The organism is Burkholderia sp. JPY481, from assembly GCF_038900515.1.
GTDB lineage: Bacteria > Pseudomonadota > Gammaproteobacteria > Burkholderiales > Burkholderiaceae > Paraburkholderia > Paraburkholderia youngii.
The window spans coordinates 979,660-1,036,077 of record NZ_JAYMRT010000001.1 but is presented as its reverse complement, the minus strand read 5'-3'; the positions used below and the strand labels follow the sequence as shown (position 1 = coordinate 1,036,077).

General features: G+C 65.1%; 54 protein-coding genes and 2 tRNA genes (2 of these 56 cut by a window edge). 31 read left to right on the top strand and 25 right to left on the bottom strand.

From position 1 onward, the window contains the following. The 3 genes from VSR82_RS04740 to VSR82_RS04730 form a co-directional block, all read right to left on the bottom strand. Nucleotides 1-297: the beginning of a FapB/FapC family functional amyloid domain-containing protein gene (locus VSR82_RS04740; RefSeq protein ID WP_410849589.1), read on the bottom strand. 381 nt of this gene lie to the left of the window's left edge; the window shows 297 of its 678 coding nt (coding positions 1-297); it begins with the start codon at nt 295-297; its stop codon lies off the left edge, out of view. Then, on the bottom strand, nt 294-845 hold the full coding sequence (locus VSR82_RS04735; protein WP_429458415.1) for a FapA family amyloid fibril periplasmic chaperone: 552 nt from the start codon (nt 843-845) through the stop codon (nt 294-296). Before VSR82_RS04735 ends, VSR82_RS04740 begins: the two co-directional genes overlap by 4 nt. A gap of 119 nt (nt 846-964) precedes the next feature. Further along, nucleotides 965-1,441 carry a hypothetical protein gene (locus VSR82_RS04730; protein ID WP_429458417.1) on the bottom strand — a complete coding sequence of 159 codons (477 nt, stop codon included), beginning with the start codon at nt 1,439-1,441 and terminating at the stop codon, nt 965-967. 539 nt (nt 1,442-1,980) lie between these two features. On the opposite strand from VSR82_RS04730, the gene VSR82_RS04725 reads away from it, so the two are divergent. Together VSR82_RS04725 and VSR82_RS04720 are read left to right on the top strand one after the other, a co-directional pair. Continuing rightward, nucleotides 1,981-3,375, top strand: a complete 1,395-nt coding sequence (locus VSR82_RS04725) for a sigma-54 dependent transcriptional regulator (protein WP_368586563.1) — start codon at nt 1,981-1,983, stop codon at nt 3,373-3,375. 246 nt (nt 3,376-3,621) lie between these two features. Further along, nucleotides 3,622-4,593 (top strand): thymidylate synthase, encoded by a 972-nt coding sequence (locus VSR82_RS04720; RefSeq protein ID WP_429458419.1) that lies wholly within the window; start codon nt 3,622-3,624, stop codon nt 4,591-4,593. A gap of 105 nt (nt 4,594-4,698) precedes the next feature. On the opposite strand, the gene VSR82_RS04715 is transcribed toward VSR82_RS04720, so the two are convergent. Continuing rightward, nucleotides 4,699-7,302, bottom strand: coding sequence for a DUF6600 domain-containing protein (locus VSR82_RS04715; protein WP_498857506.1), 2,604 nt, complete (start codon nt 7,300-7,302; stop codon nt 4,699-4,701). A gap of 172 nt (nt 7,303-7,474) precedes the next feature. Continuing rightward, complete coding sequence (locus VSR82_RS04710; RefSeq protein ID WP_368586561.1) at nt 7,475-8,188, bottom strand: ArsR/SmtB family transcription factor; 714 nt, start codon at nt 8,186-8,188, stop codon at nt 7,475-7,477. 186 nt (nt 8,189-8,374) lie between these two features. Between VSR82_RS04710 and VSR82_RS04705 the strand changes: the two genes are divergently transcribed. Both VSR82_RS04705 and VSR82_RS04700 read left to right on the top strand, forming a co-directional pair. After that, nucleotides 8,375-8,515, top strand: coding sequence for a hypothetical protein (locus VSR82_RS04705; protein ID WP_368586560.1), 141 nt, complete (start codon nt 8,375-8,377; stop codon nt 8,513-8,515). Between the two features lie 119 nt (nt 8,516-8,634). Continuing rightward, nucleotides 8,635-9,141 carry an acyl-CoA thioesterase gene (locus VSR82_RS04700; RefSeq protein WP_410849583.1) on the top strand — a complete coding sequence of 169 codons (507 nt, stop codon included), beginning with the start codon at nt 8,635-8,637 and terminating at the stop codon, nt 9,139-9,141. Between the two features lie 73 nt (nt 9,142-9,214). Here the strand turns inward: VSR82_RS04700 and fumC are convergent, their stop codons facing one another. From fumC to VSR82_RS04675, 5 genes are all read right to left on the bottom strand, one after another. After that, nucleotides 9,215-10,612: a class II fumarate hydratase gene (gene fumC, locus VSR82_RS04695; RefSeq protein WP_368586558.1), complete on the bottom strand. Its 1,398-nt coding sequence runs from the start codon at nt 10,610-10,612 to the stop codon at nt 9,215-9,217. 15 nt (nt 10,613-10,627) lie between these two features. Beyond that, a complete protein-coding gene (locus VSR82_RS04690; protein ID WP_498857514.1) occupies nt 10,628-12,229 on the bottom strand; it encodes a phospholipase D family protein in 1,602 nt (533 codons plus the stop codon). Between the two features lie 250 nt (nt 12,230-12,479). Then, nucleotides 12,480-13,439 (bottom strand): ketopantoate/pantoate/pantothenate transporter PanS, encoded by a 960-nt coding sequence (panS, locus tag VSR82_RS04685; RefSeq protein WP_410849582.1) that lies wholly within the window; start codon nt 13,437-13,439, stop codon nt 12,480-12,482. A 344-nt stretch (nt 13,440-13,783) separates the two neighbouring features. Continuing rightward, on the bottom strand, nt 13,784-15,199 hold the full coding sequence (locus VSR82_RS04680) for an MATE family efflux transporter (RefSeq protein WP_498857505.1): 1,416 nt from the start codon (nt 15,197-15,199) through the stop codon (nt 13,784-13,786). Between the two features lie 295 nt (nt 15,200-15,494). Continuing rightward, on the bottom strand, nt 15,495-15,713 hold the full coding sequence (locus tag VSR82_RS04675) for an RNA-binding S4 domain-containing protein (RefSeq protein ID WP_013090085.1): 219 nt from the start codon (nt 15,711-15,713) through the stop codon (nt 15,495-15,497). A 357-nt stretch (nt 15,714-16,070) separates the two neighbouring features. On the opposite strand from VSR82_RS04675, the gene VSR82_RS04670 reads away from it, so the two are divergent. The 3 genes from VSR82_RS04670 (at nt 16,071) to VSR82_RS04660 (ending at nt 19,204) form a co-directional block, all read left to right on the top strand. Beyond that, nucleotides 16,071-16,589 (top strand): hypothetical protein, encoded by a 519-nt coding sequence (locus tag VSR82_RS04670; protein WP_429458425.1) that lies wholly within the window; start codon nt 16,071-16,073, stop codon nt 16,587-16,589. A 92-nt stretch (nt 16,590-16,681) separates the two neighbouring features. Beyond that, complete coding sequence (locus tag VSR82_RS04665) at nt 16,682-16,945, top strand: hypothetical protein (RefSeq protein WP_410849580.1); 264 nt, start codon at nt 16,682-16,684, stop codon at nt 16,943-16,945. 120 nt (nt 16,946-17,065) lie between these two features. Further along, the gene (locus VSR82_RS04660) at nt 17,066-19,204 is read left to right on the top strand and encodes an ATP-dependent helicase (protein WP_429458427.1); all 2,139 of its coding nucleotides are present in this window, start codon (nt 17,066-17,068) and stop codon (nt 19,202-19,204) included. A 30-nt stretch (nt 19,205-19,234) separates the two neighbouring features. Here the strand turns inward: VSR82_RS04660 and VSR82_RS04655 are convergent, their stop codons facing one another. The 8 genes from VSR82_RS04655 to fdxA all read right to left on the bottom strand — a co-directional run bounded on the left by VSR82_RS04655 (nt 19,235) and on the right by fdxA (nt 23,791). Further along, nucleotides 19,235-20,002 carry a DUF4088 family protein gene (locus VSR82_RS04655; protein ID WP_176105434.1) on the bottom strand — a complete coding sequence of 256 codons (768 nt, stop codon included), beginning with the start codon at nt 20,000-20,002 and terminating at the stop codon, nt 19,235-19,237. Nucleotides 20,003-20,269: 267 nt separating this feature from the next. Further along, nucleotides 20,270-20,593 (bottom strand): AzlD domain-containing protein, encoded by a 324-nt coding sequence (locus tag VSR82_RS04650; RefSeq protein ID WP_429458429.1) that lies wholly within the window; start codon nt 20,591-20,593, stop codon nt 20,270-20,272. After that, nucleotides 20,590-21,351 carry an AzlC family ABC transporter permease gene (locus tag VSR82_RS04645; protein WP_368586551.1) on the bottom strand — a complete coding sequence of 254 codons (762 nt, stop codon included), beginning with the start codon at nt 21,349-21,351 and terminating at the stop codon, nt 20,590-20,592. Before VSR82_RS04645 ends, VSR82_RS04650 begins: the two co-directional genes overlap by 4 nt. Before the next feature lie 187 nt (nt 21,352-21,538). Then, the gene (locus VSR82_RS04640; RefSeq protein ID WP_368586550.1) at nt 21,539-22,381 is read right to left on the bottom strand and encodes a helix-turn-helix transcriptional regulator; all 843 of its coding nucleotides are present in this window, start codon (nt 22,379-22,381) and stop codon (nt 21,539-21,541) included. 126 nt (nt 22,382-22,507) lie between these two features. Further along, a complete protein-coding gene (locus VSR82_RS04635) occupies nt 22,508-22,984 on the bottom strand; it encodes a CreA family protein (RefSeq protein ID WP_368586549.1) in 477 nt (158 codons plus the stop codon). A 154-nt stretch (nt 22,985-23,138) separates the two neighbouring features. After that, nucleotides 23,139-23,214, bottom strand: a tRNA-Asn gene (locus VSR82_RS04630). Nucleotides 23,215-23,276: 62 nt separating this feature from the next. Next, a tRNA-Asn gene (locus VSR82_RS04625) sits at nt 23,277-23,352 on the bottom strand. Nucleotides 23,353-23,467: 115 nt separating this feature from the next. Then, nucleotides 23,468-23,791 (bottom strand): ferredoxin FdxA, encoded by a 324-nt coding sequence (gene fdxA, locus VSR82_RS04620; protein ID WP_429458432.1) that lies wholly within the window; start codon nt 23,789-23,791, stop codon nt 23,468-23,470. Between the two features lie 290 nt (nt 23,792-24,081). On the opposite strand from fdxA, the gene pncB reads away from it, so the two are divergent. From pncB to VSR82_RS04595, 5 genes are all read left to right on the top strand, one after another. Then, nucleotides 24,082-25,278 carry a nicotinate phosphoribosyltransferase gene (gene pncB, locus VSR82_RS04615; protein ID WP_176105439.1) on the top strand — a complete coding sequence of 399 codons (1,197 nt, stop codon included), beginning with the start codon at nt 24,082-24,084 and terminating at the stop codon, nt 25,276-25,278. 188 nt (nt 25,279-25,466) lie between these two features. Further along, the gene (locus VSR82_RS04610) at nt 25,467-26,129 is read left to right on the top strand and encodes a LutC/YkgG family protein (RefSeq protein ID WP_429458434.1); all 663 of its coding nucleotides are present in this window, start codon (nt 25,467-25,469) and stop codon (nt 26,127-26,129) included. A 91-nt stretch (nt 26,130-26,220) separates the two neighbouring features. Further along, entirely contained in the window at nt 26,221-27,657 is a 1,437-nt protein-coding gene (locus VSR82_RS04605) for a sodium:proton antiporter (protein ID WP_429458436.1), read from the top strand. A 48-nt stretch (nt 27,658-27,705) separates the two neighbouring features. Next, entirely contained in the window at nt 27,706-28,695 is a 990-nt protein-coding gene (locus tag VSR82_RS04600) for a 2-hydroxyacid dehydrogenase (RefSeq protein WP_368586545.1), read from the top strand. Then, nucleotides 28,692-30,140 carry a DNA recombination protein RmuC gene (locus VSR82_RS04595; RefSeq protein ID WP_429458438.1) on the top strand — a complete coding sequence of 483 codons (1,449 nt, stop codon included), beginning with the start codon at nt 28,692-28,694 and terminating at the stop codon, nt 30,138-30,140. Before VSR82_RS04600 ends, VSR82_RS04595 begins: the two co-directional genes overlap by 4 nt. Nucleotides 30,141-30,196: 56 nt before the next feature. On the opposite strand, the gene VSR82_RS04590 is transcribed toward VSR82_RS04595, so the two are convergent. The 5 genes from VSR82_RS04590 to VSR82_RS04570 form a co-directional block, all read right to left on the bottom strand. Continuing rightward, nucleotides 30,197-30,472, bottom strand: a complete 276-nt coding sequence (locus tag VSR82_RS04590; protein WP_008923126.1) for a hypothetical protein — start codon at nt 30,470-30,472, stop codon at nt 30,197-30,199. A gap of 102 nt (nt 30,473-30,574) precedes the next feature. After that, nucleotides 30,575-31,891 carry a molybdopterin molybdotransferase MoeA gene (moeA, locus tag VSR82_RS04585; RefSeq protein WP_429458440.1) on the bottom strand — a complete coding sequence of 439 codons (1,317 nt, stop codon included), beginning with the start codon at nt 31,889-31,891 and terminating at the stop codon, nt 30,575-30,577. A 61-nt stretch (nt 31,892-31,952) separates the two neighbouring features. Beyond that, on the bottom strand, nt 31,953-32,579 hold the full coding sequence (gene mobA / locus VSR82_RS04580) for a molybdenum cofactor guanylyltransferase MobA (RefSeq protein WP_429458442.1): 627 nt from the start codon (nt 32,577-32,579) through the stop codon (nt 31,953-31,955). An 11-nt stretch (nt 32,580-32,590) separates the two neighbouring features. Further along, complete coding sequence (gene moaA / locus VSR82_RS04575; RefSeq protein WP_429458444.1) at nt 32,591-33,700, bottom strand: GTP 3',8-cyclase MoaA; 1,110 nt, start codon at nt 33,698-33,700, stop codon at nt 32,591-32,593. A gap of 191 nt (nt 33,701-33,891) precedes the next feature. After that, nucleotides 33,892-37,110 carry an Rne/Rng family ribonuclease gene (locus tag VSR82_RS04570; RefSeq protein WP_429458446.1) on the bottom strand — a complete coding sequence of 1,073 codons (3,219 nt, stop codon included), beginning with the start codon at nt 37,108-37,110 and terminating at the stop codon, nt 33,892-33,894. A gap of 740 nt (nt 37,111-37,850) precedes the next feature. Here VSR82_RS04570 and VSR82_RS04565 point away from each other — a divergent pair. From VSR82_RS04565 to VSR82_RS04550, 4 genes are read left to right on the top strand one after another with little or no spacing between them, the layout of a single operon-like run. Further along, the gene (locus VSR82_RS04565) at nt 37,851-38,900 is read left to right on the top strand and encodes an RluA family pseudouridine synthase (protein ID WP_429458448.1); all 1,050 of its coding nucleotides are present in this window, start codon (nt 37,851-37,853) and stop codon (nt 38,898-38,900) included. Beyond that, nucleotides 38,893-39,552: an HAD-IA family hydrolase gene (locus VSR82_RS04560; protein WP_176105449.1), complete on the top strand. Its 660-nt coding sequence runs from the start codon at nt 38,893-38,895 to the stop codon at nt 39,550-39,552. Before VSR82_RS04565 ends, VSR82_RS04560 begins: the two co-directional genes overlap by 8 nt. Next, nucleotides 39,549-39,965, top strand: coding sequence for a Rieske (2Fe-2S) protein (locus VSR82_RS04555; protein WP_498857504.1), 417 nt, complete (start codon nt 39,549-39,551; stop codon nt 39,963-39,965). Before VSR82_RS04560 ends, VSR82_RS04555 begins: the two co-directional genes overlap by 4 nt. 28 nt (nt 39,966-39,993) lie before the next feature. Further along, nucleotides 39,994-40,995 (top strand): S49 family peptidase, encoded by a 1,002-nt coding sequence (locus VSR82_RS04550; protein WP_410849570.1) that lies wholly within the window; start codon nt 39,994-39,996, stop codon nt 40,993-40,995. A gap of 110 nt (nt 40,996-41,105) precedes the next feature. On the opposite strand, the gene VSR82_RS04545 is transcribed toward VSR82_RS04550, so the two are convergent. Together VSR82_RS04545 and VSR82_RS04540 are read right to left on the bottom strand one after the other, a co-directional pair. Then, nucleotides 41,106-41,825: an SAM-dependent methyltransferase gene (locus VSR82_RS04545; protein WP_429458452.1), complete on the bottom strand. Its 720-nt coding sequence runs from the start codon at nt 41,823-41,825 to the stop codon at nt 41,106-41,108. Continuing rightward, nucleotides 41,825-42,439: a Maf-like protein gene (locus tag VSR82_RS04540; protein ID WP_368585201.1), complete on the bottom strand. Its 615-nt coding sequence runs from the start codon at nt 42,437-42,439 to the stop codon at nt 41,825-41,827. The genes VSR82_RS04545 and VSR82_RS04540 overlap by 1 nt, the downstream gene beginning before the upstream one ends. 300 nt (nt 42,440-42,739) lie before the next feature. Here VSR82_RS04540 and VSR82_RS04535 point away from each other — a divergent pair, with 300 nt between their 5' ends. The 15 genes from VSR82_RS04535 to lepA all read left to right on the top strand — a co-directional run. Continuing rightward, nucleotides 42,740-43,396, top strand: coding sequence for a DUF177 domain-containing protein (locus VSR82_RS04535; RefSeq protein WP_429458456.1), 657 nt, complete (start codon nt 42,740-42,742; stop codon nt 43,394-43,396). 102 nt (nt 43,397-43,498) lie between these two features. Then, complete coding sequence (rpmF, locus tag VSR82_RS04530; protein WP_006401275.1) at nt 43,499-43,678, top strand: 50S ribosomal protein L32; 180 nt, start codon at nt 43,499-43,501, stop codon at nt 43,676-43,678. A gap of 123 nt (nt 43,679-43,801) precedes the next feature. Further along, nucleotides 43,802-44,908 carry a phosphate acyltransferase PlsX gene (gene plsX, locus VSR82_RS04525; protein WP_013090058.1) on the top strand — a complete coding sequence of 369 codons (1,107 nt, stop codon included), beginning with the start codon at nt 43,802-43,804 and terminating at the stop codon, nt 44,906-44,908. Continuing rightward, entirely contained in the window at nt 44,908-45,897 is a 990-nt protein-coding gene (locus VSR82_RS04520) for a beta-ketoacyl-ACP synthase III (protein ID WP_368585203.1), read from the top strand. Before plsX ends, VSR82_RS04520 begins: the two co-directional genes overlap by 1 nt. Before the next feature lie 118 nt (nt 45,898-46,015). Then, the gene (fabD, locus tag VSR82_RS04515; protein WP_429458460.1) at nt 46,016-46,951 is read left to right on the top strand and encodes an ACP S-malonyltransferase; all 936 of its coding nucleotides are present in this window, start codon (nt 46,016-46,018) and stop codon (nt 46,949-46,951) included. 114 nt (nt 46,952-47,065) lie between these two features. After that, a complete protein-coding gene (gene fabG / locus VSR82_RS04510) occupies nt 47,066-47,815 on the top strand; it encodes a 3-oxoacyl-ACP reductase FabG (RefSeq protein WP_368585205.1) in 750 nt (249 codons plus the stop codon). 152 nt (nt 47,816-47,967) lie between these two features. Further along, nucleotides 47,968-48,207 (top strand): acyl carrier protein, encoded by a 240-nt coding sequence (gene acpP, locus VSR82_RS04505; protein WP_004197638.1) that lies wholly within the window; start codon nt 47,968-47,970, stop codon nt 48,205-48,207. A 256-nt stretch (nt 48,208-48,463) separates the two neighbouring features. Continuing rightward, nucleotides 48,464-49,702, top strand: coding sequence for a beta-ketoacyl-ACP synthase II (gene fabF / locus VSR82_RS04500; protein ID WP_429458462.1), 1,239 nt, complete (start codon nt 48,464-48,466; stop codon nt 49,700-49,702). A 140-nt stretch (nt 49,703-49,842) separates the two neighbouring features. Continuing rightward, nucleotides 49,843-50,235, top strand: coding sequence for a hypothetical protein (locus VSR82_RS04495; RefSeq protein ID WP_429458464.1), 393 nt, complete (start codon nt 49,843-49,845; stop codon nt 50,233-50,235). Nucleotides 50,236-50,336: 101 nt separating this feature from the next. Beyond that, nucleotides 50,337-50,936 carry an RNA polymerase sigma factor RpoE gene (gene rpoE / locus VSR82_RS04490; protein ID WP_006051939.1) on the top strand — a complete coding sequence of 200 codons (600 nt, stop codon included), beginning with the start codon at nt 50,337-50,339 and terminating at the stop codon, nt 50,934-50,936. Between the two features lie 93 nt (nt 50,937-51,029). Next, entirely contained in the window at nt 51,030-51,644 is a 615-nt protein-coding gene (locus VSR82_RS04485) for a sigma-E factor negative regulatory protein (RefSeq protein ID WP_429458466.1), read from the top strand. A gap of 4 nt (nt 51,645-51,648) precedes the next feature. Further along, nucleotides 51,649-52,689, top strand: a complete 1,041-nt coding sequence (locus VSR82_RS04480) for a MucB/RseB C-terminal domain-containing protein (protein WP_498857503.1) — start codon at nt 51,649-51,651, stop codon at nt 52,687-52,689. A 37-nt stretch (nt 52,690-52,726) separates the two neighbouring features. Continuing rightward, on the top strand, nt 52,727-54,244 hold the full coding sequence (locus VSR82_RS04475) for a DegQ family serine endoprotease (protein ID WP_498857502.1): 1,518 nt from the start codon (nt 52,727-52,729) through the stop codon (nt 54,242-54,244). Beyond that, nucleotides 54,241-54,513: a glutaredoxin family protein gene (locus VSR82_RS04470; protein WP_429458472.1), complete on the top strand. Its 273-nt coding sequence runs from the start codon at nt 54,241-54,243 to the stop codon at nt 54,511-54,513. Before VSR82_RS04475 ends, VSR82_RS04470 begins: the two co-directional genes overlap by 4 nt. Before the next feature lie 227 nt (nt 54,514-54,740). Beyond that, on the top strand, nt 54,741-56,418 hold the 5' portion of the coding sequence (gene lepA / locus VSR82_RS04465) for a translation elongation factor 4 (protein ID WP_013090048.1). The gene runs 116 nt beyond the window's last position; the window shows 1,678 of its 1,794 coding nt (coding positions 1-1,678); the start codon lies at nt 54,741-54,743; its stop codon lies off the right edge, out of view.

Genomic DNA, 56,418 nt, shown 5'->3' with positions numbered 1-56,418 from the left:
CGCGTTCGCGTTGCCGACGGCGGCGCCTTTCGTCACCGTGATCTGGTTGATCTGCGCGTTGTCGAGGCCTGCGGTTTCGTTGACCGAGAGCGCGCCCGTCGCGCCCATGCCCGCGCCGCTGCCGATCGTCGCGGTGGCGCCGACGACCGGCACCGCCGGCGACTGCGCGCGGGACTCGCCGGCGACGAGCGCAGCGACGCCCATGCACAGGCACGCGCAGACGCGCAGGGCAGTGCGCGCCGAAGTGAATTGCAGCGATTGCAGCGATTGCAGCGAGGGGCGCAGGCGCGTGCTCATTTCAGACCTCCGAGCGCGCCGCCGAGCACGTTCGACAGCGGCGCGAGCGCACCCGTCACCGACGAGCTGATCGTGCCGCCGACGCCCGTCGCCGGTCCGCCGATACCGCCCGCGTTCAGCGGGATCGTGTTGCCGGTCGCCTTGCCGGAGAGGATCTGCGTGACGGCCTGCATGCCGGTGCCGCCGAGCACGCCACCCGCGACGACGCCGTTCGAGCCGTGTGCGTTGGTCAGATCGGTGTCGCCGACGAGCGTCGCGATCGTCGGGTCGAACGAATTGGCCGGGAACGTGGTGGCGCGCACCGCGACCGGGTCCTGGTCGCGCGGCACCGGGACGAACGCGTCGCGCGGCGTGACGCTGCGCTCGACGATGATGTCGCCGGGATTGGCGACCTGCTCGGCATGCGCCTGGCTCGCGAAGCAGGCGCTGACGAGGACGCTGGCGAGGAGGGCGGTGCCGGCCAACGCGGCGCGCGGCAAGACCGGAGCGATGCTGAACGAAGCCGCCGGCAGCCCGAGGGCGTGCGGCTTCTGGTGGTTCGTGCTCATGTCCCGGTCCCTTCTCTGTTGTTGCTTGTGTCCCGCCGTCGTGGGGCGCGTCAATTTTGGCGCGGCCACCGGTCCCGCATTCCCTGGTTATTTGCTATCGGTTCGTTGCTTCGTCCTGCTTACCTGCGCTGGTATGCCGCGACGTTGCCCTGGGCGGCGCGTGCTGCATCGACGGGCACGGGCAGCGGCGAGGGCGGGGCGATCTCGTCCCACAACGTCACCTGGTTACCGCCGCTTTGCATCAGCCGCGGCGGCGCGGCGACCATCAACATGCCGACTGCGCCGCCGCGTTGCCGCGACAGGATCTGGTCGTCGAGCGAAATATCGTTCATCGATGCAGCATCGGCAGCCGGGTTCGACGCGTTGGCGGCAAGCTGGCTGTCGTCTTCCGCGGCAACCGGCGAAGCGGTTTGCAGGCTGGGGGAGGCGGGCTCGGTGGCATCGTTGAAATTCGCCAGCGTGACGGATCGCGTCGGAGCGGTTGGCGCTGTCGGGGTGCCGGCACCCGCCGGCAGAGCGCTGAGCGCGAGGGCTGCGCAAATTGCGAAAAATGGCGCGCGGCAGCTTATCAGATCGATGCGGAACGCGAGTCGCATGATGTGTCTCCCTGGTGTTCGCCATTTAGCGAAACATGTGCCATCGCTCGCAATCCATTGATGCGTCTGGCCGCCACCAGCGGAATGACAACTAATGCGTTCGAAATCGGGAAAAAACGTTGCAGCACTGAAACGGGTCAGCAGAAAATACCTATAATTCGATAATCCGTAAGGTACGAACTACCGTCGCGAGAACGCCACGAAAAGCGCTTCCACTAATGTTTTATTTGTCGGCTGAATAAATGGAGATCGGCCGCTAAACCATGATGGGCAAGGGGTCCATCGATTAAATTCGCATAATTGTTTTCGAAGCGGCGCACGTATAGTAAGCTCTCGAAAACAGCTTCAGATTTAAAAAAAGGCCCATATCAGGCCGTCTCAAACACACACGCCGCTTTCTTGGGGATCAGCTGTCCGCACGGAATGGAATGGCCGTTCGGGTTTTGCGATTCGCGAATCCCGGACGAGTCAGCGTGTCTGAACCGCAGTTTCAGGTGCATGCGTCGTCCTTAACGTTCGTTGACGAGAGGATCTGAATAATGGAACCCGCAACGCGGCAACTGATTTACGTTTCGCGTGACCCGAGCGCGGAACTGAATACGCGTTTTATGCAGCGTGGCTGGCATGTGGAAGTCGTGGGATCCGCGCGCGATGCGCGCCGGGCAGTGCGCACCGGCTCGGCAGCTGGCGGCCTGCTCGATTTGTCCAGTGATTTCCAGCCGCACGAAATCGCCGCTTTTGAATCCTGTTTGACCATGCCGAACGTCGGCTGGGTTGCTGCGACCACGCCTGGCCAACTGAAAGACGCCGCGTTGCGCCGGCTCGTGCGCGACTACTGCTTTGATTACGTGACGGTGCCGTCTTCTGGCGACCGTATCGTCGACTCGGTCGGTCATGCATACGGCATGATTTCGCTGAGCGACACGACCTCGCACGACGGCTTGCAAGGCGCCGAGGGCGAGATGGTCGGCTCGTGCGACGCGATGCTCGCGCTGTTCCGCTCGATCCGCAAAGTCGCGATGACCGACGCGCCGGTGTTCATCTCCGGCGAATCGGGCACCGGCAAGGAGCTGACGGCGGTCGCGATTCATGAACGCTCGGCGCGGCGCAACGCGCCGTTCGTGCCAATCAATTGCGGCGCGATTCCGCCGCATCTTCTGCAATCGGAACTGTTCGGCTACGAGCGCGGTGCGTTCACCGGCGCGAACCAGCGCAAGATCGGCCGCGTCGAAGCGGCCAACGGCGGCACGCTGTTTCTCGACGAAATCGGCGATCTGCCGCTCGAAAGCCAGGCGAGCCTGTTGCGCTTCCTGCAGGAGCGCAAGGTCGAGCGGCTCGGCGGACATACCGCGATCGATGTCGACGTGCGCATCATTTCGGCTACGCACGTGGATATGACCGCGGCGATGATCGAAGGGCGCTTCCGTTCCGACCTGTATCACCGCCTCTGCGTGCTGCAGATCGACGAGCCGCCGCTGCGCGCGCGCGGCAAGGACATCGAACTGCTCGCCCGGCACATGCTCGAACGTTTCAAGAAGGATGCGAGCCGCCGTCTGCGTGGCTTCGCGCCCGACGCAATCGCCGCACTTCATAACTACGGCTGGCCCGGCAACGTGCGCGAGCTGATCAACCGGGTGCGGCGCGCGATCGTGATGTCGGAGGGACGTGCGATCACCGCGCGCGACCTCGAACTCGCCGAATACGTCGAGATCGTGCCGGTGTCGCTCGCGCAGGCGCGCGAAGCGGCCGAACGTCAGGCTATCGAACTCGCGTTGCTGCGGCATCGCGGGCGGCTCGGGGATGCGGCGCAGGAACTCGGCATCTCCCGGGTGACGCTGTACCGGCTGCTGTGCTCGCACGGCATGCGTCATATGGAAGGCGAGCCGATGTCGGCGCCGCACGGCGATTTGCCGGCGTCGGTGCAGCATCTGTAGGCGGCGAGGCTGGCGACGCGGCATGTGAAGGTCTGGCGCGTCGCCTCGAAGCACTTTTGCGTGCACGTTTGCCGCTCGCATCTATCGTGTACCGCGTGGTTTTCCTTTCCGTCTGATATTCCCCCTCGATATTTCCCAGGCGGCGCGCCATGCCCCGGCGTCGTCCGGTCGCGCTTGTTAGAATCGGGCTTTGCTCAATTCCGTGAGCGCGCCTGATCGGGTTCGCGCCGCGTCGAAGGAAACCGCATGAAACAATACCTGGACCTCGTCCGCACGATTCTCGACACCGGCACGTGGCAGGAAAACCGCACCGGCATCCGCACCATCAGCATGCCCGGCGCGATGCTGCGCTTCGATCTGCAGCAAGGCTTTCCCGCGGTCACGACGAAGAAGCTCGCGTTCAAGTCGGCGATCGGCGAGCTGGTCGGGTTTCTGCGCGCTTCGCGCAGCGCCGCGGACTTCCGCGAGCTCGGCTGCAAGGTGTGGGACGGCAACGCGAATCAGAACGCGCAGTGGCTCGCCAATCCGTATCGCGAGGGCCCGGATGATCTCGGTGACGTGTACGGCGTGCAATGGCGCAAGTGGCCCGCCTACAAGGTGCTCGACGCCAGCGCGAGCGCGCAGCTGGCCGACGCGCAAGCGCGCGGTTTTCGCGTGATCACGCAGTTCGACGAAGATGGCCGTTCGAAGGTGCTGCTTTACAAGGCGATCGATCAACTGCGCCAGTGTCTCGACACCATCATGCAGAACCCCGCCGATCGACGGATTCTGTTCCATGCCTGGAATCCGGCCGTGCTCGATCAGATCGCGCTGCCGGCTTGCCATCTGCTGTACCAGTTTCTACCGAACGTTACGCGCCGCGAAATTTCGCTGTGCCTGTATATCCGCAGCAACGACGTCGGGCTCGGCACGCCGTTCAATCTGACGGAGGGCGCGGCGCTGCTGCATCTGGTCGGACGCTTGACGGGCTATACGCCGCGCTGGTTCAGCTATTTCATCGGCGATGCGCACATCTACGAGAATCAGCTCGATATGCTGCACCAGCAGCTCAAGCGCGAGCCGTACGAGAGGCCGCGGCTCGCGATTTCCGATCGCGTGCCCGACTACGCGAAGACCGGCGTGTACGAGCCGGAATGGCTCGAGAAGATCGAGCCGGCGGATTTCTCGCTGATCGGCTATCAGCATCACGAGCCGCTGACAGCGCCAATGGCGATCTGATGCCGGTGGAAGCGGGGCGCTAGCGTTCGCCCCCGTCGAATGTAGAAAAGCCCCCGCGATGGTTTGCATCGCGGGGCTTTTTTGTCGCAACGGCAGGTGTCCTGCTCAGCTCCTGTGATGGTCGTCGCGATTGCCGCCGCCCTGGTGCTGCTCGACGTGTTGCGGTTGCGGCTGGGGTTGCGCACGGGGCTGTTGCACTGGCTGGGGCCGCGGTTCGGGGCGCGGCTGCTGCATCTGCATCTGCGGACGCGGCTCTGGCCGGGCTTGCGGCATCGGCATTGGCTGTGGACGCGGCTCGAAATGTGGCTGCTGGGCCTGCTGGAATTGCGGCTGGGGCCGAGGAACTTGCGGCATCGGCTGCGGACGCGGCTCGAAATGCGGCTGCTGCGCCTGCTGCAACTGCGGCTCGGGCCGAGGGGCTTGCGGCATCGGCTGCGGACGCGGTTCGAAATGCGGCTGTTGCGCCTGCTGCATTTGTGGTTCGGCACGCGGTTGCTGCGGCGCGACGGCGCGCGGCACCTGTTGCATCGCAGGCGGATGCCAGTTCGACCCACGCGCCTGTTGCTGCGCGGACGGGTTTTCCGGTGGATGCGGCACACCGGACTGCGGCGCGACGCTCGGCTGCTGCGGACGGCCGGACTGTTCGATGCGCGGCGCCTGCTGCGCCGTCGGCGTATGCGGCTGCGTCCATGCGGGCTGAGACCGACCGACCGCACCCCATTCCTGCGGCGCGCCATGCTGCCGTGCGTGCGCCGCCGCGTCGGCCGGATTACCGCCGCCTGCTTGCGGCGGCCGCGGCACTCCGTTCGACGGATGGCCCAGATTGCCCGCGAACCCGCTCTCTCCAGGCTGCGGCGGACGCGCGTTGCCGATCATCTGCGGCGGCATGCCCGCGCGCGCTTGCGGAGGCGCTTCGCCACGCGGCCTCACGGCGCCAGCTTCACCGGGCCGCTGTCCGGCCTGCTCGACGCCATGCGGCGCGTTGCCGCCGATTGCGCCTGGCGTACCAGGCGCACCCGCCGCCATCCCCGGCGGACGTCCCGGCACGTGCGATTGCACGACCCGCACATTCGCCATCGGCAGCGCGCCCGGAGCGCCGGTCATATGCGCGGGCACCGAGGTGCGCACGACCGGCTGGCCGCCGCCGGGCACTCGACCGCCGCTTTGCGCGAAGCGTTGCGCGAGTTCGTCGTGATAAGCAGCGGGCATGACGGGATTGCGGGTCGCGACTACGGGCCGGCCGACGACGCTCGCCGGTGGCCGATAGTTCGCGCGCCGCAGATCCGACCCGAAGCTTTCGCGCACCGGCGCGATCCCCGGTGCACCCGGATTGATCCGCGCGTTGCGCCACTGCGCCGGGTCGACTTTCTGCGAGAAGCGTCGGACCGGCTGACCGTGCACGAACGCGGTCGCCGGCACGGCCGTCACACAGCCCGGCACGCGATAGTTCACGTACGTGTTCACGTTGCGGTGGTAGTCGTTGAAGATCGACGTGCGGTTCACGCGGTTGTAATACCCGGCGCTCCAGCGATCGTGACCGCGCCAATGTGGATGCCACGGCTCGCCCGGCCCGAGCGGAAACCACGCGACCCCCGCCGCGATGACGCCGCCGACCGCCAGGTTGACACCCCAGTCGGCGCCGCCGCCGTCATCACCGACGAACGCGACCAGCGCCGGCGCATAGGCCGGCGCCACGTCCGCTTCGAGCGGACCGGGCACCCAGGCCCACGTGCCGTCGATGTCAGCCCAGCGGCCGTAGTGGTACGGCGCGAATCCCCAAGGCTGGTCGTCGACCCAGGTCCAACCCCAAGGCGCCTGCCAGACCCAGCGGCCGTCGTGATACGGCGCCCAGCCGGCCGGCGTCGCGTTCGGCACCCACACTGCGCCGTACTGCGGCGTCTCGCGCCATGTGCCGTTGGCATCGAGATCCTCGTAGCCGGGGATGTCGCGCGACACGTAGCGCGCCGACAGCGAGCGGTCTTCGGTGGCGTCGCGACTGGCGGCCCACTGGTCGAGTTCGTCGGCAGCGGGCGCGCGGCTGTCGGCGAACTGCTGCAGGTCGGTGCCGGCAAAGCGGATCTGCTGGCCCGCCGCGACCGGCACCTGGCCGCCGTCGCCGTACGCAATCGCGCTGCCGCTGCGCACGGTGACGGTCGTGCTGCTGCCGTCGGGCGCGACGTCGACGCGGTAGTCGCCGGGACCGTTCACGCCGAGCGCAAGGTTCGGCGTGTCGATTTCATACGACGACCCCGGCGCGAGTTCGCGCACGCGGGTCGACAGCGTGCCTTGCGCGACTTTCAGTTGCGCGGTCGTATCGTCGAGATTGAGCACGTCGAGGCTCGTGTTCTGGCCGAGGCGCACCGCGGTCGAGCCGATGTGCAGTTCGGAACGTGCATTCTGGTCGTTCCACAGCTGGTCGCCGGTCGTCAGCGGCCGGTTGATCTGCGCATACGACCAGTCGGTTGCGCCGGCTGGCTCGGTGGTCACTGCGCCGGCAGTGTAGTTCAGACGCGCGATGCGCCCAGGAGGATCGCCCCCCGACGGTTCGCCGCCCGACCCGACGGCTACCGCGGCGGGTGGCGCAGGTGGCGCTTCCTGTGCGAGAGCGGTTTGCGCAGCGAGCGCGACGACAGCGGACGCGATCAGCGTATAGCCGCTGATCCGGCGATGAATCCCGGCTTGCCGTATGGGTTGCTTGGCGTGTGTCATGACTGATCTCCGACGGACGCGGCAATCGGCCGAGTCCGTTCAGTCACTGTACCTGCCGCCTATGTTTCAAGGCCCGCACATTTGTAAGGTGGATTCGCTCGCCTGTAACAAAAGGTCTCGCGCGGGTCTCGCGCGGGTCTCGCGGCTCCGCCGGCACCGTCAGTTCAGCGGCCTATCGGGTCAAAAACGCATCGAATTGCTGATGACCGGCTGGCGTGACGCGCAGAACGCGAGGCCGCTCGGTCCGCTCGACCCAGCCATGCGCCGACCACGCGTCGAGCAACGCCGCGCCGAGCGCGCCGCCCAGATGCGGCCGGCGCATGCTCCAATCGAGGCAGGTGCACGCGAAGCGCCGCCGCCGGGTCTTCTGCGCGGCGAGGTCGATGCCCCAGTCGGCGAAGCGGGCGGCGCCCTGAGCGGTCGCTTCGAGCGATTCGCCGTTTTGCGTCAGCAGCCCGCGCTCGAGCATGCGCTCGAACATCCGCACCGACAGCTCGCCCGCCATGTGGTCGTAGCAGGTGCGCGCAAAGCGCATTTCCACCGGCACGGTGCGTGCCGGACGCGGCACGGAGCGCTGCGGCGCGCTGACTTGCGCGACGTTCGCGAGTGCTTCGATCGAGGCGGCGATATCCGCCGACGCGATCCGGAAATAGCGATGCCGGCCGCGCACTTCGAGCGCGAGCAGCCCGCCGTCGGTAAGCCGTCCGAGATGGGCGCTCGCCGCCGATGGCGACAGCCCCGCGATCATCGTCAGTTCGCCCGCGGGGCGCGCGCTGCCGTCCATCAGCGCCCACAGCATCGCGGCGCGGCCGGGATCGGCGAGTAGCGCGCCGATGCGGCTCAGGCCGGGGAAGTGGTTCTGGTCGTCTAAGAGGGGGGCGGTCATGGCGCGTCTCCTGAAGGGGCGGCAAAGGGCGCCGCCACGATTTCCACTCTACGCGCATCCGGTATTCGATGTTTCAGCTTTGCGTGAACAATCAATGTGACGGAGGTGTCACGCTCGCCCGCGTTCCCGCGCCGTCTCGTGCCGCCAGGCTAGAATCGAAGCCTGTTCTTGCAGGAATACGATGTGATGAAAACGCTTCTGGCCGTCGCCGCGACGGTTCTGCTGTTCACCGCCTGCGCAGGGGGCGGAGCCGGCTCGGGCTCGGCCGGCAGCGGCAGCATCAGCATGTACGGCACCATCGACCAAGGGATCACCATCCACAATTAGGCCGACCACCGGCCCCTCGGCGTGCCGCGCGCGGCGTGTTCCATGCGACGCCGCGCCGCGCGCAATATTGCGCTCGTATAATCGCCTCCTTTCAATGCATCCGATTGACCGGAGTCAAGATGAGCACTGTTCCCACCGCACCGCTGGACCGTTCGGAAACCACCTTCCGCTTTCTCGCCGAGCCGACCTCGGTCAACTTCGGCGGCAAGGTGCACGGCGGCGCGCTGATGAAGTGGATCGACGAAACCGCCTACGCATGCGCGGCGGTATGGTCGGGGCGCTATTGCGTGACGGTCAGCGTCGGCAATATCCGTTTTCGTCGGCCGATTCTCGTCGGCAATCTGGTAGAGCTGCGCGCGCGCGTCGTCGCGACGGGCCGCACCAGCATGCACATCCACGTGTCGGTGCATGCGGGCGACCCGAAGGGCGGCGAACTGCGGCAAACCACCGACTGTCTGGTCGTGATGGTCGCCGTCAACGAGAACGGCCATCCGGTGCCGGTACCCGCTTTCTTGCCCGAGACCGAGGAGCAGAAGCGCCTCGCCAAGTACGCGATGGACGTGAAGGAAGCGCTCGACGCGATCGTCGAGCTCAAGCCGGAAGAAGTCGCGCAGGGAAAGATCTGAGCGCGGTGGGGCGGCAGGGCGGCGGGCGCTGCGCCCGTTTCTCGCGCCTTCTGTCACGCCGCCTCGCGCATCATCATGCCGTGCGTCCGACCATATCCTTCGGTCGCACCCACTCGTCGAACTGCTGCTCGGTGACATAGCCGAGCGCCAGTGCGGACGCCTTCAGCGTCGTGCCTTCCTTGTGCGCCTTTTTCGCGATCTGCGCGGCCTTGTCGTAGCCGATGTGCGGATTGAGCGCCGTCACCAGCATCAGCGATTCGTTCAGCAAGGTATCGATGCGCTCGTGATTCGGCTCGATGCCGACCGCGCAGTTGTCGTTGAAGCTCTGCGCACCGTCGGCGAGCAGCCGCACCGACTGCAGCACGTTGTGCGCGATCATCGGACGGAACACGTTCAGCTCGAAGTTGCCGCTCGCGCCGCCGATGTTCACCGCGACGTCATTGCCGAACACCTGTGCGCACAGCATCGTCAGCGCTTCGGACTGGGTCGGATTGACCTTGCCCGGCATGATCGAGCTGCCCGGCTCGTTTTCGGGGATCGACAGCTCGCCGAGACCGCAGCGCGGGCCGCTCGCGAGCCAGCGGATGTCGTTGGCGATCTTGTTCAGGCTCGCCGCCACCGTTTTGAGCGCGCCGTGCGCGAATACCAGCGCATCGGCGGCCGCCATCACCTCGAACTTGTTCGGCGCCGACACGAACGGCAAACCGGTCAGCTTGCCGATCGCGGCGGCGACGCTGTCGGCGAACTTCGGATGCGCGTTCAGTCCCGTGCCGACCGCGGTGCCGCCCTGCGCGAGTTCGTACAGATGCGGCAGCGCCGACTCGACGTGCCGGATGCCGTGCTCGAGCTGCGCGACATAGCCGGAGAATTCCTGGCCGAGCGTGAGCGGCGTCGCGTCCTGCAGGTGCGTGCGGCCGATCTTGACGATATCGGTGAATGCTTTCGCCTTGGCGTCGAGCGTATCGCGCAACGTTTTCAGCGCGGGCAGCAGATGCTTGACGATCGCGTCCGCGGCGGCCACGTGCATCGCGGTCGGAAATACGTCGTTCGACGACTGTCCGCGATTCACGTCATCGTTCGGATGCACCTTGCGCGCTTCGCCGCGCTCGCCGCCGAGCAGCTCGCTCGCGCGGTTCGCGATCACCTCGTTCAGGTTCATGTTGGTCTGCGTGCCCGAGCCGGTCTGCCAGACCGCGAGCGGAAATTCACCCGGATGCTTGCCGTCGATGATCTCGTCGGCCGCCTGCATGATCGCGCGGGCCTTCTGCTCGTCGAGCACCCCGAGGCCGAGGTTGACCTCGGCGGCCGCGCGCTTGATCACCGCGAGCGCGGTGATCAGTTCGGGCGACTGCTTTTCCGTCGAGATCTTGAAGTTCTGCAGCGAGCGCTGCGTCTGCGCGCCCCACAGGCGAGCGTTCGGCACCGCGATTTCGCCGAAGGTGTCGCGCTCCATCCGTACGTCTTCAGTCATGGTTGACTCCGCTTCTCAAAGTTCCGAGTTGACAGGCAATAAGGAGAATAGACCGGTTAGCGCATTCCGGTAAAAACCGGCCTGCGGATCGAAAATGTAGGTGCGTGTCTCGCCGTTCTCGACGTCGGTCCAGACGAGCGGCGACAGCGGCGCGCCGATCGAGCGCAGATAGGCGAGCTGGGCAGAGTCGGCGAGCGTCACGCGGTAGCTCTGGTCCGGCTGCGTTGCACGCTCGAAGATCTTCGCGACCTGATTCGCGAGTTCGGGGCTGTGGATCACGAGCAGCAGCTCGGTGTTCAGATTGGCCGAGCGCGGATCGAGGTTCATCGAGCCGATCACAAGTATCTGGTGGTCGATCACGTAGGTCTTCGCATGCAGGCTCGCGCGCGAACGGGAGCCGACCAGCCCCACGTTCGGCGTTTCCTGGCGCGGCCTGAATTCGTACAGCTCGACGCCAGCCTTGAGCAGCGGCACGCGAAACGGACTGTAGCCGGCCTGCACGGCGACTGCGTCGGTGGCCGCGAGCGAGTTGGTCAGCACCGCGATACGGATGCCGCGATGCGTGAGCTCGCTGGCCGCCTGCACGCCAGAGGCATGCGGCACGAAGTAGGGCGACACGATCAGGAAGTCGTGCTGCGCGTCGCGCATCAGTTCGCGCAGCCGCGCGAGCGGCGGGCTCACGTAGTCTGGCGACGGATGCTCGATCTTCTCCGGCAGGTCCACCCTGAATTCCGCGCGCGCCCACGTGAGGCCGAGCTGCTCGCTCGTGATCTGCGCGGCGAGCGGCGTCGCGTTCAGCGGTTTCGCGTTGTACGGATCGGCGTTGGTGCGCCAGTGATGGCGCAGGTCGTCGCGCGTCTGGTCGAGTTCGTTCTGATCGAACTTCTGCTTGTTCAGCGCGCGCAGCGGATAGGCGAGGTCGCTGTTCCAGTAGTCGTCGAAACTCGCGGAGACGTCGGCGACGATCGGGCCCGCCGCGAGCACGTCGAGATCGCGGAACTGCAGCGTTTCGCTCGCGCTGAAGTACTCGTCGCCCAGATTGCGCCCGCCGACGATCGCGAGCTGGTTGTCCGCGATCATCGCCTTGTTGTGCATGCGGCGCGTGAAGTGGCCGATCTGCGTGAACACGTTCGCGGTGCGCTCGAACAAGCCTTCCTGCGCGCTGCCGAACGGGTTGAACACGCGGATCTCGATGTTCTGGTGCGTATCCAGGCCCGCCATGATGCTGTCGATGTCCTTGAAGTTCAGATCGTCGACCAGCATGCGCACCCGCACGCCGTGATCGGCCGCATATAACGCGGCGCCGAGCAGCAGCTTGCCGGTGGTGTCCTCGTTGGCAATGTAGTACTGCATGTCGAGGGTTTTGGTCGCCGCGCGCGCGAGCGCGATGCGCATTTGCAGCGCGTCGGTGCCGTTCGCCAGCACGCGGAAACCCGACTGCTCCGGATGCTTCGCCTCGAGCGGCGCGAGCGCTTCGCGCAGCGGCGTGTCGGCGGTGGCCGGCAGCGCGTGCGTGACCTGGCGGTCGAACGCGGTGGCGGGCGGCTTCGTCGCGCAGGCGGTCAAAAATGCCGCCGCGCAGCAGAGCAGGAAGAGTTGCCTCGTTGTGCTGACTATCGAGCGGCGGCGCGCGGCCCGCCTATGTTGTTCGAATTGGCCCTGCACGCTGTTTTCCCCTTGTTTTGCAAGCTTTTCGCGTGGCGACAGCGCAGGCCTGTGCACGCTGTCGAGAAAACCATTCTAAGGGAATTGGGGCGCGGGTTCCGCGTACGTCGGCAAACGCAGCGGAGTGCCGCGCGTTGGTCGCGCGGGCACCGCGGTTCGGTGATCCATCACCTGCTACGAACCACGGCGCGCGAACGCCGTATCAGACGCGCTCGGCGTGCAGCGCGCGCTCGCCCTCGGGATGGGTCGAGCCTTTCGCCGGTCGGCCCGCCCACACGCCCGCGAGCAGCGAGCCCGACAGGTTGTGCCAGACCGAGAACAGCGCGCCCGGCAGCGCGGCGATCGGCGTGAAGTAGAGCTTGCCGAGCGTCGCGGCGAGGCCGGAGTTCTGCATGCCGACTTCGATCGCGAGCGTACGGCAGACGGCTTCGTCGAAACCGAGCAGACGGCCGCCCCAGTAGCCGCCGAGCAGGCCGATACCGTTGTGCAGCACGACGCCGATCATCACGAGGAAGCCCACCGACGCGATGCTCTTCTGCGTGCCGCCCACCACCGCGCCGATGATCAGGACGATCGCGACCATCGACACGAGCGGCAGGATCGGTTCGATCTTGCGCACCAGCTTGCCGAACAGATGATTGACGACGAGACCGACGACGATCGGCAGCGCGACGATCTGCAGGATGCTCATCAGCATGCCGTGCACATCGACAGAGATCGACGCGTCGACGTAAAGGCGCGTGAGCAGCGGCGTCGCGAATACGCCGACGAGCGTCGACAGCGCGCTGATCGTCACCGACAACGCGACGTCGCCGCGCGCGAGATAAATCATCACGTTCGACGCGGTGCCGCTCGCGACGCTGCCGACCAGCACCATGCCGGCGGTCAGGTCGGGCGGCATGCGCAGCGCCTTCGCGATGACCCATGCGGCGAGCGGCATCACGAGGTAGTGCAGCACGATGCCGGCGATCACCGGCGCGGGGCGCGTGAACACGCGCAGGAAATCGCCGGCCGACAGCGTGACGCCCATCGCCAGCATGATGATCGTGAGGAGCGTGGTGACGTGCGGTGCGACGCCGGAAAACGAGGCCGGCGAGAAGTACGCGGCGACCGAGACGAGCACGGCCCAGAGCGGAAACAGGCGGGTGACGCGGGCAAGCATGGGGGGGTGGTCCTTGGTTATGTTGTATCGCGAGAAAGCGGGGGCCGCGGCGCGGCCGGGTGTCGGCCGGCGTTGCGGCGTTCGCCGCGCCGAAGCACGGTGAAGCGGGTGAAGCGGCTACGGCAAGCGCCGTGGCGAAAGCGCGGCAGACGCGGGCGGCCAGTCGGAGCCGCACGCGTCGCGGGCAATGGTGGGGTGTCCCGGCGGCGCCAGTCCGGCGCCTGCCTTCGTGAGGCGCGCCGTCGTGCGGTTCGTGGCATGAGCGCGGGTTAGCGCTCGCGTGCAGCGGCGGGCATTTTACCTTTTACAGGGAGTGCTTCAGGAGCGAGGCTTGCCGCTACTGCTCAGACCGAGTGCGCGGGCGGTGTGGCCGATGCCACCGTCGGCGGCTGCCGCCCGCTCAGCTTGTGAAAACGCAGCGTCATCAGCAGCGCGACGCTCGCGAGGCCTGCGGCGAGCCCCCACCACAAGCCGCGCGCGCCGAGGCCGGCGCGAAACGCGAGCAGATAGCCGGTCGGAAAACCGATCACCCAGTAGCCGAATGCGGCGGCGATCATCGGGATGCGGGTGTCTTTCAGGCCGCGCAGACAGCCGGAGCCTACCGCCTGCATCCCGTCGACGATCTGGAAGATCGCCGCCACGCCGAGCAGCGAACTGGCGAGCGCGATGGTCGGCGCGTTGGCCGGATCGTCGAGATGCAGAGACAGCCCGACGATCCAATGCGGCGCGGTGATCAGCACGAGACCCGACATCGACATGAAGCCGACGCCGAGCGCGAGCGCGACGAAGCCCGCGTGGCGCGCGGCGAGCGGCTGACCGGCGCCGGCCCAGTAGCCGACCCGCACATTGGCCGCCTGGCCGATCGACAGCGGCACCATGAACGCGACCGACGCGACGTTCAGCGCGATCTGATGCGCGGCGAGTTGCGATTCGCCGAGCAGGCCGACCATCAGACCGGTGGCAAGGAACAGCGTCGACTCGACGCCGTAGGTGATCGCGACCGGCCAGCCGATGCCGAACAGCTCGCCCATCAGCGGCAGCTTCGGCCGCGTCGCGACGACGAAATGCCGGAAGCGCGGCCGCAGATGAAGCAGCGCCATCAGCACGAGCGCAGTCAGCCACACGGTGATCGTGGTCGCGGCCGCCGAGCCGAGAAAGCCGAGCCGCGGCAGCCCATACGCGCCGTGAATCAGCCCGTAGTTCAGGAAGCCGTTCACGCCGACGCTCACGATCGACACCCACAGCAGCCGCCGCGCCGCGCCGATCGCCGGCAGGAACGAGCGCATCAGGCCGACGCCGATCAGGCTCGCGGGCGCGCCCCAGCGCAGCACCGCCGCGTATTGGCCGACGTTGTGCGCGAGCAGGCCCGGCTCGCCGAACGCGAGCAGGATGTGCGACGCGAACGACAACAGGATGAACGCGGGCACCGCCAGCAGCACGGAAAGCAGGAAACCGGTCCAGTAGATATGCGGCACGCGGCCGTCGTCCTGCGCGCCGCGCGCGTGCGCGACGCTGACGCTGACCGAGGTCAGCACGCCTTGCAGCAGCGTGACGACGACGAAAAAGAGGTTGGCGCCGAGGCCGCCTGCGGCGAGCGCGTCGGGGCCCAGCGAGCCGAGCAGGATCGTGTCCGTCACGCTCATCGCCATCTGCGACAGTTGCGCGATCGCGAGCGGCGCGGCGAGCCGCGCGGTGTCGGCCGCGTGGCGGGATAGGGTCGGCGGCCGGCTGGCCGCGTGGGCGAAGCTGGGTTGAGTCATCGAATGCCTGGCGGCGAAAGTTGGCCACTGCGGTGGCAACAGCAGTGGCGACAGCGAAAGGCGGGCGCGAGCGGCGCCGCATTGCATCGCGCCGCGCTCCGACGGGCGTTGGAGCGGTGGCGCAGCGGGCGGGGAAATTCCGCGGCGCGGCGACGAGCCGGTCAGCCGACTCCTCGCCAGTGGCGCGGTCCGTCGTTTACCTGTCGAAACCGACAGCTTATTGCCTCGCCCGGGCGATGTCGATGGACAACGCACAGTTCCGGTGCGCGGCGTCCTGCGAATTTCCGGAGTGGCGTCAGCCTTCGTGGACCGCGATCCGCGTATCGCCGAGCAGCACGACCTGGCCCGCGCGGATCTTGCAGGTTTTGCGCGTCTCGACCCGGCCATCGACCATCACCGCGCCGTCCGCGACCATCATCTTCGCGGAGCCGCCGCTATCCGCGAGGCCCGTGATCTTCAGCAGATTGTGCAGTTCGACGTACTCGCCGGTCAGCGTGAAATTGAGATTGGGCATGGCGTTTGCACCTTGGGCACGGGTCGCGTTGGGGGTTCGCATCATAAAGCAAGTGCACGGCGGCGCGGCGGCTCCGGGCCGTCGCGCCTGTTCCGGATGCATCCAGCGAGCCATCACGCAAGCAAATGAAAGTAGATGTTATTCAGTTGTCGGAAAGTGAAACGTTCCGTAACGCTGGTCGCACCGGATGGATTTCACTCCTAAAGTGCACCTCAGCAGCAAAGCCCGCTGGTATTCCGGGATCGCTCCCCGGCTACCCATCCAGCGACGCACAGACCTGGCGGGGCGCGTGGACCATCAGTCTTCACGACGCCAGAGAGTCCGCCCGAATCACAACTAAGTCTAGAGAGGATTGCCATGACCCAGATTCGTACGCTCCTGATCGGTACCGCCCTCACTGCTTTTGCCGCGACGGCCGCCGTCGCGCAGACCGCGCAGCCGTCAACAGGCATCGGCGGTCAGGCGCAGATCCAGAGCCAGGGGGCCGCCGGGATGGCGCCGCAGTCCGGGGCCGGTGCCCAGGGCATGCAGGTGCCGCCTTCGGCGCAAGGCATGCAGCAAGTCCCGGGCGCGCCCGCCGCGCAAGGCGTCGCCGCGCCGCCGCCGGCACGTCTGACGGCTTCGGGCTCGACCGACCCGCTCGTGCAGAAGCGCGACGCCGACGCGAAGGCCAGCGCCGAGTATCGCGCGGCGAAGAAGTCCTCGAAAGCGGAACTGAAGGCGGAGCAAAAGGCCGCGAAGGACCAGTACAAGGAGCAGGTGCGCGGCGCCAAGCTGAACCAGAAGGCTGACAAACAGAGCGCCAATAACGAAATGAAGATGGAGATGGAAGGGCAGGCTGCCGCGCAGGCCGACGGCGCGGACGTCAAGCACTAAGCCCCGCAGGATGCCGCGGCGCGTGGGTCGGCGAGGCTCGCCCGCCGCGGGCGTCTGTCACTTTGCAAGCTGTGCCTCATGGAGAATTCAAAATGAACATCGACCGTTCCAGCCGAAATCGCATTTACGCCGCGCTGATCGCGGCTTGCCTGTCATCGGCCGTATTCGCGCAGACCGCGGACCCGGCTTCGGCACCCGCCACGCACGCGGACAAGAAGGCCGCGAAGGAACAGGCGAAGGCCGACAAGAAAGCCGCGGTCGCCCAGGCGAAGGCGGACAAGACCAAAACCGACGCGCAGGCCGACGCCGACAAGGCCGCCGCTGATGCCAACGTGAAGGACGCGAAGAAGCAGTAGCGGGCGGTTTAGACCGGCGCGCAGGCACCCCAAAAAAGGGGCGCTTGTCGCATGGGGTTGTATGGATATACAGTATGCGTCGCATCCTGAAAATCCATCCAACCCGTTAAAAACCGCTCAGTGTCCACCGTCGCCGAATCCGCTCCGTCGTTCGATACCGCCGCCTGGCTCGCCAAGCTCAACGACGCTCAACGCGAAGCCGTCGAATACGGGACCGACACGCCAGACGCGCTGCCCGGCGCGCTGCTCGTGATCGCGGGCGCGGGCTCCGGCAAGACCAACACGCTCGCGCATCGCGTCGCCAATCTGGTGGTGAAGGGCGCCGATCCGCAGCGCATCCTGCTGTTGACCTTTTCGCGCCGCGCGGCGCTCGAAATGACCCGCCGCGTGACACGCATCACCGGCGCCGCGGCTACCACCGTCGGTGCACGCGCCGCGCTCGCGCAAGGGCTGACGTGGGCGGGCACGTTTCACAGCGTCGGCGCGCGGCTGCTGCGCGAATACGCGGATCTGATCGGCCTCGCGCCCGCGTTCACGATCAACGACCGCGAAGACTCCGCCGACCTGATGAACCTCGTGCGCCACGAGCTCGGACTGTCCGCGAAAGAGCGGCGCTTGCCGGCGAAGGGCACCTGCTTCGCGATCTACTCGCGCGTCGTCAACACCGGCGCATCGCTCGGCCAGGTGTTGGACAGCGCGTTTCCGTGGTGTCGCGAGTGGGAAGACGATCTGCGCCGGCTGTTCGCCGCGTACGTCGACGCCAAGCAGAAGCAGAGCGTGCTCGACTACGACGATCTGTTGCTCTACTGGTCGCACATGGCCGCCGAGCCCAGCATCGCGGCCGATCTGTCGGCGCGCTTCGACCATGTGCTGGTCGACGAATACCAGGACACCAACCGCCTGCAGGCGTCGATCCTGCTCGCGCTGAAGCCGGACGGCCGCGGCCTGACCGTGGTCGGCGACGACGCGCAGTCGATCTATTCGTTTCGCGGCGCGACCGTGCGCAATATCCTCGATTTCCCCACGCAGTTCGAGCCGCCCGCGAAGCAGGTCACGCTCGAGCGCAACTATCGCTCGACCGAGCCGATTCTCGCGGCGTCGAACGCGGTGATCGAACTCGCGAGCGAGCGCTACACGAAGAATCTGTGGACCGACAAGGCGTCGGCGCAGCGCCCGCGCCTCGTCACGGTCGCCGACGACGCGGCGCAAGCTCGCTACGTCGTCGAGCAGGTACTCGAAGCGCGCGAGCAGGGTGTGAAGCTGAAGTCGCAGGCGGTGCTGTTTCGCGCCGCGCATCACAGCGCCGCGCTCGAGATCGAGCTCACGCGCCGCAACATTCCGTTCGTCAAGTTCGGCGGGCTCAAATTTCTCGACTCGGTGCATGTGAAGGACGTGCTCGCGGTGCTGCGCTGGGCCGAGAATCCGCGCGACCGCGTCGCCGGCTTTCGCGTCGTGCAACTGCTGCCCGGCGTCGGTCCGGCCACCGCGGCGAAGGTGCTCGACGACATCGTCGCGCGCGCGGGTGGCGGCGATCCGGTCGCGACCGCGGGCGGTGTGCTGGCCGCGTTTGCGGCGCCCGCAAGGGCGCAGGAAGACTGGCATCCGTTCGTCAAGCTGATGTCGAGCGTGTACGGCCGGCAAACGCCGTGGCCCGCCGAGTTCGAGATGGTGCGGCGCTGGTACGAACCGCATCTGGAGCGCAATCACGAGGACGCCGCGATCCGTCACGCGGACCTGCTGCAGATGGAAAGCATCGCGGGCACGTATCCGTCGCGAGAGCGCTTCCTGACCGAACTGACGCTCGATCCGCCCGACGCCACTAGCGACGAATCCGGCGTGCCGCTGATCGACGAGGACTACCTGATCCTGTCGACGATCCATTCGGCGAAGGGCCAGGAGTGGCGCAACGTGTTCGTGCTGAATGGCGTCGACGGCTGCATTCCGTCCGATCTGGGCGCCGGTAGCGACGAGGAAATCGACGAGGAGCGGCGCCTGCTCTACGTGGCGATGACGCGCGCGAAGGAAGACCTGCATATCGTCGTGCCGCAGCGCTTTTACGTGCACAACCAGACGCATCTGGGCGACCGCCATGTGTGGGCGTCGCGCACCCGCTTCATCGCCACGCCGATGCTGCCGCTTTTCGACGCCTACGCGTGGCCGCGCGTGCCGGTGGCGAGCGCGCCGAGCGCGGCGGGGCTTGCCGCCGCAGCGCAGGCGAAGATCGAGATCGCGGCGAAGCTCAGGAAGATGTGGGACTGAGCGGCTAGCGCCGCTCGGGTCAGTGGCAGCTCAACGCGGCTGCCGCTGCTGTTGCTGCGCGACCGGAGGCGGCGGCACGAAGAAATTGCGCAGCCATGCCGCGAGCCGCGAGAACACGTCGTACGGCTCCTCGACGAAAATCTCCGGCTTCAATAGCCGCAGATACTCCATGATCTGCTGCGCTTCCTGCTTCTGAAACGTGCCGTGCGAAATGCCGAGCCGCAACAGCCCGCGCAGTTCACCGAGCTTCTCGCGCGCGGTGCTGCCCACGCTCGTCTCGCACGCGATCTTCGCCTCGTAGACGCGTTGGCGCAGCGATTCGACGAGCCGCCATGCCGGCGTCTGCATCACTTCCTCGAGCGCCTGGATGTCCTGCACCGTGCTCTTGATCTGCGAGGCGAGCGGATCGACCAGCGTCGCGTCGCCTTCCGCTTCCTTGACGATCGCGGCGGCCCAGTCGCGGCATTGCTTGGTGAGTTCCTCGGGCGTCCATTCCGAGCGCGCCGCGAAACCGAAGCCGAACTCGCTCGCCTGGCGCATCAGGATCGACACGACGTCGGGAAACTCTTTGTCCAACGTGCGTTTGGCCCAAGCGTACTGGCCGCCTTGCAGCATCCGCTGCACCGCGTGTTCGGTGAGCGGCACCATGTTGTCGAGCAGCTTCGCGCGCAAGAAATCTTCGAACGACGGCGTCGCGAACTGCGGATCGAGCTTCAGCGAGACCCGCAAAAAGGCCTCGAAGTCTTTGCGCAGCGACGCGACGGTCTCGTCCTTCAGTTTCAGGGTGATTTGACCCATGTGTTATCCCGTTTAATGCGGCCGCGCGCGGCACGCCGTGGCACGATCGCCCGGTCACTTCCGGACCGAGGCGACGCGACGCCGGCTGCCGACGCGCTCGATTTCAAGCTGTTGCCGCGTAACCAACGGGACGATTCCCGATGAGCGGACCTCGACTGCATATCGGCGGGGTGGCGGGAAACTTGAGGGCGGCCCGGCGACGGGCGCGGGCTTTGGAGGGGTGCTTCGGGCGCTTGCGCGCCTCGCTGCGACTGGGGAGGGGCGCGCTTACTTCAGCACTACGCACTGCCACACGAAGAACACCACTAGACCGACTGCGATCGTCAGCAGCGGCCTGCGCGTCGCGGCACTGACGACGACCGCGGCGAGCGCGCCGACCAGCTGCGGATTGCGCCAGGTCAACTCGGCGTTGTTGCCGTGCGGCGACACGGCCATCGGGACGATGATCGCGGTTAGCACGGTCACCGGCACGAAGCTGAGCGCGGTGCGCATCAGCGGCGGGAACACGAGGCGGTCGCCGAGCACGAACACGGCCGCGCGGATCAACCATGTAATCGCGGCCATGCCGACGATCAGAGCGACGTAGTTCATCGCGTGGCCTCCACCGGACGGCGCGCGCCACGCGGGTTCAGACGCGACATCGACAGCAGTACGCCGACCGCGACCCCAGCGAACACCGCGCCGAGCAGGCCGAGCTTGTACGGCCAAGCTTGCCAGAAAAATGCCAGTGTGCCGGCGGTGACGGCCGCCGCGATATAGCGCAGCGCGACCAGTTGCGGCACGACGATCGCGATGAACGTCGCGACCATCGCGAAGTCGAGGCCGAGCGACTGCAGCCCCGGGAAGGCCGCGCCGAACAGCAGGCCGGCGACGGTCCACAGCTGCCAGTTCAGATACATCGCGACGCCGGCGCCGAAGAAGTAGTACGGACCGACGGTGCCCGGCTCACGATGCCGGTAGTGCTCCCACGCGACCGCGAAGACTTCGTCGGTGAGCAGCGCGCCGAGCGCCCAACGCCAGCGCTTCGGCAGATGCGCGACGTGCGGCGCGAGCGTGGCGCTATACAGCACGTGACGCAGATTGACGACCAGCGTGGTCGCCCAGATCACGGCGAAGCTCGCATGTCCGGCGATCAGACCGAGCGCGATGAACTGCGCGGAGCCCGCGAAGACGACGAGCGACATCAACTGGCCGTGCCACAGATGCAGCGGGCCCGACGTCACGAGCGTGCCGAAAATGACGCCAAACGGCGCGGCACCGACCATCATCGGGATGATGTCGCGCGCGCCGGCGGCGAATTCTTTGAGATGGCTGCCGTGGGTGGGCTGGCCTTGGGTGGAATCGGTCAATCTGAGCCTCCTTGATTTCGGAAGCATAGCGACTGACGGGCGCTCGGACTTGTACGTTCTTGCGGCGGGTGCTGATGCGGTGCTACGGCGTAGCGGGGGGATGGCTGGTGAAGGGCTGGCGAAGGCCGGTGAATTGTGGCTCGATGCTCACCGCGCGCGGCGCACGCGACGGCGGTGCCGCGTCGCGTTACGAGCCGCGCTGTGTGCCCTGCCATTGGCCCGGCGGCACGCCGAACATGCGCCGGAAATGCCGCGTGAAATGGCTCTGATCGGTGAAGCCGCTCGCGGCAGCGACGTCGGTCACCGGGACGCCGGCGCGCAACGGCGCGAGCGCGCGCTGCAGGCGCACCTGATTGCGCCACGCATGAGGCGGCAGGCCGGTCGATTGCGTGAACAGCCGCGCCGCGTGGAACGGCGACAGACCCGCGGACTTCGCGACTTCGGCGAGCGTCACCGGTTCGACGAGGTCGCCGGTCAGCCGCTCCTGCATCAGTGCGACGCGGGTATCGTCGGTGGCGACGCGCGCGGAGGCGGGGCGCGTCTGCGCATAGCGGACCAGCAAGGTGGACAGTGCGTCGAGCATCGCGGCTTCGGCGGCGAGCGCGTCGTCGCCGGCTTCGAGCAGACGGTGCGCGTGCCCGAGCCGCATCGCGAGATCGGGATCGCGGATCACGCCGGGCGCAAACCACGGCAAGGCCTGCGGTTTCCCGGCGACTTCGTCGGCAAGCGCGCGGAGGAACTCGACCGGCGCATACATCACGCGATACCGCCAGCCTGCCTCGACCGCCTTCGACCCCGTATGCAACTCGCCCGGATTGATGATCGGCACGCTGCCCGCTTCGGCGACATGGTTCTCGCCGCGATACCGATAGCATTCCGCACCCGCGACGATCACCGGGATCGTGTAGGCGTCGTGCCAATGCGGCGCGAACTCGTGGTCGTGATATTCGGCGGTGAGCAGATCCGCGCCGGGCAGGAGCGGCGTGCGCCAGTAGCGGGCGGAATCGCGGAAACGAGGGGTGGCGGTCATGACGAAAGTCCGGCAGGACCGGTCAGTTTAACGCGTCGTGGTGTCGTGGGTGTGCACGGCGATGGGCGCGCGGGCGCGCAGCGTCGCGCCGCGTGCCGCTCGCGCCGTCAATTGACGATACTTGCGTTATTTGAGCGGAATCGTCGTGCCGGTCGGCATCGGCACGGCGCTCACGCTGTTTTTCGCACTGCCGCTGACCACACGGTCGCTGTAGGTCAGATAGACCAGCGCGTTGCGCTTCGTGTCGACTACTCGCACCACGTGCAGCGACTTGAAGATCAGCGACATGCTGACCGAGAACACGTCGTCCTTCTGCTTGATGGGGCCGGTGAAATGCAGCTCCCCGACCTGGCGACACGCGATCGACGCCTCGGTAGGATCTTCGGCGATTCCGAGCGTGCCTTTGACGCCGCCGGTCCGCGCCCGCGACACGTAGCAGGTAACGCCTTGCACGGCGGGATCGTCATAGGCTTCGACGACCACACGATCGGAGCCGGTAACGTGAAAATTCGTATTGACGCTGGCGATTTCTTCGCCGTGCGCCGACGAGAGCAGCAGGGCGCCGATCCCCGTGAGCGCGATGTGTAGCGAGGTGGATTTCATGAGCGTGCCGGTTGAGTGTCTGGAGTGAGCCGGCGCCGGAGGGTAAAACGTGCGCCGTGAAGCTGCCATCCTATAACGGCGTTCGGCGCGCGTGAGGGGATGATCGGCGCGCAAAAACAAAAAGGCCCGCACGGATGCGGGCCTTTCAATATTTTGGCTCCTCGACCTGGGCTCGAACCAGGGACCTACGGATTAACAGTCCGGCGCTCTACCGACTGAGCTATCGAGGAACAGCAGTACAACTTGATCTACATAAAAAAACCCGTCTTGGTTAACGGGCTTTTGCAATTCTTGGCTCCTCGACCTGGGCTCGAACCAGGGACCTACGGATTAACAGTCCGGCGCTCTACCGACTGAGCTATCGAGGAACAGAACAACAACAGCAGAGAAGCGAAATTGTAGAGGCGGCTTAAACGCCTGTCAATACCCCTGCGCGCATCTTCATCAAATCTGAATGGGCAGGCGCGCGACAGGCGGCCACGCTCAGCGCGCGAGCAGCGCGAGCTTTTCCTTCACGTCCTTGAATTCCTCGGCTTCCGGCAGCGGCGCCTTGGTCTTCGTGATGCTGGGCCACGTTTTCGCCAGGTCGGCGTTCAGCGCGATGAAGTCCTGCTGGTCGCCCGGCACGTCTTCTTCGGCATAGATGGCGTTCACCGGGCACTCGGCCACGCACACAGCGCAGTCGATGCATTCATCGGGGTCGATCGCGAGGAAGTTGGGACCTTCGCGAAAGCAGTCCACCGGGCACACATCGACGCAGTCGGTATAGCGGCACTTGATGCAGCTTTCGGTCACAACGTGAGTCATTCAGGCAGCTCCTGCATGCGGAATCAGGGAAGGCGCGGACGCCAAAAGAGTTATTGTAACTTAACGTCAACAGGCAGATGAAACATCGGCCCATGCGTCTTATATGTTTTTGTGATTAGTTTATGGGGTGCCGCGAGCGGCCCCGGACAACCGGCGCAGGCCGGTGGCACGATGGATGCGGACGCATTCGGGTAACATGCGTCAGGTTGGCGCGCCGCTCGCCTCAGCGCGTCCGTTGCAAGGGTGCCGTGAGCCCTTTTCGTTTTTTCAGCGGTCCAGTTCGTACCATCATGATTATTACTTCGCTGCTCGATACCGATCTGTACAAGTTCACGATGATGCAGGTGGTGTTGCATCATTTTCCCGCCGCGAACGTGGAGTACCGCTTCCGCTGCCGCACGCCGAACGTCGATCTGGTGCCGTACATCGGCGAGATTCGCGACGAAGTGCGCAAGCTCTGCGAGCTGCGTTTCACTGACGACGAGCTCGACTATCTGCGCCGCATGCGCTTCATCAAGGGCGACTTCATAGAGTTCCTCGCGCTGTTCCATCTGAACGAGAAGTACATTTCGATCACGCCGTCGCCGAAGGGCAATGGCGAAATCGACATCGACATCAAGGGGCCGTGGCTGCATACGATCCTCTTCGAGATCCCGGTGCTTGCGATCGTCAACGAAGTGTATTTCCGCAACACGCAGCAAACGCCCGACTATCACGTAGGTCGCGGCCGTCTGCTCGACAAGATCCAACTGCTCGGCGCGCGTCCCGAATACGCCGACTGCAAGATCGCCGATTACGGCACGCGCCGCCGTTTCTCGAAGCAATGGCACGAGGAGGTGATCCTCACGCTGAAGGACGGCCTCGGCGAGCAGTTCGCCGGCACGAGCAATGTCTTCTACGCGATGAAGCACAGCCTGACGCCGCTCGGCACGATGGCGCACGAGTACCTGCAGGCTTGCCAGGCGCTCGGTCCGCGGCTGCGCGACTCGCAGATCTTCGGCTTCGAGATGTGGGCGAAGGAATATCGCGGCGACCTCGGGATTGCGCTCTCCGACGTGTACGGCATGCAGGCGTTCCTGCGCGACTTCGACATGTACTTCTGCAAGCTGTTCGACGGCGCTCGCCACGATTCCGGCGATCCGTTCGACTGGGGCGAGCGCCTGCTCAAGCACTACGAGGCGAATCGCTGCGACCCGCGCACCAAGGTCCTCGTGTTCTCCGACGCGCTCGATATCCCGAAGGTGCTGCAGCTATACGAGCGCTTCCGCGGCCGCTGCAAGCTCGCGTTCGGCGTGGGCACCAATCTGACCAACGACCTCGGCTACAACCCGCTGCAGATCGTGATCAAGATGGTCCGCTGCAACGGTCAGCCTGTCGCGAAATTGTCGGACTCGCCGGGCAAGAACATGTGCGAGGACAAGGCGTATCTCGCGTATCTGCGCCAGGTGTTCGGCATCGCGCAGCCGGAAGAAGAGGCGGCCAAGTAGCACGCTTCGCGGCCTGCTTTTCGGTTCATCGCCTGTTCATGATCGGCTCGCGTTCGGGGTGGTGTAGGGAACAGTGTCGCCGCACTCTCGACGCCCGGCAATATGCCGTTCGGCCAGGGTGTTTGCTTGCAAGGCCGCCGGTATAATCCTCGCCATATCGCACGGCTGTCGACACGAGGATTTCGCCCATGGACACATCGATTGCCCGCCGCAACATCCTGGCGCGTATCCGCGCCGCGCAAGGGCGCGAGCCCGAGCCGAGCGCCGCCGAGCGCGAAGCCGCGGCGGACTATCTCGCGCGTCATCCGGCCGGTCCGCGTCCGGACATCCCCGTCGATCTGCGCGCACAGTTCATCGAAGAAGCGCAGAAGATGTCGACCACCGTCGACACCGTTCAAACCCTCGCCGATGTGCCCGCCGCCGCGCATCGCTACCTGACCCAACACGGCTTGCCGCTGCAGGCCATCGGATGGCAAACGCTGCGCGATCTGCCGTGGGCCGAAGCCGGCCTCGCCGTTGAATTTCGCAAACCCCAGGACAACGACGTGGTTGGCCTCACCGGCTGCTTCTGCGCGACCGCGGAGACCGGCACGCTCGTGTTGCTCTCCGGACCCGAGACGTATGCGTCGGCCGGGCTGCTGCCGGAGACGCATATCGCGATCGTGCCGGCGTCGCGCATCGTCGCGGGTCATGAGGAGGCGTTCGGCCTGATCCGCAAGGAACGCGGCGAGCTGCCGCGTGCGGTCAATTTCGTGTCGGGGCCGTCGCGCACCGGCGATATCGAGCAGACCATCGTGCTGGGCGCGCACGGCCCTTACCGGGTGCATGCGATCGTCGTGCAGGATGCTTGAACGCGTCGGGCGGCGACTTGCTAACGCATATGCGAAGCACGCGGTATCTGTCGTATGTGCGCTGGCAAACCGTGGCAAGTCCTGTATCGGCATGAGTTCACAGTCTGGTCGTCTGAGCCTGTGGCTCGCCGTTGCCTCCACGCTCGCGCTGTGCGCGCCGTCCGTGCATGCCGCGACGCTCGACGGTGCGCGCTTGTCTGCGCTGTGGGGCTTGCCCTTCGCGGGTGTGCTGCTGTCGATCGCGATCTTTCCGCTGATCGCGCCAGCCTTCTGGCATCACCATTACGGCAAGATCGCCGCGGCGTGGGCGCTCGCGTTCATCGTGCCGTTCGCCGTGAGCTTCGGCACGAGCGCCGCGCTAGGCGCGCTCGCACATGCCATGCTCGACGAGTACATCCCGTTCATCATTCTGCTGACCGCGCTCTACACCGTCGCGGGCGGCATTTGCGTACGCGGCAATCTGCACGGCACGCCGCGCCTGAACACCGCGATTCTCGCGCTCGGCACGTTGCTCGCGAGCGTGATGGGGACGACCGGCGCGGCGATGCTGCTAATCCGCCCGCTGCTGCGCGCCAACGACAATCGCCGCCATGTGACCCACGTGGTCGTGTTCTTTATCTTCCTAGTCGCGAACATTGGGGGCGCGCTGTCGCCGCTCGGCGATCCGCCGCTCTTCCTCGGCTTTCTCGAAGGCGTGAGTTTTTTCTGGACCACCACGCATCTGGCGGCTCCGATGCTGTTCGTGAGCGGCATGCTGCTCGCCGCTTTCTACGCGCTCGACTCGTACTACTTTCACCAGCGCGAGGAGGCACGTTCGGCCTTCCTCGACCCGACGCCCGACGGCGCGCCGCTCGGCATCGACGGCAAGATCAATTTCGTGCTGCTCGCCGCGGCGATCGCGCTCGTGCTGATGAGCGGACTGTGGCGCCCGCAAATCACATTCGACGTGCTCGGCACTCACGTCGCGTTGCAAAACATCGTGCGCGACGCCGCGCTGATTGTCGTCACGCTGCTATCGCTCGCGTGGACGCCGCGCGCCGCCCGTGCCGGTAACGACTTCAACTGGGCGCCGATCGAGGAAGTCGCCAAACTGTTCGCCGGCATCTTCGTGACGATCGTGCCGGTCATCATGATCCTGCGCGCGGGAGATGCCGGCGCGTTCGCGGGCATCGTCCATCTGGTCAACGATCCGTCCGGTGAACCGCGCGACATCATGTACTTCTGGGCGACCGGCCTGCTATCTTCGTTTCTCGACAACGCGCCGACTTACCTCGTGTTCTTCAACCTGGCCGGCGGCGACGCGCAGACGTTGATGACCACCGGAGCAACCACGCTCGCGGCGATTTCAGCCGGCGCCGTGTTCATGGGTGCGAACACCTATATTGGCAACGCGCCGAACTTCATGGTGAAGGCGATGGCGCAATCGCGCGGCGTGCGCATGCCGAGCTTTTTCGCGTATATGGGTTGGTCGGGCGCGATGTTGCTGCCGTTGTTCGCGCTCACCGGCTGGCTCTTTTTTGGACGCTGACTCTGCAACGCCGAGGCACTCCCTCGGCGTGCGATACGGAGACTTGCAATGCAGAAAATCCTCGTTGCCCGTTCGATCTTTCCCGATGTGATCGAGCGGCTCAAACAATACTTCGACGTCGACTGGAACGAGGGCGACGTGTTGCCCGCCGACGAGCTGAAGCGCCGTCTCGCGGACAAGGACGGCGCTCTGACGGCCGGCGAGATGATCGACGCGAGCGTGCTCGCCGCGGCACCGCGTCTGCGCGTCGTGTCGAACATGGCGGTCGGCTACAACAACTTCGACATGGCCGCGTTCAACGCGGCGAACGTGCTCGGCACCAACACGCCGGACGTGCTGAACGAATCGACCGCCGACTTCGGCTGGGCGCTGATGATGGCCGCCGCGCGCCGCATCGCCGAGTCGGAGCACTGGCTGCGCGCGGGACTCTGGCAGAAGTGGAGCTACGACGGCTTCCTCGGCAGCGACCTGTACGGCTCGACGCTCGGTGTGATCGGCATGGGCCGCATCGGCCAGGCGCTCGCGCGTCGCGCGCAGGGCTTCAATATGCGAGTCATTTATCACAACCGCTCGCGCGTCGCGCCGCAAATCGAGGCCGAGCTGAACGCGGAATACGTGTCGAAAGAGGATCTGCTGCGGCGCGCCGACCACGTCGTGCTGGTGCTGCCGTACACCAAAGACAACCACCACACGATCGGCGCGGCCGAACTCGCGCTGATGAAGCCGAGCGCGACGCTGACGAACATCGCGCGCGGCGGCATCGTCGACGATGCGGCATTGGCCGAAGCGCTGCGCGACAGGCGCATCGCGGCCGCTGGTCTCGACGTGTTCGAGGGCGAACCGAATCTGCATCCGGCGCTGCTAAGCGTGCCGAACGTCGTGCTGACGCCGCACATCGCGAGCGCGACCGAAACCACTCGCCGCGCGATGGCGAACCTCGCCGCGGACAATCTGATCGCCGGGCTCGGCGCAGGACCGCGCGCCGGTCAGCCGCCGAATCCGATCAACCCCGACGTGATCGGCAAGGCGCGTTCATGACGATGATTCTGGTGGCGGCCGTCGCGGTGCTGGCGGTCGCCCTCGTGATCGCATTGGCCTTGCTGATGCGCGGTCACGACCGCACGGAGCAGCACGAGCAGTTCGAGATGCTGAACGCACGCGTCGATGCCGTCGTCGACGCCCAAGTGCATACCGCCGAGCGGCTCGAGCGGCAACTGCGCAACGACATCGCCGAGACCGCGCGCGTGTCGCGCACCGAGCAGAGCGGCGGCTTCGCGCAGTTTCAGCAGACCCTCGCCGCGCAGTTCAGCAGCATGACCACGGTGCAGGGGGGCAAGATCGACGGCTTCGCGCAGCAGCTCGATGCCGTGCGTCACAGCCTGCAGGCGCAGGCGCAGCAGGCGCGCGACGAGCAGGGCCGCTCGCTCAAGCAGTTCGGCGACACGCTGAGCCTGCAACTCGGCCAACTGACCGAGGCGAACGACCGGCGCTTCGCCGAAGTGCGCGCGACGATCGAGCAGCGTCTGAAGGACATCGAGGCGAACAACGCGACGCGGCTCGAGGAGATGCGCCGCACCGTCGACGAAAAACTGCATGCGACGCTAGAGCAACGGCTCGGCGAATCGTTCAAGCTGGTGTCCGACCGGCTCGAACAGGTGCATCGCGGGCTCGGCGAAATGCAGACGCTGGCGGCCGGTGTCGGCGATCTGAAGCGCGTGCTGACCAACGTGAAGACGCGCGGCACGTGGGGTGAAGTGCAGCTCGAAGCCTTGCTCGAACAACTGCTCACCGCCGATCAATACGCGAAGAACGTTGCGACCGTGCCGAAGAGCGGTGATCGCGTGGAGTTTGCGATTCGACTGCCGGGGCGTCCGGAACCCGGCGGCGCGAATACGCCGGTATGGCTGCCGATCGACGCCAAATTCCCGCGCGAGGATTACGAGCGGCTGATCGAAGCGCAGGAGCGCGCCGATCCCGTTGCGGTCGAGGAAGCATCGCGCGCACTCGAAGTGCGGATTCGCGCCGAGGCGCGCACCATCGCGGAGAAGTACGTGGCGCCGCCGCATACGACCGACTTCGCGCTGCTGTTTTTGCCGACCGAAGGCCTGTACGCCGAAGTGCTGCGCCGGCCGGGGCTCTCGGATCTGCTGCAGCGCGACTATCGCGTGACGATTGCGGGGCCGACCACGCTGACCGCGTTGCTCAACAGTCTGCAGATGGGTTTCCGCACGCTCGCGATCGAAAAGCGTTCGAGCGAGGTGTGGCAGGTGCTCGGCGCGGTGAAGACGGAGTTCGGCAAATTCGGCGACGTGCTCGCGAAGACCAAGGCGCAGCTCGAAACCGTCACACGTTCGATCGAGGCCGCCGAAACGCGTACGCGCATGATGAACCGCAAACTGCGCGACGTCGAGGCGTTACCGGGCGAGGAGGCGAGCGGGTTGCTTGGGGATGCGCTGTCGGGTGTGGAACCCGATGAGCAATGACGGGTGAAGCGCTGGAATCCGGGCTCTTTTGGCCCGACGCGCCAGCGCATCGCCCGTCACGCTTCTTCCGGTGCGTCGGCCAGATGGATTTCGATACCGCCGAAGCGCGACGCGACCCAGTTGTAGGCGTGGCACGCGATCCACAACAGCACGAAGCCGAGGATCGCGTTCAACAGCAGCGCGCTAAATACCGTGCTCAGCTCCACCGAACCATAGCGAACGAAAGCGACCACCACGCCGAGCAGCACGATCGGCACCGAGAACGTCAGATACACGAGGATCAGCGCTTTGGCCGTCTGTCCTGGTGCGATGAACGAGATCTGTTTTTTCATGTAAGTCAAACCCCAGTGTGTCTTAGTAGTGGTAGTGGGTGGAGTGCGGATCAGATGCTGATGTAGTGCCGATGTCGTGCGATCGATGCGCCGCCTGGAACGTCAGATGAGACCGTCGAACAGCATGATCGACACGCGATCGCCGACGTCGATTTCGCCCTCGTCGTGGCCGAGCACGATGAAGCAGTTCGCTTCGCTCATCGAACTCAGCACGCCGGAGCTTTGCGAACCGGTCGGGCTCACGTGCCAGTGTCCGTGCGCGTCCTGTTCGGCGATGCCGCGCTGGAATTCGGTGCGGCCCGCGCGCTTGTTCACCGCCACGCGGCTCGTCGCGTGAATCACCGGCAATGGCCGTGGCGTCGCGCCGGCCGTCAGCAGCAGCGCTTCGCGCACGATCTGATAGAACGTCACCATCACGGCGACCGGATTGCCGGGCAGGCCGAAGAATAACGCAGGTTTGCCGAGCCCTGGCTGGGCGCCGGACCACAGGCGGCCGAACGCGAGCGGCCGGCCGGGGCGCATCGCGAGACTCCAGAAGGCGACGTCGCCGAAAGTCTGCAGCAGTTGCTTCGTGAAGTCCGCTTCGCCGACCGACACGCCGCCCGAAGTCAGCACCACGTCGGCATTGGCCGCGGCACTGCGCAGCGCGGCTTCGAGCGCGGCCGGCTCGTCACGCACGACGCCGAGATCGAGCGCGTCGACGTTCAGGCGCCGCAGCATTGCAAACAGCGTGTAGCGGTTGCTGTCGTAGACCGAGCCGGCGTCGAGCGGCTCGCCAAGCGAGCGCAGCTCGTCGCCGGTCGAAAAGAACGCAACCCGCAGACGCCGCCGCACGCTGACTTCGCCGATGCCGAGCGACGCGAGCAGGCCGAGGTCCGACGCGCGCACGATGCGCCCGGCATGCAGCGCGACGTGGCCGCGCGCGAGATCTTCGCCGGCGCGACGGCGGTTCGCGCCCGCCGCGACCGCGCTGGCCGCGAAGCGGATCGAAGGGGAATCTGCGCTGTCGCGCTCGACCCGCTCTTGCGGCACGACGGTGTCGCAGCCGGCGGGTATGCAGGCGCCCGTCATCACGCGCACGCACTGGTTCGCCGCGACGCGGCCCGTGAACGGATGGCCCGCGAGCGCCTTGCCGGCGACGGTCAGCTCGACGCTGTCCGCGCCGCCTCGCATACCGGCCGTGAGCGCCGCGTGATTAAACGCGTAACCGTCCATCGCGGAGTTGTCGTGCGCGGGCACGTCGATCGGCGACACGATGTCGGCGGCGAGCACGCGCTCGAGCGCATCGCGCAACGCCACGCGCTCGACGGCCGCCACGGGCGTCGCCCACTGCCGGACGATCGCCTGAGCGGCCGGGACGGGTAGCGCATGAGGATCGTACTGCGCGACGCAGCGTGAAAAGTCGTTGAGCGTGGTCATGAATGGCTGGGCGTCGCGACCGGAGACGGGCGCGGCTATTGCCGTGCGGCCGGAGCGGATGTCAGCCGGGGCCTCGATTACGTTCGAGGTCGGCGAGTTCTTGTAACGAGTTGGCATTGTAGAACGCGCGCTCGTCGGCAAAGACGACTTCGACCGTCTTGTGGCGCGCGTACCACGCGCGGACCTTGCGTTCCCCTGCGGCCAGACAGGCGGCCAGGTCGTCCGCGACGGCGGTGCGCATCAACGCGAACACTGGGTGCAGCGAAGTTTCGCCATGAGTGTCGACGGTGGTGACGGTCGCGATATCGGCGTGGTTCGCGTCGAGCGCATCAGCGAGGCGCACGGCGAGGTCGGCCGGCAGCCACGGCGAATCGCAGGGCGCGCTCAGCAGGTAGGCCGTGCCGGCGGCACGCAGTCCGGCGAGCATGCCGGCGAGCGGGCCGGGAAAGTCGGGCAGCGGATCAGCGACGACCGTCGCGCGATACGGCGCGCCGAGCGCGGCATAGATGTCGGGATGGCGGTTCGCGCTGATCATCAGCGGGCCGGTCTGCGGCGCGAGGCGTCGTAGCACGTGAGCGGCGAGCGCTTCACCGTGCAGCGGCTGCAGCCCCTTGTCGACGCCGCCCATGCGCGTGCCGCGCCCGCCCGCAAGCACGAGGCCGGTGATCTGTTCGCGGGGGATGGACATGCGCCGGCCGCTCAGCCGCCGATGTAGGACATTTCGACGCGACGCCCGGCCGGCTCGCTCGAATCGGCCGGCTGGCTGCCGCGCAGCTGCGAGTAGCGGTCACTGCGGCCCTGCCAGATTTCGGCGATCGCGGTGGCGATCTCGGCATCGCTCGCACCGCCGCGCAACAGCGCGCGCAGGTCATGCCCGCCCGATGCGAACAGGCAAAGGTACAGCTTGCCCTCGGTCGACAAACGCGCGCGCGTGCAATTGCCGCAGAACGCGCGGGTGACGCTCGAAATGACGCCGATCTCGCCGCCGCCGTCGGCATAACCCCAGCGTTGCGCGGTTTCGGCGGCGCTGTGCGCTTCGAGCGGAACGAGCGGGAAATGCTCGGCGATGCGCGTGACGACGTCGGCGGAAGGCAGCACTTCGGTCATGTTCCAGCCGTTCGAGGTGCCGACGTCCATGTACTCGATGAAGCGCAGCACCGCGCCCGTGCCTCTGAAATGACGCGCCATCGGGACGATTTCGCCGTCGTTGGTGCCGCGTTTGACGACCATGTTCACCTTGATCGGGGCGAGCCCGACCGCCTGAGCGGCGGCGATGCCGTCGAGCACGTCGGCGACCGCGAAGTCGGCGTCGTTCATGCGGCGAAACAGTGCGTCGTCGAGCGCGTCGAGGCTGACGGTCACGCGCGTGAGGCCGGCGTCTTTCAGGCTGCGCGCCTTGCGCGCGAGCAGCGAGCCGTTGGTGGTCAGCGTGAGATCGAGCGGGCGGCCGGCAGGGGTGCTCAAGCGGGCGAGCCGGTCGATCAGGAACTCGAGGTTCTTGCGCAGCAGCGGTTCGCCGCCCGTCAGGCGAATCTTCTCGACGCCATGCGCGACGAATTGCTGCGCGAGCCGCTCGATCTCCTCGAAACTCAGCAGCGCGCTGTGCGGCAGGAACGCATAGTCCTTGTCGAACACCGCGCGCGGCATGCAGTAGACGCAGCGGAAGTTGCAGCGGTCCGTCACCGAGATGCGCAGGTCGTGCAGCGGACGCGCGAGCGCATCGTGCAGCGCGCCGCTAGGCGCCTGCACTGGGCCGGTGATGACCGGCGCCGCGCTGAGATCGGCAACAGGGATGATGCGTCGTGGCATGGAGTGCTTCGTCAGAGGCTTGAACGGATCGCGGATGATTAATTCTATCGGAAATGCCCGTGATGGCAGGCGGACGGCGCGCGTTGTCGGGGTATACGGGGAGCGACGTGGCGCGCCTTGCGGCCAGGACAAAACGTCCCAAAAAAAAGCCCGCCGGGAAGGGCGGGCTTTTTCACGTACAACGACGCGGCTTACTGCGGATGCTTGATCGTCTCGACCTGTTGCATCGGAGTGTTGTCGACCGGCGGCAGCGCTTTGCGCTCGCGGACGACGCGCGGCGGCTTGACCGTCTGCGCCGCCGCTTCCTGCGCGGCACGCAGTTTGTCGGCGTCGGTGTTCACCCAGATCAGGCCAGCTTGCTCGAGGATCGGCTGCAATGCATCGGCCGATGCGGCGGCGGGCGCTGCGCTGCGCACGGGCGCCGGCTGCGGGGCCGCAGCGACGTGCGCCGGTTCGGCCACGGCCGGTTCCGGTGCGACGACCGGTTGCGGCTCGACGATCTCGGCCTGCGGTGCCGGCACGGCTGCCGGTGCCTCGACGATCGTGGCCGGAGCCGCGGTGTCGAGCGCAGCCGGGGCGGCTTGCGGTTCGCTCGGGACGGCCGGTTGCGCTTCCAGCGCCGGCTCGACTGCCGGCGATTCGGCATGTGCGGCAGGTTCGACCGGGGCAACCGGCGCGACCGGTTCGCTCGCGGCCGGCGCGGCTTGCTCTGCTTGCGCCGGCGTTTCGATAGCCGGTTGCGCCGCCACCGGAGCCTGCTCGACCGGCACGACCTTTTCGGTCTTCGCGGCATTTTCCGCGGCGAGAGCCGGCGTTTCGGCTGCCGCATGCAGTTCGGTGACGACGGCGCTTTGCGTTGCGACAGCGGCGACCACCACTTCGACCGGGGTCACGTCCTTCGCTTCACTGGCCGCAGGCGTGTGCTCGACAGGCTGCTCGATACGCACCGGCGCTTCGTCGCTGGCGGCAACGTTGTCACCTTCCGCTTCCGCGACGTCCGCCGCGAGGTTGCCATTCACGTCCTCTTCACGCTCGCGACGACCACCACGACGGCCGCGACGGCGACGACGACGCTCTTCACCGTCACGCGCGACCGCTTCCTGGTCGACCGGCACGCCGTTTTCACCGGCTGCGGCGCGGTTGCGCGCGAGTTCGTCGGCGGCTTGCGTGTCGGTTTGGGTTAGCGCCGCGGCGGCTTCCGCCTGCGGCTTGCGACGCTCGCCACGCTCGACGCGTTCAGCGCGTTCACCACGCTCGCGGCGCTCACCGCGTTCCTGACGTTCGGCGCGTGCCGTGCCTTCGACGGCTTCCACGCGCTCGGCGCCGCGGGTGTCGCGTTCGCGTGCTTCACGCGGCTCGCGAGTCTCACGCGGTTCGCGGCCTTCACGAGCCTCACGCGGTTCGCGTTGCTCACGCGGCGCGCGCGGCTCACGGCCCTCGCGTGCCTCGCGGCCTTCCCGTTCCTCGCGACGCTGCGACGGCTGCTGACCTTGCGCCTGACGGCCGCCGGTGACGCCTTCGCCACGCGCTGCCGCGTCGCGGCCCCCTGCGCCGCCACGGCGATTGCGGTTGCGATCGCCGCCGCGCTCGCCCGTGCGCTCACCGCGCTCGGTGCGTTCGCCGCGTTGCGGACGGCCCTGCTTGTCGGCCGTGGCCGGCGCGGCAGGTGCCGGAGCAGCCGGCTGCATGCCGAACAGATTCTTCAGCCAGCCAATGAAGCCGCCGCTGGCCGGTGTCACCGCGACCGGAGCGGGGGTGGCCGCCGGGCGGACCGGTGCGCTCGGAGCCGGCTTCTCGGGCGTGATGCCCTTGACCGCCGCTTCCTGCTTCGGCTTCACTTCCTCGGTGCGCTTGCTGTAGCCGGTTTCCGATTCGAGCTCGCGGGCCGCTTCTTCGGCCATCTTCCACGATGCGCGCGGATCGTCGAGGCGCGCGTCGTCGTGACGCAGACGCTCGAGTTTGTAGTGCGGCGTGTCGAGGTGCTTGTTCGGGATCAGCACGACGTTGACCTTGAAACGCGACTCGATCTTGTTGATTTCGGCGCGCTTCTCGTTCAACAGAAAGGCGGTCACTTCGACCGGCACCTGGCAGTGGATCGCGGCGGTGTTTTCCTTCATCGCTTCTTCCTGAATGATCCGCAGCACTTGCAGCGCGGACGATTCGGTATCGCGGATGTGACCCGTGCCGTTACAACGCGGACACGTGACGTGGCTGCCTTCCGAGAGCGCCGGGCGCAGACGCTGGCGCGACAGCTCCATCAGGCCGAAGCGCGAGATCTTGCCCATCTGGACGCGGGCGCGGTCATGCTTCAGCGCGTCTTTCAGTCGCTGCTCGACTTCGCGCTGGCTCTTGGCCGATTCCATGTCGATGAAGTCGATCACGATCAGGCCGCCCAGGTCGCGCAGACGCAGCTGGCGGGCGACTTCGTCGGCGGCTTCGAGGTTCGTGCGCGCGGCGGTTTCCTCGATGTCGGCGCCCTTGGTAGCGCGCGCCGAGTTCACGTCGATTGCGACGAGCGCTTCGGTGTGGTCGATCACGATCGCGCCGCCCGACGGCAGCGGCACCGTGCGCGAGTACGCGGTCTCGATCTGGTGCTCGATCTGGAAACGCGAGAACAGCGGCACGTCGTCGTGGTAGCGCTTCACCTTGCCGACGTTGTCCGGCATCACGATGTCCATGAAGGCGCGCGCCTGGTCATGGATTTCGGTCGTGTCGATCAGGATTTCGCCGATATCGGGCTGGAAGTAGTCGCGAATCGCGCGGATCACGAGGCTCGATTCCAGATAGATCAGCATCGGCTGGCCGGCCGTGCCGCTTTGCGACGCGGCTTCGATCGCGCGCCACAGCTGCATCAGGTAGTTCAGGTCCCACTGCAGCTCTTCGGCGCTGCGGCCGATACCAGCCGTGCGCGCGATGATGCTCATGCCTTCCGGCAGTTGCAGCTGCGCCATGGTTTCGCGCAGTTCCTGACGGTCGTCGCCTTCGATCCGGCGCGACACGCCGCCGCCACGCGGGTTATTCGGCATCAGCACCAGATAGCGGCCGGCGAGCGAGATGAACGTGGTCAGGGCTGCGCCCTTGTTGCCGCGTTCTTCCTTTTCGACCTGGACGATCAGTTCCTGACCTTCCTTCAGCGCGTCCTGGATGCGTGCGGAACGCATGTCGACGCCTTCGCGGAAGTACTGGCGGGCGACTTCCTTGAACGGCAGGAAGCCGTGGCGGTCTTCGCCGTAGTTGACGAAGCAGGCCTCGAGCGACGGCTCGATGCGCGTGATGATGCCCTTGTAAATATTGCCTTTGCGCTGTTCGCGCCCGGCGGTTTCGATGTCAATGTCGATGAGTTTTTGCCCATCGACGATGGCGACGCGCAGTTCTTCCTGCTGCGTCGCATTGAACAACATTCGTTTCATTGAACGGCTCCAGAGCGGCCTCGCCGGCCCGGCTGCGCGGTTGTCAGTCGCGAGAGCGTAAAGGGCAGGCGTGCCGCGTCTTATTGTGTTTTCACAAGCACGCTGGAGCGGGAAAGATGGCGGGAGAATTGCCTGAGAGGGCCCGGCCCGATTAAAAGATGGGCACGGTGCCGCAGGGCACATGCGAACACGGCTTCAAATCATGGCCTGACACGCCGCGTTTAGCCAGCAGACCTTCATAAGTCTTCGTCCTGTGAAGCCGGCGCGCCAACTAGGCGCACGAGCGGAGGGCCGAAGTCCGCGGTCATGCCGCAACGGGAAGTTCGCGCAGGCGGCGCGTCTTTTCCTGCTGGGGGTGTCTCGCCTTTCTTTTGACGTCGCCATGTCTTGTACTTTCTACAAGACGCCTCGGGCGCACGCCGTATTTTCGCGACTTGCAGCTTCGTCCAGCAGGGCGTCATACCACCCGGATCACGAAGCTGGAAGCTAAATTCTTTTTTACCAAAATTCCGTTACCGTCGAAGCCGACCTTGGCCGAACGCGCCTGCGGGCGCCGTCCCTGCCGGGGGCTGACTTCGTGCGTGCAACTTGTTGCATCTCATTTTCAGGGCGAGCAACCAGACCCCGGCGCAAGTAAAATAACGGTTTATCGCTTGCGCTCGCCGCAATCCACTCGCATTCCGTACGCTGTGCGGACACTGCGCCGGCCGTCGCGGACTGCTGGGCAAATTATATTCAGAATGAAAGAGTTAGGCAAAACATCCCAGAGATCGGTTGCAGGCGCGGTCGAAGGCTCGGTTTCAGGCGACCAGGTTTCGCTGATCGAAATCGACGACCGATCGGCTGGTCAGCGCATCGATAATTTCCTGCTGCGCGTCTGCAAGGGCGTGCCGAAAAGCCATATTTACCGCATCCTGCGTAGCGGCGAAGTGCGCGTCAACAAGGGCCGGATCGATGCGCAATACCGGCTCGAACTGGGCGATCTGGTGCGTGTGCCGCCGATCCGCATCGCCCAGCCGAATCAGGCCGTAGCCCAGGTGCCCGTGCCCGCGGCGGGCTTTCGCATTCTGTTCGAAGACGAGCATTTGCTGGTGATCGATAAGCCAGCCGGCGTCGCGGTCCACGGCGGCAGCGGAGTTGCGTTCGGCGTGATCGAGCAGATGCGCGAGGCCCGGCCCCAGGCGAAGTTTCTCGAACTCGTGCACCGGCTGGATCGCGAGACCTCGGGCATCCTGATGCTTGCGAAGAAGCGCGCGGCGCTCGTCAATCTGCACGAGCAGATCCGCGACAACCGGATGGACAAGCGCTACTACGCTTGCGTGCACGGCGAATGGGCAAGCGACTGGGGGCGCCGTCGAGCGGTGAAGGAGCCGCTGCACAAGTACCTGACCGCCGACGGCGAGCGCCGCGTGCGCGTGCAGGCCGATGGGCTCGCGTCGCACACGATCTTCAATCTGGTCGACCGCTGGCCGGAATACGCGCTGTTGGAGGCAGAACTAAAGACGGGGCGCACGCACCAGATTCGCGTGCATTTGCAGCATCTGGCACTACCGATCGTCGGCGACGCCAAATACGGTGATTTCGCGCTTAACAAGGCTCTTTCCCGCGCGAACGCGAAGCCCGGGATCAAGCGTATGTTTCTGCACGCTTACCGGCTCAAGCTCACGCATCCGGCCACCGGCGCGCCGTTGCAAATCGAGGCGCCGCTGCCGGCCGACTGCCGCGGCTTTATAGAACAACTCAACGAACTACGCACTGGGTCCAACCCGGAGACGACCTTGCATGGCTAGAGAGCAATTTGACCTGATCGTGTTTGACTGGGATGGCACGCTGATGGATTCGACCGCGCATATCACGCGCAGCATCCAGGCAGCGTGTCGCGATCTCGGCCTGCCGGTACCCGCCGACGAAGCCGCGAGCTATGTGATCGGCCTGGGCCTGCGCGACGCACTGCAGATCGCCGCGCCGACGCTCGATCCGGCCGACTATTCGCGGCTTTCTGAGCGTTACCGCTTTCATTTTCTGGTAAAGGATCAGACCACCGAGCTATTCCCCGGCGTGCGCGAGATGCTCCAGGAGTTGCGCGATGTCGGCTATCTGCTCGCGGTCGCGACCGGCAAGAGTCGCGTCGGGCTCAATCGCGCGCTCGATCAGGCACGTCTGACGAGCCTGTTCGACGGCACGCGTTGCGCCGACGAAACCTTCTCGAAGCCCCATCCGGCAATGCTGCACGAGCTTACCCGTGAGTTGGGGCAGGATACGGCGCGCACGGTCATGATCGGCGATACGACGCACGACTTGCAGATGGCGCTCAACGCCGGCGTGGCGGGCATCGGCGTGACTTACGGCGCGCATCCGGCGAATTCGCTGAATGCGATGTCGCCGAAGTTCGTTGCTTCGAGCATCAGCGATTTGTCCAGCTGGCTGCGGGAGAACGCATGAGCGCCGGCGGCGTGAATGCTGCGACGGCCGCGGCTGCGCAGGCGGTGCGCATTTGCGCGGCCGAGGAGCTGATCGACGGGGGCGAGGGCATCCGGCGCGACGCGCGGCTCGGCGGGCAGGATGCCGTGGTGTTTTTCGTCCGCTATGATGGCCGCGCCTACGGCTATCTGAACCGCTGCGCTCACGTGCCGATGGAACTCGACTGGCAGGAAGGGCAGTTCTTCGAATCGTCCGGCTTATACTTGATGTGCGCGACACATGGCGCGATTTACGTGCCGGATACCGGCAAATGCGTCGGTGGTCCATGTCGTGGAGGCAGATTGCGTGCCCTGCAGGTCGAGGAACGCGATACGCCTGAGGGCCGTGCGGTATTCTGGTTGCCTGACGACGAATTGCTGCCCGTCACGCGCTGATTTCCTCTCCAATTTATCCACTGTCCGCATGTCCGACAATTTGACCCCCGGAAAGGACCCTGCCTCAGGAGACCGCTCGGGTGCGCCCGCCGACCGGCCCGGCTGGGAGCGTGCCGCTCTCGAGCGCATCGCGCTCGCCGCGATCAATGAGCAACGCGCCGCGCGGCGCTGGCGGATTTTTTTCCGCTTCCTGTTCCTCGGAGTCCTCGCACTGGTAGTGTGGGGTGTGCTGAGTTTTTCGGGCGAGCGGGTCGCCACTACCGGCCGGCATACGGCGATGGTGTCGCTTGACGGTGAGATCTCGACGGATACGAACGCGAACGCAGAAGATATCAACACTGCCCTCGATTCCGCATTCGAAGATTCCAATACCGCGGGGGTGATTCTCTATTGCAATAGCCCGGGCGGCAGTCCGGTCCAGGCGGGCATTATCAACAGCGAAGTTCGGCGTTTGCGCGGGAAATATCCGTCTATTCCGCTGTATGTCGTAGTTGGGGATATGTGCGCGTCCGGCGGTTACTACGCGGCCGCGGCCGCGGAGAAGATTTATGTCGACAAGGCGAGCATCGTCGGTTCGATCGGCGTTTTGATGGACAGCTTCGGTTTCACTGGTCTGATGGACAAGCTGGGGATTCAGCGCCGGCTGCACACCTCGGGAGAGAACAAAGGGTTTTTTGATCCGTTCTCGCCTGAGACGCCGAAGATGGACGAACATGCGCAGGTTTTGCTCGATCAGATCCACGCGCAGTTCATCGACGCGGTGCGTCAGGGGCGCGGCAAGCGGCTGCATGAGACACCGGACATGTTCTCGGGTCTGTTTTGGACGGGGCAGAAGAGCGTCGAATTGGGCCTCGCGGACGGTTTGGGCAATGCGGATTACGTTGCGCGAGAGATCTTCAAGGCACCGGATATCGTCGATTACACGGTAAAGGAGAGCATCACGGATCGCGTTGCGCGCAAATTCGGCGCCGCGGTCGGCGCCGGCGCGGTTCGGGCGATGGCGCTCGGCGCGAAAATGAACCTGCGTTGAACCCGCAGTAAGGAAAGAAGCCCGCGGGTCGGCTTGGCCGATCGCGCGGGCTTTGTCTTGCGTGCAGGCTTCGGGGCGGCCTGCTGTTCGCCGCCCGGCCGGGGCCGCGCTCAGGCCGCCAGAATCAGAAAAATCGCCGGCCGCTTATGGAGTTCGATCTCCGGCTTCTTTTTCCAGTCCGCAACGCTCCGGCTTGCGATGACTTCGCTCGGCAGCGTCAGATCGGCGGCCACGCACACGAGCGTCGACGGCGCGCAGGTCGTGAGCAACGTATCGAGCAACGCGCGATTCCGGTACGGCGTTTCGATGAAGATCTGCGTTTGCTTGCTCTTGCGCGACTGCTGCTCGAGATCGCGCAGACGTTTGGCGCGCTCGGCCGCGTCGACGGGCAGGTATCCGTGAAACGCGAAGCTTTGGCCGTTCAGCCCCGACGCCATAAGCGCGAGCAGGATCGAACTCGGCCCGACCAGCGGCACGACCTTCACGCCGCGCTCGTGCGCGCGTCGCACAAGTAGCGCGCCCGGGTCCGCGACTGCCGGGCAGCCAGCCTCGGAGACGAGGCCAGCGTCGGTGCCCGAGAGCAGCGGCGCGAGCAGCTTGTCGATTTCCCCAGCCGGCGTATTGACGTTCAGTTCGCGAATCTCGATCTCCTGAATCGGCCGTTCGGTGCCGACTTTTTTCAGGAACGCGCGCGTGGTTTTCGCGTTTTCGCCAATGTAATAGTGAAGCGACGCCGCACGGGCGCGCACGGGCGCGGGCAGTACCAGCTCCAGTGCGCTTGCGTCGCCTTCGCCGAGCGTGTTCGGAATCAGATAGAGCGTACCGGTCATCATGCACCCAGAAGCGGATAGTTGGCCGCGAGCAGCATGTGCGATAACGCGATAAGCGGCAGGCCGACGAGCGCGGTCGGGTCGTCGGAATGGATCGCCTCCAGCAGCGCGATGCCGAGTCCTTCGGATTTGGCGCTGCCGGCCACGTCGTAGGGTGTTTCGGCGCGCAGATAGGCGTCGAGCGCCGCGTCCGGCAGGTCGCGAAAGCGGACGCGGGTGATCACGTCGACGGTCTGCGCGCTGTTCGTCGCGCTGTCGAACAGACATAGTGCGCTATGGAACAGCACCTCGCGACCACGCATCGCCTGCAATTGCGCAAGCGCCCTGTCATGCGTGCCGGGTTTGCCGATCTGCAGGCCGTCGTAGGTGGCGACCTGGTCGGAGCCGATCACGAGAGCGGGTTCGGTGGTGGCGAGGCCTCGGGCGACCGCGCGGGCTTTGGATTCGGCGAGGCGCAGCGCAGTGGTTTCGGGCGTTTCGCCGGCGAGAGGGGTTTCGTCGATCGCGGGTACGATGATGTCGAACGGCACGCGCAGGCGTTCGAGCAACTCGCGGCGATACTGCGAACTCGACGCCAGAATCAGGCGTGGCGGGCGTTTGGGGGAATCTGACATGGTTTGCGGGCAACGGAAGAGGCGGGTCGTACGGGGTCGCGCGAGGCTCGTGTGCGTACGGGCTTAAGTGTTTGACTCGAAAAGACAAAACGGATATGATTTTGGGCTTTTCACGGTATGCTTACGCTTGAAGGGTCTTGCGCGTTCGCCAATTTTTCGGCAGCCGGAAGGTCGAAGAAAGCTCGGCGAGGTTGAACGCAACGGCCACTGGCTGCCTCGCACACCGGATTATCTTCGCGGCGGATCTGATCGTCCTCCGCGAATCACCCCGGCAACTTGCTTGCCGACGCAGGAGCGCACATGACTCAACATCCTGGCAAACCTGCAGGTCTGTCCGACCCGCATGAACTCGATCTGTTCGAATTTGCGCGGAGTGGGCGTCAGGCCGCGGGTGTCGTGCGCGTCTCGCAACTGCCGCGCATGTTAAACGAAGTCCCGGCGGAAGCGCCAGACCGCGACACCGCGTTCACATGGCAGGCCGAAGGGACGACGCAGCCGGAATTGCAGGACGACGGCACCGAAGGTCCCCAGCCTTATCTGCGGCTGGCGATTCATGGTGCCGCGTGGCTCGAATGCCAGCGGTGCTTGACGCCGTATTCGCAGTCGTTCAACGTCGATGCAACTTACCGGATCGTCAGTACGGAGGCGGAAGCCGAAGAGTTTCCGCTCGACGAGGATGAAGTCGAGGTGATCGTGGGCTCGCGCCAGTTCGATCTCATCGACTTGATCGAAGAAGAGTTGCTGCTTTCCTTGCCGCTCGTGCCCAAACACGAGGTCTGTCCTGAAGTGCACGAGAGCCTTGTTTCGGGCGCGGACGGCAGTGAAGGGGAGGGTGACGAAGCCGCGCAGCACGAAGCTGGCGATGTCGGCGAGCCGGATCAATCCAGCGAGCGGCCCAATCCGTTCGCGGCGCTTGAGAGTTTGAAACGCGACGAACCGGGCGGCAAGAAGCACTGAATAGTTGCAGGGGGCGCGATGCTGGCGCATTGGCCATTCGGCCAGTGGTTAAGTCCGTATCGGGCTGTGTTAGAATTCGGAAAATTTTTTGGAGTTTTAGTCATGGCAGTTCAACAAAACAAGAAGTCGCCGTCGAAGCGCGGCATGCACCGTTCGCACGATTTCCTGACGGCAGCGCCGCTGGCCGTCGAGCCGAGCACGGGCGAAGTGCATCTGCGTCACCACATTAGCCCGAACGGCTACTATCGCGGCAAGAAAGTAGTCAAGACGAAGAACGACTAATCGTCGACTGCGATGCGCCCTGTGGCGTTTCGCGTAGCGATCGGCTCGCTTGACATTTTCCCGGTTCGGCAAAAAGGCGGCATTCAACTGCCGCTTTTTTGTGTCTGAAATTCGTCGCACTCCATGACAGTAAAGCTCACGATAGATTGCATGGGAGGCGACCACGGCCCGTCCGTGACCGTTCCCGCTGCCGTCAACTTCGTTCGTTCGCATCCCGATGCGCAGTTGCTGCTCGTCGGCATTGAAAGTGCGATTCGTGCGCAGCTGAAGAAGCTCAAGGCTCAGGATCTGCCGGCGCTGACCGTCGTGCCTGCTACCGAGGTCGTCGCGATGGACGATCCGGTCGAGGTCGCGCTGCGCAAGAAAAAAGATTCGTCGATGCGCGTGGCGCTGAATCGCGTCAAGGAAGGCGAGGCGCAAGCCTGCATTTCCGCCGGTAACACCGGCGCACTGATGGCCGTCTCGCGTTATGTGCTGAAAACGCTGTCGGGCATCGAACGCCCGGCCATCGCGTTCGCCCTGCCCAATCCCACCGGCTATACGATGATGCTGGACCTGGGCGCCAACGTCGACTGCGAGCCGCAGCACCTGCTGCAGTTCGCCGAGATGGGGCACGCGCTCGTGTCCGCGCTCGAAGGAAAAGAACGGCCCACCATCGGCCTGCTCAACATCGGCGAAGAAGTCATCAAGGGCAACGACATCATCAAGCGCGCCGGCGAACTGCTGCGTGCGAGTACACTGAACTTTCATGGCAATGTCGAAGGCGACGACATCTACAAGGGCACCGTCGACGTAATCGTCTGCGATGGCTTTGTCGGCAATGTCGCGCTGAAGACGTCGGAAGGTCTCGCGCAGATGCTGTCCAACATCATCAAGGAAGAGTTTGGCCGTTCGTGGTTGACCAAGGTGATGGCGGTGCTCGCGCTGCCGGTATTGATGCGCTTCAAGAAACGCGTTGACCATCGGCAATACAACGGCGCTGCGCTGCTCGGCTTGCGCGGTCTCGTGATCAAAAGCCACGGTTCCGCCGATGCCTACGCGTTTGAGTGGGCTATCAAACGCGGGTATGATGCCGTCAAAAACGGCGTGCTGGAGCGCCTTGCGCGAGCGATGGAAGAGAACGCAGGTTCTCTCGAACAGGCGGCGCGCGACGCAAGCGGTGCGGGTCACGCAAGCCCGATCGCAGGCCAGCCGGCCGAGCCCTACGCTGCGCAATCCTCGAAGGCATAATGGCTCAATCCACAATCTACTCCCGCGTGCTGGGCACCGGCAGCTGTCTGCCGCCCAACCGCGTCACCAATCAGGATCTGGCTGAGCGTCTTGCCAGGCAAGGTGTCGAAACGAGCGACGAATGGATCGTCGCGCGCACGGGCATCCATGCGCGTCACTTCGCCGATCCGGACGTCACGACCAGCGACCTAGCGTTGATCGCCTCGCAGCGCGCGATCGAAGCGGCGGACATCGATCCGCAGTCCATCGACCTGATCGTCGTCGCCACCTCCACACCCGACTTCGTGTTCCCGAGCACCGCCTGTCTGCTGCAGAACAAGCTCGGCATCAAGAATCAGGGCGCCGCGTTCGACGTGCAGGCGGTCTGCTCTGGCTTCGCTTACGCGGTCGCGACGGTCGACAGCCTGATTCGCACTGGCCAGCATCGCACGGCCCTCGTGGTCGGCGCGGAAACCTTCTCGCGCATTCTCGATTTCAACGACCGCACCACCTGCGTGCTGTTCGGTGACGGCGCCGGCGCTGTGATCCTGCAGGCCTCCGACGAACCTGGCGTGCTCTCGAGCGCGCTGCACGCGGACGGCAGCCATTCGAACATTCTGTGCACGCCGGGCAACGTCAACGGCGGCGTGGTCGCCGGCAGCGCGTTCCTGCACATGGACGGTCAGGCGGTGTTCAAGCTCGCCGTCAACGTGCTCGAGAAGGTCGCAATCGAAGCATTGGAAAAAGCCGATCTGAAGCCCGAGCAGATCGACTGGCTGATTCCGCATCAGGCCAATATCCGCATCATGCAAAGCACCTGCCGCAAGCTCGGCCTGCCGCAGGAGCGCATGGTCGTCACGGTGGGCGAGCACGGCAATACGTCGGCGGCGTCCATTCCGCTTGCACTCGATGTCGCGGTGCGCGACGGCCGCATCAAGCGTGGCCAGAACGTGCTGATCGAAGGCGTCGGCGGCGGCTTCACGTGGGGCGCCTCGGTCATTCGCTACTGAGCGCGACGGCGTAGCGCAGGGCGTCGCTGGCGGCGCCCGCGCGGCCGGAGTAATACCGCGCGCCATCTGGCAGCCGCGGCCGGCCGCCACATCCGATTAAACAGATTTTGGGGACGATATGAAATTCGCGTTCGTTTTTCCTGGGCAGGGCTCGCAGGCGGTCGGCATGCTCAACGCATTCGCCGATCACGCAGTCGTGCGTGAGACGGTTCAGGAAGCCTCCGACGCACTCAACCAGGACCTCGGCAAGCTGATCGCCGAAGGCCCCGCCGAAGATCTCAATCTCACCACCAACACCCAGCCGGTCATGCTGACTGCGGCCTACGCGACCTATCGCGCGTGGCAGCAGGCGGGCGGCCCGGCGCCGGCGATCGTCGCCGGCCATAGCCTCGGCGAATACACGGCGCTCGTCGCGGCCGGCGCGCTAGCGTTTCGCGACGCGGTGCCGCTCGTGCGTTTTCGCGCGCAGGCGATGCAAACCGCGGTGCCGGTGGGCGAAGGGGGTATGGCCGCGATTCTCGGCCTGGACGACGACACGGTGCGCGCGGTCTGCGCGGAAGCGTCGGTGGCGGGCGTCGTCGAAGCGGTCAATTTCAATGCGCCGGCGCAAGTCGTGATCGCGGGCCACAAAGCCGCAGTCGAGAAAGCCTGCGAAGTCGCGAAGGCGAAGGGTGCGAAGCGCGCGCTGCCGCTGCCGGTGTCGGCGCCGTTCCACTCGTCGCTGCTGAAGCCAGCGTCGGATCAATTGCGCGAATACCTCGCGAGCATCGACGTGCAGGTGCCGTCGATTCCCGTCATCAACAACGTCGACGTCGCCGTGGTCAACGAGCCGGCCAAAATCAAGGACGCGCTGGTGCGTCAGGCGGCTGGTGCCGTGCGCTGGGTCGAATGCGTGCAGGCAATGGCCGCGCAGGGCGTCACGCACGTGATCGAATGCGGCCCGGGCAAGGTCCTTGCGGGTTTGACCAAGCGCATCGACGGCAATCTGGTCGGCGCGTCTGTGTTCGATCCGGCATCGCTGGAAGAAACGCTGAAGCTCGTGACGGCAGGCTGAGCGCGCTTTCACGAGCGGATATCGGCAAAGCAGGACCGCGCTGGCGCAGCATCCCTCGACAGACGAATCAACAAGAATCAATGAGCCCTATTTGAAGGGCATCCGGACTGACAGATGGAAAAGACTCTCGACAAGCAGATCGCAATCGTGACGGGCGCATCGCGCGGCATCGGCCGTGCGATCGCGATGGAACTCGCGCGTCAGGGCGCGACGGTCATCGGCACCGCGACCAGCGAAAGCGGCGCGACTGCGATCACCGAGGCGTTCAAAGCGGCCGGGGTGAACGGCCGCGGCGCGGTGCTCGACGTCAACGACGCGGCGGCGGCCGAAGCGCTGATCGACGGCACGGTCAAGGAATTCGGCGCGCTGAACGTGCTGGTGAACAACGCCGGCATTACGCAGGATCAACTGGCGATGCGCATGAAGGACGACGACTGGGACGCGGTGATCGACACCAACCTGAAGTCGGTGTTCCGTCTGTCGCGCGCGGTGCTGCGCCCGATGATGAAAGCAAAGGGCGGCCGGATCATCAACATCACGTCGGTGGTCGGCTCGGCCGGCAACCCTGGCCAGATCAACTACGCGGCCGCGAAGGCGGGCGTCGCGGGCATGACGCGTGCACTCGCGCGCGAGATCGGCAGCCGTGGAATCACGGTCAATTGCGTGGCGCCTGGCTTCATCGATACCGACATGACCAAGGCGCTGCCCGAAGAGCAGCAGACCGTGCTCAAAACGCAGATTCCGCTCGGCCGTCTCGGCAGCCCGGAAGACATCGCGCACGCGGTCGCGTTCCTCGCGTCGCCGCAAGCGGGCTACATCACCGGCACGACGCTGCACGTGAACGGCGGCATGTACATGCAGTAACCAAATTCAGTTACTATCCGCGCCTTGATGCGTTTGCAAGAAGCACGAGGCGCATGCGTTGACAGGAACCCGAAGCGCCGCTTTTTTGCCGGGTCAAACCTGATAAAATGCGCGCACCTGTATTTTTGAACTTCTTTTCCCTTGGAGGGGTAATGGACAATATCGAACAGCGCGTCAAGAAGATCGTCGCGGAACAACTGGGCGTTGCGGAAGCGGAAATCAAGAACGAAGCGTCGTTCGTGAACGATCTCGGCGCCGACTCGCTCGACACCGTTGAGCTCGTGATGGCCCTCGAAGACGAATTCGGCATGGAAATTCCGGATGAAGAAGCCGAGAAGATCACCACCGTTCAGCAAGCGATCGACTACGCTCGCGCGAACGTCAAGGCCTAAGGTCATTCGCGCCTGCGTTTCTGCACGGGCCGCGCATGACGCCCTGCCGTGCCGCTTGCCGGCGCCCGCAGGGTCGGCGCTATGGGGCGTGTCCATCGACACACCATACGCCGCGCCGTTTGCCACGCAGGAGCCAGCGATGTTGACAGCGCAACTTTCCGCGCGATTGCCGACTTAAACAGCCACAGGGCACACAGGGCAATTCCTGTGGCCGCTGTGGCTTTTGCTTTTTGTCATCTATGAATAAGGGGTTACCGTGAGCCGCCGTCGTGTTGTTGTTACAGGCCTGGGGCTGATTTCGCCTGTTGGCAATAATGTTGCCGATGGCTGGGCCAATCTGGTCGCCGGCAAGTCTGGGATTGCCAATATCACGAAGTTTGATGCGTCGAACTTCTCGACTCGTTTCGCCGGCGAGGTGAAGGGCTTCAATATCGAGGACTACATCCCCGGCAAGGAAGCGCGCCACATGGATACGTTCATCCACTACGGCGTGGCCGCGGGCATCCAGGCGATGCAGGACAGCGGGCTCGAAGTCACCGACGAGAATTCGGAGCGCATCGGCGTAGTGGTCGGTTCGGGCATCGGCGGTCTGCCGATGATCGAAATCACCCAAACCGAATTGCTCAATCGCGGCCCGCGTCGCATTTCGCCGTTCTTCGTGCCGGCTTCGATCATCAACATGATCTCCGGCCACCTGTCGATCAAGTTCGGCATCAAGGGTCCGAATCTGTCGATCGTCACCGCGTGCACGACCGGTCTGCACTGCATCGGCGAGGCTTCGCGCCTGATCGAATACGGCGACGCCGACGTGATGATCGCCGGCGGCGCGGAATCGACCGTATCGCCGCTCGGTATCGGCGGCTTCGCGGCGGCGCGCGCGCTGTCGCAACGCAATGATGATCCGGCGACCGCGAGCCGTCCGTGGGACAAAGACCGCGACGGCTTCGTGCTGGGCGAAGGCGCGGGCGTGATGGTGCTCGAAGAATACGAGCACGCAAAGGCGCGCGGCGCGAAGATCTACGCGGAAATCGGCGGCTACGGCATGAGCGGCGATGCGTATCACATGACCGCGCCGCTCGAAGACGGCGACGGCGCACGTCGTTGCATGCTCGCCGCGCTGAAGAACGCGGGCATCAACGGCGATCAGGTGAACTACCTGAACGCGCACGGCACATCCACGCCGCTCGGCGATCTGGCGGAAACGACCGGCATCAAGCGGGCGTTCGGCGACCACGCGAAGGACATGGTCGTAAATTCGACCAAGTCGATGACGGGTCACCTGCTGGGCGGCGCCGGCGGTCTGGAGTCGGTGTTCACGGTGCTCGCCGTGCATCACCAGGTCTCGCCTCCGACCATCAACATCTTCAACCAGGACCCGGCCTGCGATCTGGATTACTGCGCGAACACCGCGCGGGACATGAAGATCGACGTCGCGCTGAAGAACTCGTTCGGGTTCGGCGGCACGAACGGCACGCTGGTGATCAAGCGCGCCTGATCGCCTGGTCACGGGTGCCGCATCAGTTCACGACGCCGGCTTCGCCGGCGCTTTCCACCGCACCGGCAACGTTGAGCACGACGACGCAGCGGATTGCGTTGCGTCGCTCTGTCGGAATGCGTGCCGCGGCGGGGGCGTTCATGCTGATTGCGACGTTAGCCGTTTATACCTGCCTCGCACCACGGTTGGGCGGGTGGCCGGCCGCGGCGTTGACGCTCGCCGTCGCAGCGGTCCTTGCACTGTGCGCGGCGAGGCATGACGCGGCGCAGCCCGCCGCGCTGCATTTCGCGATGGGTGAGATTGCCGCCTGGAACCGCGCAGGTGAATTGCTCGCGCGAGGTCGCATCGTCGGTTGCGCGCAGTGGAGCAGCCGTTTGCTGGTGCTCGCGCTCGCGCCCGAGGGCGGTCGGAGGCGTGCCCTCATGCGTGTGCCGCCGGGCCGTACGCGCTCCCTGATAATCGCCGCCGACGCGCTGCCGCCCACTGTTTTCCGCGAACTTTCCGTGCTGGGCCGGCGTGCGGCCGGCGCCTGACTGTAACGACTGTAACCGCTGTTACCGTAGTAACGTGCCCTCACGAGGGGGACGCTACAATGGTCCCCCGCCATGCGCCCTATAGTTAACGGACTTATCAGGTGAGCGAAAAAGAAATTGATCAGGTGCTGGTCGAACGCGTCCAGAAGGGCGACAAGGCCGCGTTCGAGCTTCTGGTCTCCAAATACCACCGCAAGATTCTCCGGCTGATCTCGCGTCTCGTGCGGGACCCCGCCGAAGTCGAAGACGTCGCGCAGGACGCATTTATCAAGGCCTATCGCGCGTTGCCGCAGTTTCGCGGCGAGTCGGCGTTTTATACGTGGTTGTACCGGATTGCGGTCAATACCGCGAAGAACTACCTTGCCACCCAGGGCCGGCGCGCGCCGACCTCGACCGAAGCGGATGCTGAAGAAGCTGAAACTTTCTCCGACGCTGACCAACTAAGGGATATCAACACGCCTGAGTCGATGTTGATGAGCAAGCAGATCGCAGAGACGGTCAATGCTGCGATGGCGGTTTTACCGGAAGAATTGCGCACCGCCATTACTCTTCGAGAAATTGAGGGTTTGAGCTACGAGGAAATCGCTGAGATGATGGGTTGCCCAATTGGCACAGTCAGATCACGAATTTTCCGCGCTCGCGAAGCCATTGCGGCAAAATTGCGACCGTTGCTTGACACACCCGAGGGCAAGCGCTGGTAGACGTCTCTGAGCGTCCAGCTGGCTTGGCGGGGCAGCGGTGCAATATCTGGATTAGTGGTGTCACTACGGGGTATTTGGAAGATGGGGAGCATCATGGGGTCGGTCTCGATGCAATCGCAAGCGGGCTCGCGCGGCGAGCGTCTGTCCGCTTTCGTCGACGGTGAATTGTTCGGCGAAGAGCATCTGAATCTGGACAAATTTCTTGCGGAACTGGACGGCGATGATCGCGCCGCCTGGTCGAGCTACCACCTGATCGGCGACGCGCTACGTTCCGACGATCTGGCAGTCAGCCCGGCGCGGAGCAGCGCCTTTCTGAGCGGTTTTGCCGCGCGCCTCGAAAGCGAGCCGCATGTGCTGGCGCCAGCCGCCGCGTCCGCGTCGGTCACCCGCCGCCTGCTCGGGCTGCGCCGGCGGGTCGTGCCGGCTTTTGCCGTCGCTGCCGCGGCCGCTACATTGACCTGGATCGTCGTGCCGCAGCTGCAGGGCGTGCCGGGTGGGTCAGGTGCCCAGCTCGCTTCGCTCCAGTCGCACGGCGACCCGGTGCAGCGTGTCGCCATGGCCTCGGTGCCCGCGCAAGACTCCAACATCATTCGCGACGCGAGCCTCGATCAATACCTCGAAGCTCATCAGCAATTCGCGCAGCAACCGGCGATGGCAGGCTCGATGCCGGTAATTCGCGCTGCCTCAGTCTCCACGCAGGGCCAATAGTTTGATGCAGACTCCGCGGTTCAATAAAACGACTATCTGGGGGCGGTTGCCAGCATTTCTGTTCTGTGCAGTTGTGTTGTTGTCCGCTACACCGCGGGTCTTCGCTCAAGACGATCCGGTCGTTGCCCGTCGCACGGCCGCGGAACTGCTCGACCGCATTCATCAGGCCGCCCAGCAGCAGAACTACGAGGGCGCCTTCGTCTATCAGCGCGGCAATTTCGTGCAGACGTCGCGTATCGCGCATTACTCCACGCATACGGACGGCGAATTCGAGCAGCTCGAAAGCCTCGACGGTAAGCCGCGCAAAATGCTCCGCCACAACGACGACATGTACACGTTCCTGCCGGAACGGCGTATCGTGGTCTTCGAAAAGCGGCAGAACAAAGATTCGTTCCCCGCGCTGCTGTCCGTGAACGGCGAGCAGGTTCTGTCCGTCTACGAGCCGAAGATGCTGGGCGATGACCGCGTCGCGGGCGTCGACAGTCTCGTGATGGAACTCGATCCGAAAGACGCCTACCGGTTCGCGTACAAGCTGTGGGCCGACAAGAAGACCGGTCTGCTGCTGCGCGCGCAGACGCTCGACCCGAGCGGCCAGGTGCTCGAGCAACTGTCGTTTTCGCAGGTCCGCATCGGCGTGCCGGTCGACAAGGCGGGCATCGTCAACGGCATCCGCAATCTCACGGGCTGGACGGTCGTGCGTCCGCCAGTCGAGCCGGTCGACATGGCCGCGCAGGGTTGGCAAATCAATCCGTCGGTGCGGGGCTTCCATATCATCCGTCAGTTGCGCCGTCCGATGGCGTCGCGCGAGGCAGGGCAGCCGCCGATCCCCGTCGACCAGGCCGTGTTTTCCGACGGCCTCGCGGCGATTTCGGTTTTCGTCGAGCCGGTCGAGAACAACACGCGCAAAGAGGGCACGGGCGATAGCGGCGCGACGCACGTCCTGGTCAAGCGTCAGGGTGACTTCTGGATTACCCTGCTTGGTGAGGTGCCCCAAACCACATTGCAGCAATTCGCGTCTGCCATAGAATACAAAGCTCCGAAGTAACCCTTCCGAATCCTGAAATCCCTCGGCTTGCTACGATATGACGACTTTCTCGGTGCGCAAATTCCTCGCGGCCGTAGTGGTGGCGGCGTGTTTGCCGCTTGTGCCGCATATGGCATCGGCGGCTCCCGCTGCCAATCTGCCCGACTTCACTGACCTCGTCGACAAGGTCGGCCCGGCGGTCGTCAACATTCGCACGACAACGCGCGTGTCGAACGGTAGTTCCCGCGGCGGCCTGCCGCCGGGTATGGACGACGGCGATATGTCGGAGTTCTTCCGGCGCTTCTTCGGGATTCCATTGCCGCAGTCTCCCCAATCACCGCGCGGTGGTGATAACGGCGGTGGTGGAGGGGGGAGCGGCAGCGGCGGCAGCCCGGATTCACAGGACAACACCGACCCCGAACAGAACAGCGGGGTGGGCTCGGGCTTCATCCTGTCGGCGGACGGCTACGTGATGACCAACGCGCACGTCGTCGACGACGCGGACACGATCTACGTGACGCTGACCGACAAGCGCGAATTCAAGGCGAAGCTGATCGGGGTCGACGACCGAACCGACGTCGCGGTCGTGAAGATCAACGCGTCGAATCTGCCGACCATCACGATCGGCGATTCGAACAAGGTGCGCGTCGGCGAATGGGTCGTCGCGATCGGATCGCCGTTCGGTCTCGAAAACACGGTGACGGCCGGTATTGTCAGCGCGAAGGGACGCGACACCGGCGACTACCTGCCGTTCATCCAGACCGACGTGGCCGTCAATCCGGGCAACTCGGGCGGCCCGCTGATCAACATGCAGGGCGAAGTGATCGGCATCAATTCGCAGATTTATAGCCGCACCGGCGGTTTCATGGGCATTTCGTTCGCGATTCCGATCGACGAAGCGATGCGCGTGGCCGATCAGCTGAAGAGTTCGGGCAAGGTGGTGCGCGGCCGCATCGCGGTGGCGATCGGTGAGGTGACGAAGGACGTCGCCGATTCGCTCGGTTTGCCGAAGGCGCAGGGCGCGCTCGTCAGCAGCGTCGAACCGGGCGGCCCGGCCGACAAGGCCGGCGTGCAGCCGGGCGACATCATCCTGAAGTTCAACGGTCATTCGGTCGACACCGCGACGGACCTGCCGCGTATGGTCGGCGATACGAAGCCGGGCACGAAGACGTCGATCTCGATTTGGCGCAAGGGTCAGACGCGCGAACTGCCGATCACGATCGCAGAAATGCAGCAGGATAAGGTCGCGAAAGCGGACCAGAAGAAGCCGCAGGCGCCGAAGCAGCGCGCGACCAACGCGCTTGGCATCGCGGTGAGCGATATTCCCGCCGACCAGCAGAAAACGCTGAAGATTCAGAACGGGGTGCAGATCGACGCTGTCGACGGTCCGGCAGCCCGTGTCGGGCTCCAAAAGGGCGACATCATCCTGCGGGTTGGCGACACCGATGTGACGAGCGCGAAACAGTTCGACGAACTGACCTCACACCTCGATTCGCAGAAGATGGTCGCGTTGCTGGTTCGTCGCGGCGACAACACGCAGTTTGTGCCGGTCCGTCCGCGCGGCGCGCAGAAATGACGAAGACGGCATCGCTCACGCTGTATGGGCGCGCGTGGTGCCATCTGTGCGAGGACATGCGCGCCGCGCTCGAGCCGTTGCTGGCCGAGTCCGGGGCGCAAGTCGCGGTGATCGACGTCGACAGCGATCCGTTGCTCGAAGCGCGTTACAACGAGTTGGTGCCGGTGCTGGTATGCGATGGCGTCGAGTTGTGCCACTACCATCTCGACGAAGCGCGAGTGCGCGCAGCATTGGCGGCGCATGCGTCGCGTGTTGCGGCGGCATCCTGATTTACATCCGCGCGGCATGTGATTCGCGCGATACATGCACATGTTTGCGGCGACTCGCTTCGATGCGCCCGGTAAATTTCTCGCCTCCTCTACGCCGTCTTGAGGCCCGCGCTATGCAAGATGCGCCGGCCGAGGGGCTTTTCGGCTAAAATAGATAGGTTTTTCACCTACTTACAAGGCGTGCTCCGCTATTGTCCGGGCGCGCCTTTTCGCTTGATCGGCACTGAATGGATCATATTCGTAACTTCTCGATCATTGCGCACATCGACCATGGCAAGTCGACGCTCGCCGATCGCATCATCCAGATTTGTGGTGGTCTGTCCGACCGCGAGATGGAAGCTCAGGTGCTCGACTCGATGGATCTCGAGCGCGAGCGCGGCATCACCATCAAGGCGCAAACCGCCGCGTTGTCGTATCGCGCGCGCGATGGCCGGGTCTACAACCTGAACATGATCGACACCCCCGGGCACGTCGACTTCTCGTACGAAGTCAGCCGCTCCCTGTCCGCGTGCGAAGGCGCGCTGCTCGTCGTCGACGCGAGCCAGGGCGTGGAGGCGCAAACCGTCGCCAACTGCTACACGGCCATCGAGCTCGGCGTCGAAGTGGTGCCGGTGTTGAACAAGATCGATCTGCCGGCGGCGAACCCCGAAAACGCGATCGCCGAGATCGAGGACGTGATCGGCATCGACGCGACCGACGCCACACATTGCAGCGCGAAGACTGGCCTCGGCGTCGAAGACGTGCTCGAAGCGCTGATCGCGAAAGTGCCGCCGCCGAAGGGTGACCCGGAAGCGCCGCTGCAGGCGCTGATCATCGACTCGTGGTTCGACAACTACGTCGGTGTCGTGATGCTCGTGCGCATCGTCAACGGAACGCTGCGTCCGAAGGACAAGATCCGCCTGATGGCAACCGGCGCGCAGTATCCGGTGGAACATATCGGCGTGTTCACGCCGAAGTCGAAGAATCTCGAATCGCTGTCGGCGGGGCAGGTGGGCTTCATCATCGCCGGCATCAAGGAACTCGCGGCGGCGAAGGTCGGCGACACGGTTACGCTGGTGAACCAGCCGGCGGCCGAGCCGCTGCCGGGCTTCAAGGAAGTGAAGCCGCAGGTGTTCGCGGGTCTCTATCCGGTCGAAGCGAACCAGTACGACGCGCTGCGCGACTCGCTCGAAAAGCTGAAGCTGAACGACGCGTCGCTGCAGTACGAGCCGGAAGTGTCGCAAGCGCTCGGTTTCGGGTTCCGCTGCGGCTTCCTCGGTCTGTTGCACATGGAAATCGTGCAGGAACGTCTCGAACGTGAGTTCGACATGGACCTGATCACAACGGCGCCGACCGTGGTCTACGAAGTACTGCAGCGCGACGGCACGACCCTGATGGTCGAGAATCCGGCCAAGATGCCCGAGCCGTCGAAGATCGAGGAAGTGCGCGAGCCGATCGTCACCGTGAACCTGTACATGCCGCAAGACTACGTCGGCGCGGTGATCACGTTGTGTACGCAGAAGCGCGGCAACCAGATCAACATGCAGTATCACGGTCGTCAGGTCCAGTTGACGTACGAAATCCCGATGGGCGAAGTCGTGCTCGATTTCTTCGACCGTCTGAAGTCGATTTCTCGCGGTTACGCGTCGATGGATTACGAGTTCAAGGAATACCGCGCGTCGGACGTCGTGAAGGTCGACATGCTGATCAACGGCGACAAGGTCGATGCGCTGTCGGTGATCGTGCATCGCTCGCAAAGCCAGTATCGCGGCCGCGAAGTGGCAGCGAAAATGCGCGAGCTGATTCCGCGTCAGATGTACGACGTAGCGGTTCAAGCCACGATTGGTTCAAACATTATCGCGCGCGAAAACATTAAAGCGTTGCGTAAGAACGTGCTGGCAAAATGCTACGGTGGTGATATCACGC

Bases quoted from the DNA above. Each gene is read 5' to 3' on its own strand.
- VSR82_RS04735 (WP_429458415.1), bottom strand. From the start codon at position 845: ATGAGCACGAACCACCAGAAGCCGCACGCCCTCGGGCTGCCGGCGGCT.
- VSR82_RS04730 (WP_429458417.1), bottom strand. From the start codon at position 1,441: ATGCGACTCGCGTTCCGCATCGATCTGATAAGCTGCCGCGCGCCATTT.
- VSR82_RS04725 (WP_368586563.1), top strand. From the start codon at position 1,981: ATGGAACCCGCAACGCGGCAACTGATTTACGTTTCGCGTGACCCGAGC.
- VSR82_RS04720 (WP_429458419.1), top strand. From the start codon at position 3,622: ATGAAACAATACCTGGACCTCGTCCGCACGATTCTCGACACCGGCACG.
- VSR82_RS04715 (WP_498857506.1), bottom strand. From the start codon at position 7,302: ATGACACACGCCAAGCAACCCATACGGCAAGCCGGGATTCATCGCCGG.
- VSR82_RS04710 (WP_368586561.1), bottom strand. From the start codon at position 8,188: ATGACCGCCCCCCTCTTAGACGACCAGAACCACTTCCCCGGCCTGAGC.
- VSR82_RS04705 (WP_368586560.1), top strand. From the start codon at position 8,375: ATGAAAACGCTTCTGGCCGTCGCCGCGACGGTTCTGCTGTTCACCGCC.
- VSR82_RS04700 (WP_410849583.1), top strand. From the start codon at position 8,635: ATGAGCACTGTTCCCACCGCACCGCTGGACCGTTCGGAAACCACCTTC.
- fumC (WP_368586558.1), bottom strand. From the start codon at position 10,612: ATGACTGAAGACGTACGGATGGAGCGCGACACCTTCGGCGAAATCGCG.
- panS (WP_410849582.1), bottom strand. From the start codon at position 13,439: ATGCTTGCCCGCGTCACCCGCCTGTTTCCGCTCTGGGCCGTGCTCGTC.
- VSR82_RS04680 (WP_498857505.1), bottom strand. From the start codon at position 15,199: ATGACTCAACCCAGCTTCGCCCACGCGGCCAGCCGGCCGCCGACCCTA.
- VSR82_RS04675 (WP_013090085.1), bottom strand. From the start codon at position 15,713: ATGCCCAATCTCAATTTCACGCTGACCGGCGAGTACGTCGAACTGCAC.
- VSR82_RS04670 (WP_429458425.1), top strand. From the start codon at position 16,071: ATGACCCAGATTCGTACGCTCCTGATCGGTACCGCCCTCACTGCTTTT.
- VSR82_RS04665 (WP_410849580.1), top strand. From the start codon at position 16,682: ATGAACATCGACCGTTCCAGCCGAAATCGCATTTACGCCGCGCTGATC.
- VSR82_RS04655 (WP_176105434.1), bottom strand. From the start codon at position 20,002: ATGGGTCAAATCACCCTGAAACTGAAGGACGAGACCGTCGCGTCGCTG.
- VSR82_RS04650 (WP_429458429.1), bottom strand. From the start codon at position 20,593: ATGAACTACGTCGCTCTGATCGTCGGCATGGCCGCGATTACATGGTTG.
- VSR82_RS04640 (WP_368586550.1), bottom strand. From the start codon at position 22,381: ATGACCGCCACCCCTCGTTTCCGCGATTCCGCCCGCTACTGGCGCACG.
- VSR82_RS04635 (WP_368586549.1), bottom strand. From the start codon at position 22,984: ATGAAATCCACCTCGCTACACATCGCGCTCACGGGGATCGGCGCCCTG.
- fdxA (WP_429458432.1), bottom strand. From the start codon at position 23,791: ATGACTCACGTTGTGACCGAAAGCTGCATCAAGTGCCGCTATACCGAC.
- pncB (WP_176105439.1), top strand. From the start codon at position 24,082: ATGATTATTACTTCGCTGCTCGATACCGATCTGTACAAGTTCACGATG.
- VSR82_RS04610 (WP_429458434.1), top strand. From the start codon at position 25,467: ATGGACACATCGATTGCCCGCCGCAACATCCTGGCGCGTATCCGCGCC.
- VSR82_RS04605 (WP_429458436.1), top strand. From the start codon at position 26,221: ATGAGTTCACAGTCTGGTCGTCTGAGCCTGTGGCTCGCCGTTGCCTCC.
- VSR82_RS04600 (WP_368586545.1), top strand. From the start codon at position 27,706: ATGCAGAAAATCCTCGTTGCCCGTTCGATCTTTCCCGATGTGATCGAG.
- VSR82_RS04595 (WP_429458438.1), top strand. From the start codon at position 28,692: ATGACGATGATTCTGGTGGCGGCCGTCGCGGTGCTGGCGGTCGCCCTC.
- VSR82_RS04590 (WP_008923126.1), bottom strand. From the start codon at position 30,472: ATGAAAAAACAGATCTCGTTCATCGCACCAGGACAGACGGCCAAAGCG.
- moeA (WP_429458440.1), bottom strand. From the start codon at position 31,891: ATGACCACGCTCAACGACTTTTCACGCTGCGTCGCGCAGTACGATCCT.
- mobA (WP_429458442.1), bottom strand. From the start codon at position 32,579: ATGTCCATCCCCCGCGAACAGATCACCGGCCTCGTGCTTGCGGGCGGG.
- moaA (WP_429458444.1), bottom strand. From the start codon at position 33,700: ATGCCACGACGCATCATCCCTGTTGCCGATCTCAGCGCGGCGCCGGTC.
- VSR82_RS04570 (WP_429458446.1), bottom strand. From the start codon at position 37,110: ATGAAACGAATGTTGTTCAATGCGACGCAGCAGGAAGAACTGCGCGTC.
- VSR82_RS04565 (WP_429458448.1), top strand. From the start codon at position 37,851: ATGAAAGAGTTAGGCAAAACATCCCAGAGATCGGTTGCAGGCGCGGTC.
- VSR82_RS04560 (WP_176105449.1), top strand. From the start codon at position 38,893: ATGGCTAGAGAGCAATTTGACCTGATCGTGTTTGACTGGGATGGCACG.
- VSR82_RS04555 (WP_498857504.1), top strand. From the start codon at position 39,549: ATGAGCGCCGGCGGCGTGAATGCTGCGACGGCCGCGGCTGCGCAGGCG.
- VSR82_RS04550 (WP_410849570.1), top strand. From the start codon at position 39,994: ATGTCCGACAATTTGACCCCCGGAAAGGACCCTGCCTCAGGAGACCGC.
- VSR82_RS04545 (WP_429458452.1), bottom strand. From the start codon at position 41,825: ATGACCGGTACGCTCTATCTGATTCCGAACACGCTCGGCGAAGGCGAC.
- VSR82_RS04540 (WP_368585201.1), bottom strand. From the start codon at position 42,439: ATGTCAGATTCCCCCAAACGCCCGCCACGCCTGATTCTGGCGTCGAGT.
- VSR82_RS04535 (WP_429458456.1), top strand. From the start codon at position 42,740: ATGACTCAACATCCTGGCAAACCTGCAGGTCTGTCCGACCCGCATGAA.
- rpmF (WP_006401275.1), top strand. From the start codon at position 43,499: ATGGCAGTTCAACAAAACAAGAAGTCGCCGTCGAAGCGCGGCATGCAC.
- plsX (WP_013090058.1), top strand. From the start codon at position 43,802: ATGACAGTAAAGCTCACGATAGATTGCATGGGAGGCGACCACGGCCCG.
- VSR82_RS04520 (WP_368585203.1), top strand. From the start codon at position 44,908: ATGGCTCAATCCACAATCTACTCCCGCGTGCTGGGCACCGGCAGCTGT.
- fabD (WP_429458460.1), top strand. From the start codon at position 46,016: ATGAAATTCGCGTTCGTTTTTCCTGGGCAGGGCTCGCAGGCGGTCGGC.
- fabG (WP_368585205.1), top strand. From the start codon at position 47,066: ATGGAAAAGACTCTCGACAAGCAGATCGCAATCGTGACGGGCGCATCG.
- acpP (WP_004197638.1), top strand. From the start codon at position 47,968: ATGGACAATATCGAACAGCGCGTCAAGAAGATCGTCGCGGAACAACTG.
- VSR82_RS04495 (WP_429458464.1), top strand. From the start codon at position 49,843: ATGCTGATTGCGACGTTAGCCGTTTATACCTGCCTCGCACCACGGTTG.
- VSR82_RS04485 (WP_429458466.1), top strand. From the start codon at position 51,030: ATGGGGTCGGTCTCGATGCAATCGCAAGCGGGCTCGCGCGGCGAGCGT.
- VSR82_RS04480 (WP_498857503.1), top strand. From the start codon at position 51,649: ATGCAGACTCCGCGGTTCAATAAAACGACTATCTGGGGGCGGTTGCCA.
- VSR82_RS04475 (WP_498857502.1), top strand. From the start codon at position 52,727: ATGACGACTTTCTCGGTGCGCAAATTCCTCGCGGCCGTAGTGGTGGCG.
- VSR82_RS04470 (WP_429458472.1), top strand. From the start codon at position 54,241: ATGACGAAGACGGCATCGCTCACGCTGTATGGGCGCGCGTGGTGCCAT.